General features: G+C 31.4%; 66 protein-coding genes (1 of these 66 cut by a window edge). 55 read left to right on the forward strand and 11 right to left on the reverse strand.

Annotation, left to right across the window (positions count from 1 at the left end):
• The 3 genes in view from KQI41_RS03260 to KQI41_RS03270 are tightly spaced (at most 43 nt apart) and all read left to right on the forward strand, a layout consistent with a single transcriptional unit that may run on beyond the window.
• Positions 1-29, forward strand: partial view of a 4-hydroxyphenylacetate 3-hydroxylase family protein gene (locus KQI41_RS03260; protein ID WP_154438963.1) — the 3' end only. 1,435 nt of this gene lie to the left of the window's left edge; 29 of the gene's 1,464 nt are visible here — the last part of the coding sequence; the start codon falls outside the window, past its left edge; it ends in the stop codon at positions 27-29.
• Between the two features lie 43 nt (positions 30-72).
• Entirely contained in the window at positions 73-357 is a 285-nt protein-coding gene (locus KQI41_RS03265) for a NifU family protein (RefSeq protein WP_229768476.1), read from the forward strand.
• On the forward strand, positions 358-618 hold the full coding sequence (locus KQI41_RS03270) for a hypothetical protein (protein WP_154438965.1): 261 nt from the start codon (positions 358-360) through the stop codon (positions 616-618).
• Positions 619-1,061: 443 nt separating this feature from the next.
• Here the strand turns inward: KQI41_RS03270 and KQI41_RS03275 are convergent, their stop codons facing one another.
• Together KQI41_RS03275 and KQI41_RS03280 are read right to left on the reverse strand one after the other, a co-directional pair.
• Positions 1,062-1,601: a hypothetical protein gene (locus KQI41_RS03275; protein WP_154438966.1), complete on the reverse strand. Its 540-nt coding sequence runs from the start codon at positions 1,599-1,601 to the stop codon at positions 1,062-1,064.
• A gap of 8 nt (positions 1,602-1,609) precedes the next feature.
• Positions 1,610-1,777: a hypothetical protein gene (locus KQI41_RS03280; RefSeq protein WP_154438967.1), complete on the reverse strand. Its 168-nt coding sequence runs from the start codon at positions 1,775-1,777 to the stop codon at positions 1,610-1,612.
• 214 nt (positions 1,778-1,991) lie between these two features.
• Between KQI41_RS03280 and KQI41_RS03285 the strand changes: the two genes are divergently transcribed.
• The 3 genes from KQI41_RS03285 (at position 1,992) to KQI41_RS03295 (ending at position 3,417) form a co-directional block, all read left to right on the forward strand.
• Positions 1,992-2,144, forward strand: coding sequence for a hypothetical protein (locus KQI41_RS03285; protein ID WP_154438968.1), 153 nt, complete (start codon positions 1,992-1,994; stop codon positions 2,142-2,144).
• Positions 2,145-2,324: 180 nt separating this feature from the next.
• Positions 2,325-3,041 (forward strand): polymorphic toxin type 35 domain-containing protein, encoded by a 717-nt coding sequence (locus KQI41_RS03290; protein ID WP_216584863.1) that lies wholly within the window; start codon positions 2,325-2,327, stop codon positions 3,039-3,041.
• Position 3,042: 1 nt separating this feature from the next.
• Positions 3,043-3,417, forward strand: coding sequence for a hypothetical protein (locus KQI41_RS03295; RefSeq protein WP_216584864.1), 375 nt, complete (start codon positions 3,043-3,045; stop codon positions 3,415-3,417).
• Positions 3,418-3,988: 571 nt separating this feature from the next.
• On the opposite strand, the gene KQI41_RS03300 is transcribed toward KQI41_RS03295, so the two are convergent.
• Positions 3,989-4,684, reverse strand: coding sequence for a cyclase family protein (locus KQI41_RS03300; RefSeq protein ID WP_154439528.1), 696 nt, complete (start codon positions 4,682-4,684; stop codon positions 3,989-3,991).
• Positions 4,685-4,926: 242 nt separating this feature from the next.
• On the opposite strand from KQI41_RS03300, the gene KQI41_RS03305 reads away from it, so the two are divergent.
• The 18 genes from KQI41_RS03305 (at position 4,927) to KQI41_RS03390 (ending at position 20,696) form a co-directional block, all read left to right on the forward strand.
• Positions 4,927-6,525: a dihydroorotase gene (locus tag KQI41_RS03305; protein ID WP_244971082.1), complete on the forward strand. Its 1,599-nt coding sequence runs from the start codon at positions 4,927-4,929 to the stop codon at positions 6,523-6,525.
• Positions 6,526-6,544: 19 nt separating this feature from the next.
• Positions 6,545-7,156 carry a cysteine hydrolase family protein gene (locus tag KQI41_RS03310; protein ID WP_216584865.1) on the forward strand — a complete coding sequence of 204 codons (612 nt, stop codon included), beginning with the start codon at positions 6,545-6,547 and terminating at the stop codon, positions 7,154-7,156.
• Positions 7,157-7,208: 52 nt separating this feature from the next.
• Complete coding sequence (locus tag KQI41_RS03315; RefSeq protein ID WP_154439525.1) at positions 7,209-7,766, forward strand: UbiX family flavin prenyltransferase; 558 nt, start codon at positions 7,209-7,211, stop codon at positions 7,764-7,766.
• Between the two features lie 21 nt (positions 7,767-7,787).
• The gene (locus tag KQI41_RS03320) at positions 7,788-9,125 is read left to right on the forward strand and encodes a UbiD family decarboxylase (protein ID WP_216584866.1); all 1,338 of its coding nucleotides are present in this window, start codon (positions 7,788-7,790) and stop codon (positions 9,123-9,125) included.
• A gap of 16 nt (positions 9,126-9,141) precedes the next feature.
• Complete coding sequence (locus KQI41_RS03325; protein WP_326828311.1) at positions 9,142-9,423, forward strand: BMC domain-containing protein; 282 nt, start codon at positions 9,142-9,144, stop codon at positions 9,421-9,423.
• Positions 9,424-9,425: 2 nt separating this feature from the next.
• Positions 9,426-9,656, forward strand: coding sequence for a hypothetical protein (locus KQI41_RS03330; protein ID WP_154439524.1), 231 nt, complete (start codon positions 9,426-9,428; stop codon positions 9,654-9,656).
• 16 nt (positions 9,657-9,672) lie between these two features.
• Entirely contained in the window at positions 9,673-10,038 is a 366-nt protein-coding gene (locus KQI41_RS03335) for a BMC domain-containing protein (RefSeq protein ID WP_154439523.1), read from the forward strand.
• A 37-nt stretch (positions 10,039-10,075) separates the two neighbouring features.
• Positions 10,076-10,357 carry a BMC domain-containing protein gene (locus tag KQI41_RS03340; RefSeq protein ID WP_326828312.1) on the forward strand — a complete coding sequence of 94 codons (282 nt, stop codon included), beginning with the start codon at positions 10,076-10,078 and terminating at the stop codon, positions 10,355-10,357.
• Between the two features lie 16 nt (positions 10,358-10,373).
• Entirely contained in the window at positions 10,374-11,135 is a 762-nt protein-coding gene (locus KQI41_RS03345; RefSeq protein ID WP_216584867.1) for a hypothetical protein, read from the forward strand.
• An 11-nt stretch (positions 11,136-11,146) separates the two neighbouring features.
• Positions 11,147-11,434 (forward strand): EutN/CcmL family microcompartment protein, encoded by a 288-nt coding sequence (locus KQI41_RS03350; protein ID WP_154439520.1) that lies wholly within the window; start codon positions 11,147-11,149, stop codon positions 11,432-11,434.
• An 18-nt stretch (positions 11,435-11,452) separates the two neighbouring features.
• The gene (gene ade, locus KQI41_RS03355) at positions 11,453-13,264 is read left to right on the forward strand and encodes an adenine deaminase (protein WP_154439519.1); all 1,812 of its coding nucleotides are present in this window, start codon (positions 11,453-11,455) and stop codon (positions 13,262-13,264) included.
• A gap of 99 nt (positions 13,265-13,363) precedes the next feature.
• Positions 13,364-14,818 (forward strand): NCS2 family permease, encoded by a 1,455-nt coding sequence (locus tag KQI41_RS03360; protein WP_154439518.1) that lies wholly within the window; start codon positions 13,364-13,366, stop codon positions 14,816-14,818.
• Between the two features lie 106 nt (positions 14,819-14,924).
• Positions 14,925-15,788: an FAD binding domain-containing protein gene (locus KQI41_RS03365; RefSeq protein ID WP_216584868.1), complete on the forward strand. Its 864-nt coding sequence runs from the start codon at positions 14,925-14,927 to the stop codon at positions 15,786-15,788.
• Complete coding sequence (locus KQI41_RS03370) at positions 15,785-16,258, forward strand: (2Fe-2S)-binding protein (RefSeq protein ID WP_216584869.1); 474 nt, start codon at positions 15,785-15,787, stop codon at positions 16,256-16,258. Before KQI41_RS03365 ends, KQI41_RS03370 begins: the two co-directional genes overlap by 4 nt.
• Positions 16,258-17,529, forward strand: coding sequence for a xanthine dehydrogenase family protein molybdopterin-binding subunit (locus KQI41_RS19055; protein WP_216584870.1), 1,272 nt, complete (start codon positions 16,258-16,260; stop codon positions 17,527-17,529). The genes KQI41_RS03370 and KQI41_RS19055 overlap by 1 nt, the downstream gene beginning before the upstream one ends.
• A complete protein-coding gene (locus KQI41_RS19060) occupies positions 17,526-18,521 on the forward strand; it encodes a xanthine dehydrogenase family protein molybdopterin-binding subunit (RefSeq protein WP_154439514.1) in 996 nt (331 codons plus the stop codon). The genes KQI41_RS19055 and KQI41_RS19060 overlap by 4 nt, the downstream gene beginning before the upstream one ends.
• 18 nt (positions 18,522-18,539) lie before the next feature.
• Positions 18,540-20,117 (forward strand): methyl-accepting chemotaxis protein, encoded by a 1,578-nt coding sequence (locus tag KQI41_RS19245; protein ID WP_154439513.1) that lies wholly within the window; start codon positions 18,540-18,542, stop codon positions 20,115-20,117.
• 12 nt (positions 20,118-20,129) lie between these two features.
• Positions 20,130-20,696, forward strand: a complete 567-nt coding sequence (locus KQI41_RS03390) for a nucleotidyltransferase family protein (RefSeq protein ID WP_154439512.1) — start codon at positions 20,130-20,132, stop codon at positions 20,694-20,696.
• A 26-nt stretch (positions 20,697-20,722) separates the two neighbouring features.
• On the opposite strand, the gene KQI41_RS03395 is transcribed toward KQI41_RS03390, so the two are convergent.
• Complete coding sequence (locus KQI41_RS03395; RefSeq protein WP_216584871.1) at positions 20,723-22,078, reverse strand: sigma-54-dependent transcriptional regulator; 1,356 nt, start codon at positions 22,076-22,078, stop codon at positions 20,723-20,725.
• Positions 22,071-23,675 (reverse strand): transporter substrate-binding domain-containing protein, encoded by a 1,605-nt coding sequence (locus KQI41_RS03400; RefSeq protein ID WP_154439510.1) that lies wholly within the window; start codon positions 23,673-23,675, stop codon positions 22,071-22,073. The genes KQI41_RS03395 and KQI41_RS03400 overlap by 8 nt, the downstream gene beginning before the upstream one ends.
• A gap of 236 nt (positions 23,676-23,911) precedes the next feature.
• Between KQI41_RS03400 and KQI41_RS03405 the strand changes: the two genes are divergently transcribed.
• From KQI41_RS03405 to KQI41_RS03450, 10 genes are all read left to right on the forward strand, one after another.
• Complete coding sequence (locus tag KQI41_RS03405; RefSeq protein ID WP_154439509.1) at positions 23,912-25,051, forward strand: ABC transporter substrate-binding protein; 1,140 nt, start codon at positions 23,912-23,914, stop codon at positions 25,049-25,051.
• Between the two features lie 52 nt (positions 25,052-25,103).
• Complete coding sequence (locus KQI41_RS03410) at positions 25,104-25,976, forward strand: branched-chain amino acid ABC transporter permease (RefSeq protein ID WP_154439508.1); 873 nt, start codon at positions 25,104-25,106, stop codon at positions 25,974-25,976.
• A 12-nt stretch (positions 25,977-25,988) separates the two neighbouring features.
• Positions 25,989-27,059 (forward strand): branched-chain amino acid ABC transporter permease, encoded by a 1,071-nt coding sequence (locus KQI41_RS03415; protein ID WP_154439507.1) that lies wholly within the window; start codon positions 25,989-25,991, stop codon positions 27,057-27,059.
• Entirely contained in the window at positions 27,040-27,807 is a 768-nt protein-coding gene (locus tag KQI41_RS03420; RefSeq protein ID WP_154439506.1) for an ABC transporter ATP-binding protein, read from the forward strand. Before KQI41_RS03415 ends, KQI41_RS03420 begins: the two co-directional genes overlap by 20 nt.
• Entirely contained in the window at positions 27,807-28,514 is a 708-nt protein-coding gene (locus KQI41_RS03425; protein ID WP_154439505.1) for an ABC transporter ATP-binding protein, read from the forward strand. The genes KQI41_RS03420 and KQI41_RS03425 overlap by 1 nt, the downstream gene beginning before the upstream one ends.
• 216 nt (positions 28,515-28,730) lie before the next feature.
• Complete coding sequence (locus KQI41_RS03430) at positions 28,731-29,531, forward strand: ABC transporter ATP-binding protein (RefSeq protein WP_154439504.1); 801 nt, start codon at positions 28,731-28,733, stop codon at positions 29,529-29,531.
• Positions 29,528-30,658 carry an ABC transporter substrate-binding protein gene (locus KQI41_RS03435; protein WP_216584872.1) on the forward strand — a complete coding sequence of 377 codons (1,131 nt, stop codon included), beginning with the start codon at positions 29,528-29,530 and terminating at the stop codon, positions 30,656-30,658. The genes KQI41_RS03430 and KQI41_RS03435 overlap by 4 nt, the downstream gene beginning before the upstream one ends.
• 45 nt (positions 30,659-30,703) lie before the next feature.
• On the forward strand, positions 30,704-31,477 hold the full coding sequence (locus KQI41_RS03440) for an ABC transporter permease (RefSeq protein WP_216584873.1): 774 nt from the start codon (positions 30,704-30,706) through the stop codon (positions 31,475-31,477).
• Between the two features lie 64 nt (positions 31,478-31,541).
• Positions 31,542-32,891 carry an acyclic terpene utilization AtuA family protein gene (locus tag KQI41_RS03445; protein WP_216584874.1) on the forward strand — a complete coding sequence of 450 codons (1,350 nt, stop codon included), beginning with the start codon at positions 31,542-31,544 and terminating at the stop codon, positions 32,889-32,891.
• 3 nt (positions 32,892-32,894) lie between these two features.
• Complete coding sequence (locus tag KQI41_RS03450; RefSeq protein ID WP_154439501.1) at positions 32,895-33,194, forward strand: AtuA-related protein; 300 nt, start codon at positions 32,895-32,897, stop codon at positions 33,192-33,194.
• Positions 33,195-33,257: 63 nt separating this feature from the next.
• Here the strand turns inward: KQI41_RS03450 and KQI41_RS03455 are convergent, their stop codons facing one another.
• The gene (locus tag KQI41_RS03455; protein WP_216584875.1) at positions 33,258-33,788 is read right to left on the reverse strand and encodes a nitroreductase family protein; all 531 of its coding nucleotides are present in this window, start codon (positions 33,786-33,788) and stop codon (positions 33,258-33,260) included.
• A gap of 306 nt (positions 33,789-34,094) precedes the next feature.
• On the opposite strand from KQI41_RS03455, the gene KQI41_RS03460 reads away from it, so the two are divergent.
• A complete protein-coding gene (locus KQI41_RS03460) occupies positions 34,095-34,310 on the forward strand; it encodes a YdbC family protein (RefSeq protein ID WP_154439499.1) in 216 nt (71 codons plus the stop codon).
• A gap of 87 nt (positions 34,311-34,397) precedes the next feature.
• Positions 34,398-34,559: a rubredoxin gene (locus tag KQI41_RS03465; protein WP_216584876.1), complete on the forward strand. Its 162-nt coding sequence runs from the start codon at positions 34,398-34,400 to the stop codon at positions 34,557-34,559.
• 55 nt (positions 34,560-34,614) lie between these two features.
• Here KQI41_RS03465 and KQI41_RS03470 read toward each other — a convergent pair whose 3' ends face one another.
• The gene (locus KQI41_RS03470; protein WP_216584877.1) at positions 34,615-34,965 is read right to left on the reverse strand and encodes a carboxymuconolactone decarboxylase family protein; all 351 of its coding nucleotides are present in this window, start codon (positions 34,963-34,965) and stop codon (positions 34,615-34,617) included.
• Positions 34,966-35,172: 207 nt separating this feature from the next.
• Here KQI41_RS03470 and KQI41_RS03475 point away from each other — a divergent pair, with 207 nt between their 5' ends.
• Positions 35,173-35,844, forward strand: a complete 672-nt coding sequence (locus KQI41_RS03475; RefSeq protein ID WP_154439496.1) for a TIGR00266 family protein — start codon at positions 35,173-35,175, stop codon at positions 35,842-35,844.
• A gap of 11 nt (positions 35,845-35,855) precedes the next feature.
• On the opposite strand, the gene KQI41_RS03480 is transcribed toward KQI41_RS03475, so the two are convergent.
• On the reverse strand, positions 35,856-36,524 hold the full coding sequence (locus KQI41_RS03480; RefSeq protein ID WP_154439495.1) for an NAD(P)H-hydrate epimerase: 669 nt from the start codon (positions 36,522-36,524) through the stop codon (positions 35,856-35,858).
• 209 nt (positions 36,525-36,733) lie between these two features.
• Between KQI41_RS03480 and KQI41_RS03485 the strand changes: the two genes are divergently transcribed.
• The 5 genes from KQI41_RS03485 (at position 36,734) to KQI41_RS03505 (ending at position 41,002) form a co-directional block, all read left to right on the forward strand.
• Positions 36,734-38,071, forward strand: a complete 1,338-nt coding sequence (locus tag KQI41_RS03485; RefSeq protein WP_154439494.1) for a TldD/PmbA family protein — start codon at positions 36,734-36,736, stop codon at positions 38,069-38,071.
• Between the two features lie 12 nt (positions 38,072-38,083).
• The gene (locus tag KQI41_RS03490; RefSeq protein WP_154439493.1) at positions 38,084-39,313 is read left to right on the forward strand and encodes a metallopeptidase TldD-related protein; all 1,230 of its coding nucleotides are present in this window, start codon (positions 38,084-38,086) and stop codon (positions 39,311-39,313) included.
• Between the two features lie 150 nt (positions 39,314-39,463).
• Positions 39,464-40,036 carry a hypothetical protein gene (locus KQI41_RS03495; protein WP_154439492.1) on the forward strand — a complete coding sequence of 191 codons (573 nt, stop codon included), beginning with the start codon at positions 39,464-39,466 and terminating at the stop codon, positions 40,034-40,036.
• Positions 40,037-40,215: 179 nt separating this feature from the next.
• Positions 40,216-40,548: a hypothetical protein gene (locus KQI41_RS03500; RefSeq protein ID WP_154439491.1), complete on the forward strand. Its 333-nt coding sequence runs from the start codon at positions 40,216-40,218 to the stop codon at positions 40,546-40,548.
• A 97-nt stretch (positions 40,549-40,645) separates the two neighbouring features.
• Positions 40,646-41,002 (forward strand): arsenate reductase family protein, encoded by a 357-nt coding sequence (locus KQI41_RS03505; protein WP_154439490.1) that lies wholly within the window; start codon positions 40,646-40,648, stop codon positions 41,000-41,002.
• Between the two features lie 113 nt (positions 41,003-41,115).
• On the opposite strand, the gene KQI41_RS03510 is transcribed toward KQI41_RS03505, so the two are convergent.
• Positions 41,116-42,141, reverse strand: coding sequence for a threonine aldolase family protein (locus KQI41_RS03510; protein WP_154439489.1), 1,026 nt, complete (start codon positions 42,139-42,141; stop codon positions 41,116-41,118).
• Positions 42,142-42,345: 204 nt separating this feature from the next.
• Here KQI41_RS03510 and KQI41_RS03515 point away from each other — a divergent pair, with 204 nt between their 5' ends.
• The 10 genes from KQI41_RS03515 (at position 42,346) to KQI41_RS03560 (ending at position 52,171) form a co-directional block, all read left to right on the forward strand.
• A complete protein-coding gene (locus KQI41_RS03515; RefSeq protein ID WP_195837933.1) occupies positions 42,346-43,299 on the forward strand; it encodes a Gfo/Idh/MocA family protein in 954 nt (317 codons plus the stop codon).
• Positions 43,300-43,332: 33 nt separating this feature from the next.
• On the forward strand, positions 43,333-43,857 hold the full coding sequence (locus KQI41_RS03520) for a cysteine hydrolase family protein (protein ID WP_154439487.1): 525 nt from the start codon (positions 43,333-43,335) through the stop codon (positions 43,855-43,857).
• Positions 43,858-43,921: 64 nt separating this feature from the next.
• A complete protein-coding gene (locus tag KQI41_RS03525) occupies positions 43,922-44,491 on the forward strand; it encodes a xanthine phosphoribosyltransferase (protein WP_154439486.1) in 570 nt (189 codons plus the stop codon).
• 185 nt (positions 44,492-44,676) lie between these two features.
• On the forward strand, positions 44,677-45,363 hold the full coding sequence (locus tag KQI41_RS03530) for a Crp/Fnr family transcriptional regulator (protein ID WP_216584878.1): 687 nt from the start codon (positions 44,677-44,679) through the stop codon (positions 45,361-45,363).
• A 66-nt stretch (positions 45,364-45,429) separates the two neighbouring features.
• A complete protein-coding gene (locus KQI41_RS03535) occupies positions 45,430-46,482 on the forward strand; it encodes a BMP family lipoprotein (RefSeq protein WP_216584879.1) in 1,053 nt (350 codons plus the stop codon).
• Between the two features lie 71 nt (positions 46,483-46,553).
• Positions 46,554-48,089 (forward strand): ABC transporter ATP-binding protein, encoded by a 1,536-nt coding sequence (locus tag KQI41_RS03540; RefSeq protein ID WP_216584880.1) that lies wholly within the window; start codon positions 46,554-46,556, stop codon positions 48,087-48,089.
• Between the two features lie 14 nt (positions 48,090-48,103).
• Entirely contained in the window at positions 48,104-49,186 is a 1,083-nt protein-coding gene (locus KQI41_RS03545) for an ABC transporter permease (protein WP_216584881.1), read from the forward strand.
• Positions 49,179-50,114, forward strand: a complete 936-nt coding sequence (locus KQI41_RS03550) for an ABC transporter permease (protein WP_216584882.1) — start codon at positions 49,179-49,181, stop codon at positions 50,112-50,114. The genes KQI41_RS03545 and KQI41_RS03550 overlap by 8 nt, the downstream gene beginning before the upstream one ends.
• Positions 50,107-51,435 carry a dihydrolipoyl dehydrogenase family protein gene (locus KQI41_RS03555; RefSeq protein WP_216584883.1) on the forward strand — a complete coding sequence of 443 codons (1,329 nt, stop codon included), beginning with the start codon at positions 50,107-50,109 and terminating at the stop codon, positions 51,433-51,435. The genes KQI41_RS03550 and KQI41_RS03555 overlap by 8 nt, the downstream gene beginning before the upstream one ends.
• A 4-nt stretch (positions 51,436-51,439) precedes the next feature.
• Positions 51,440-52,171 (forward strand): nucleoside phosphorylase, encoded by a 732-nt coding sequence (locus KQI41_RS03560; RefSeq protein WP_216584884.1) that lies wholly within the window; start codon positions 51,440-51,442, stop codon positions 52,169-52,171.
• Positions 52,172-52,214: 43 nt separating this feature from the next.
• On the opposite strand, the gene tyrS is transcribed toward KQI41_RS03560, so the two are convergent.
• Positions 52,215-53,438 (reverse strand): tyrosine--tRNA ligase, encoded by a 1,224-nt coding sequence (gene tyrS, locus KQI41_RS03565; protein ID WP_216584885.1) that lies wholly within the window; start codon positions 53,436-53,438, stop codon positions 52,215-52,217.
• Between the two features lie 648 nt (positions 53,439-54,086).
• A complete protein-coding gene (locus KQI41_RS03570; protein WP_154439478.1) occupies positions 54,087-54,464 on the reverse strand; it encodes a class II SORL domain-containing protein in 378 nt (125 codons plus the stop codon).
• Positions 54,465-54,599: 135 nt separating this feature from the next.
• On the opposite strand from KQI41_RS03570, the gene KQI41_RS03575 reads away from it, so the two are divergent.
• The 3 genes from KQI41_RS03575 to KQI41_RS03585 all read left to right on the forward strand — a co-directional run bounded on the left by KQI41_RS03575 (position 54,600) and on the right by KQI41_RS03585 (position 57,665).
• The gene (locus tag KQI41_RS03575; RefSeq protein WP_154439477.1) at positions 54,600-55,733 is read left to right on the forward strand and encodes a THUMP domain-containing class I SAM-dependent RNA methyltransferase; all 1,134 of its coding nucleotides are present in this window, start codon (positions 54,600-54,602) and stop codon (positions 55,731-55,733) included.
• A 152-nt stretch (positions 55,734-55,885) separates the two neighbouring features.
• Positions 55,886-56,413 carry a cob(I)yrinic acid a,c-diamide adenosyltransferase gene (locus KQI41_RS03580; RefSeq protein ID WP_154439476.1) on the forward strand — a complete coding sequence of 176 codons (528 nt, stop codon included), beginning with the start codon at positions 55,886-55,888 and terminating at the stop codon, positions 56,411-56,413.
• A 127-nt stretch (positions 56,414-56,540) separates the two neighbouring features.
• Complete coding sequence (locus tag KQI41_RS03585) at positions 56,541-57,665, forward strand: SpoIIE family protein phosphatase (RefSeq protein WP_154439475.1); 1,125 nt, start codon at positions 56,541-56,543, stop codon at positions 57,663-57,665.
• Positions 57,666-57,671 lie beyond the last annotated feature (6 nt).

A 57,671-nucleotide genomic window follows, 5' to 3' on the forward strand; every position in this document is an offset into this window, starting at 1 on the left:
CACAATTAGATTTAAGTAAAGATAACTAATAAGTTAATAAAATAATCTAGTGGAGGGTTGGTTTTGAACGATATGTTATTGAAGGAAATAGAAGATGTGGTGGAAAACTTTGTAAGACCACAGCTTAAATTACATGGGGGAGACATAAGGGTTAATTCTGTTATTGACAAAACGGTGAGAATAACATTGACTGGTAATTGCCATGGATGTCCCTCTGCTCAGATTACTACTGAGGAGATTGTAGAGAGCATATTGAAGGAAAAACTAGGGGATTCAATAGACAAAGTTATTTTGGTCAATCAAGTTGATGATGAATTATTAGCCTTTGCTAAAAAACTTTTAAATGGTGGTGAATAGGTGAAGGTAGGTATAAAATATTGTGGTGGATGTAATTCCAGATTTGAACGGACTACTATTGCAGAAAAAATAAAAGCAGATTATAAAAACCTTGAATTTAGTTATGCTAAAGAGGATGAAGAATATGACTTTATTATTGTAATTAATGGATGTCATATAGCATGTGCGGGATTACATGACTTAAATTCTAAAAAAGGCTTTATAATTATTAGAGATAATGATTATAAGAATATAAAAATAAGGATAGATGAAATACTATAATATCATACTTCAAAGAAACCCTAGTTAGAATATAATTTTGACTGGGGTTTTTAGTTATAAATAAGAATATATATTTGGGATAAAAATAAATATAAGAATTGGTATGTAGATAATGTATAATGTAACTAGAATGGAAATATTACTATGAAGGGGTAAAGTGGTTAGCAGAAAAAGGAGTAGTAAATATTGGAGTAGATGCACCTGCAATAGACCAAGCTCCTGATGATATTGATTTTTCAGCTTATTTAGTCTGTGGAGAGTATAATATAACCAATACAGAGAATTTGCGTAATTTAGACAGACTAATAAATAAAAGATTTTTATATATTGGATTACCTTTAAAAACAAGAGATAGTACAGGCTCACCAATTAGAGCAGTTGCTTTATTAGAGGAATAAAAAACAATCCAAGGAATATTCCTTGGATTGTTTTTTATTGGCATTTTACTCATCATCACTATTTTCATTTTCTTTTTCAGATATTATAATTTCTTGAGGTTTATTAATACTATCTGCCTTCTCGGAAATATCAGCTAACTTATCTGTTATTTTAGAAATTAGATTTGATGATTTTTGTTTCATATCTGCAAGTTTATCTTCTTTAGCCTTGACTGATAATCCACGACCTTTATCTATTTTTATTTCTGATTTAAGTACACGAGACTCCCCATCAATTTTCATCTTTACAGCATTGATTGCTTTAGCTTGACGTAAATCAATGGACAAAGCTGAAACAGCTGTAAGGCGTTGATTTTCGACTTCTTCCTCTGTCTTTGGTTTATTATTATCATATTGTTCCTTTACTTTTTCTGCCTGTTTTTTCATTTCCTTTGTCATCATTTCAGCAATTTGATTATCTATATTTTTTAGCTGGTCATCATAGGCTTCCAACTGAGATTTTATAGAATCCATTGTGTCACCTTTTTCAAGAGCTCTACTAATCAAAGATTTTCTTTGTTCTGTAATATTCATCTTTTGTTTCATAAGATTTTCTAAGAAATTTTTGCCTTTCCCTGTGGAGAAATTGTAACACTATCCTTCGACAAATTCTTCACAAGTTGCAAAGTATCATCATTGTTATTTTGTCTTGCAATACTTTGATTAACTCTATATACGTTTAGAAAACTATTCTGTCCAACGCTATTGAAACTCACATTCATCTCTACCACCCTCCCTCATTTTAAATATCTTCCTTTATTATAATCTATCGGCTAAAGTTGATAAAATATTAACTTTCATAAAAATAAATTATGATTTATAAATAGATTTTATTAGATGAATTTATAGAAAGATGTATAAAATAACTGAGATAAATATAATTATAGGAATGGCAAGTTTAATTTCAAATTTTCTAATTCTAGGATTCATATAATTATGTCTAATATAGTTCTATTAACTGATAAAGTGTTTAAAACTTTGGATTATGTACTTCATAGAAAAAGGCTAACTGCATTTGGGTTTAAATTTAAGGAAGTCCATAAAGAATTAAATTTAGATGATGCTGAAGATGGAAGGCTAGAAGATTGACACATTGATGAAAGTTTGAGAAGTGATTTACTTTATGTAATTTTAAGGTATGAATGGAATGTTAACTAAACTAATAACTAAACTTAGATTATAATATTAATCTATCTGTCACAAAATGGTAATATTATTTGTTATAATTGTGTAAAGGTTATTTCAATTATTATAATAGGGGGGTAGTTTATGAAGAGGAAAATTAGTTTTATTATGGTAATTGTAATGATGTTATCATTTGCAAGTGGAGTTTTTGCAGATAGTATTTCCAATCAAGAAGTAGTAATGATAACTCTTGAAAATGGTCAGAATGTAACTGAAAGAGAATTTATTGAAATCTTAGAAGCATACGAGGGAGAAGTTTATAAAGTTTCTTCTGAAACAAACTTTTTAGATGATTATACAAAAGAGTTTGTAGGCAATATTGGAACTAGATCTATGGCAATGCCTATGGATGATGTTATGAAGATAATGGCAGGTACTTGGTATATTCCAGGAATCGGAAAAGTAGTAGTAACAGTAGGTGCTATTTATGTAGGTGGTGTTGTTCTTACTAAAGTTAGTTCTTCGATTGCTAGTAAAGTTAAAGACTGGTTAAAAAATAGAGCTATAAATAAACAAATTGATAAGACCATTTCAGAGTTAGGAGGAGTGAATTCAAATAAAGCTAATCATATTTTGCAATCTAAACATAATTGGAGTTCATTAGTACCTGGAGGACCTAAAGATCCTAATAGATGGAATAAAATAAAAAAGATTATTGAGAAGGTTATGAAAGAAGGTTCTGAATCTGCATATGGTAGCGCATATAAAAAGACATTAAGATATAAAGGTGAAGTTGTAGAAGTAACTTATCAAAAGTTAAAAGATGGAGTTATAAAAATATCAAATGCTTGGGTGAAGTAATATGGAAAATATAAAATCTTATTTTAGTTTTGAAAATGAATCTAAATTAGAAGGCGAAGAAATTTACACTTTATTGACTGAAGTTTCTATATTAGAAGCTGAAGGAATTTTATCTGAACAAAATATTGATGTTTCTAATATTTATTTTAAATTATTATCACAAGTTCAATATCTAGAAAATGATTTTGAAAGAAATCAAGATGAAATAGCATATATTTATCATTTAATTGGTTATTATGTTGGATTGTTTTTACATCCATTTAATGGAGATGAAGTTGCTATAAATTATATAAATAGAGCTATTTTGATTGAAAAAAATGAAGAAAGAGTAAACAAATATAAAGAAACCATAAAGATGATAAAAGAAGAACTATAGATATATTTTTAGAACCTGAGCTTATCAGGTTCTTTTTATATTTTCCAACAAGACTAGAGAATGGTTTGGTCTGCTATAATTTTTAGGCGAAGGAGAAATATAACTTTCTATATATCTTTGTTACCTTCGCCTAATTTTTTTATAAAGCAGATGAAATTTAATAAAACAAGGTGGAAATTTTTTTAAGTGGTTTTCTTAAAAAAATACTACCTTTGAGAAAGATTTTAATAAATTGAATAAAGGAAAGACTACCACTTATTCAAGCGGAATTAAAGTTGAATTATTATAGAACAAAGATAAATATTCTGATTATTTTGTTAAACTAATTTGGGAGGATGTCCTTTGTTATCAGGTAACTCAAGAAACCTATAGACCCGACCTATGGACTTTTTATATAAGTGAATCCTCGAAATATTTACAAAACTTTCAAAAAGATAATATACTTGCTTCTAAGAAAATTTATCATTTTCTTATATCAGGAACAAATTTTATATTTGACATATATCCACTGAATATCCAAAGGTTACCTTACAATAAAAAATAGTCCAAGGAATATTCCTTGGACTGTTTTTTATTCCTCTAATAAAGCAACTGCCCTAATTGGTGAGCCTGTACCATCTCTTATTTTTAAAGGCAATCCAATATATAGAAATCTCTTATTTATTAGTTTGTCTAAATTACACAAATTCTCTGTATTAGTTATATTATACTCTCCACAGACTAAATGAGCTGAAAAATCAATATCATCAGGAGTTTGGTCTATTGCAGGTGCATCTACTCCAATATTTACTACTCCTTTTTCTGCTAACCATTTTGCCCCTTCATAGCTTAGTCCTGCATATTCTTTTTGAAATAAATCTGTTCCAAAGGCTCTGTCATGGTGTCCAGTATGAATTAGTACAATATCTCCTTCTTTTATTTCTTGTCCAGAACGTCTTAAAGCTTCCTCCAAATCCTTTGGTTCAAAATAATTAGGATATCTTATATGGGATAAGTCTATACATATGGCTGAACCCCAAAAATATTCTAAAGGCATTTTATCAATAGTAGGTCCATTAGGGTTATACTCCCATACTCCATCACTGTGAGTGCCACCATGTTCACTAATAAGTAAATTCCTAGCAGAAAACCCTAATTTTTTACTTCCTGTTTTCTGCATATTCTCCTCATGGGTCATATTTGTCATTATAAAGGTTTGTTGGTGCATTGGAAAAATATCCATACCTTGATAAATTTCTTGAGATAGGTCAATTAATTTCAATGTCATAAAATCTCCTCCCAATAATATTTTGCTACATCATATATAGATATGTGTATTATTTAATTTTTATTATAACTAATTGTTAATTTAAATCATATATAAAAGATATACAAAAAATTATAAAAAACTAACAAAAAAATTGGTATTAAATTCAATTCTTTAGTATATTTTTATAGTAAACTAACAAGGCTTATTTTTTATTAATGTGTTATTATTAATACAAAATTAATTTAGAAGGGGGAAAAATTATGTATGATGTAATAATAAAAAATGCAAGAATTCCTCAAAACGATGACACTGTACTTACTAATATCTTAGTAAAAGATGAAAAAATTGCTGGATTTCTAGATAATATTGATGGTATAGAGGCAAAGGAAATAATAGATGCAGAAGGTAACTTAACCTTACCTGGATGTATAGATTCCCATACCCATTTTATGTATCAAGGATTTCCTCATAGAGAAAACTTCCTAACAGGTACAGCAGCTGCTGCTCGTGGTGGAGTAACTACAATTATTGATATGCCTTGTTGTTCTGTACCATCTGCAAGAAGTGTGGAACAATTAGAGTTGAAATTGGATTTAGTTAAACCTCAGGCTTTAGTGGATTTTGCCATGTGGGGAGGAGTAACAGGAGAAGATGTAAGAGAAGGGTGGCTAGACCATGTACAAGAACAGGCAGACTATGGAGTAGTAGCATTTAAAGCATATATGACACCTTCAGTACCTACTTTCCCTAGAGTTACAGACCCAGAAATGTACGAAGCTTTTAAAGCAGTAGCAAAAACAGGACTTCCAATAGGAATTCATGCAGAGAATTATTCTATGTGTGACTACTATGTAAATAAATTCCGTGAAGAAGGAAGAATGGATGGACCTGCTTGGGCAGAAGCCAGAATGGAATTGGCAGAAAAAGTTGCCATAGAGTTAGGTATAAGTTTTGCTGAAGATTCAGGAGCAAGACTTCATATAGTCCATATGAGTACAGGAATAGGTGCTAAATTAGTAGGGGATGCGAAGAAAAGAGGATTAAACGTAACATCAGAATCCTGTCCTCACTATTTAACATTAAATTATCAAGACGCTATGACAAAGCATGGTGCTTGTGCAAAAATAGCTCCACCTCTTAGAACTAAAAAAGATAATGAAGAGCAATGGGAAGGAATAAATAATGGAAGTATTGATTTCATAGCCACAGACCATGCTCCTTATGAAATAGAAAGTGAAAAAGCAAAAGAAGGAATGAATATCTGGACTGCATTTCCTGGAATACCTGGAGTAGAGACTATGGTTCCTATTATTGTAAGTGAAGGTTACAATAAAGGAAGAATATCTTTAAGTAAATTAGTTGATATATTAAGTAAGAATGCTGCAATCCATTATGGAATATATCCAAAGAAAGGTGCAATGAACATAGGCTCAGATGCAGACTTTACTATAATAGATTTAGAAAAGAAATGGACCATAGATCCTAAGACTCAAGCATCTATGTGTGGATATACTCCATTGGAAGGTATGGAATTAACAGGAAAAGTAGCTCAAACCATAGTTCGTGGACATTTAGTATTTAAAGATGTAGAAGAAAGTGCATTAAGAGACTTAACAGATGATGAACTAGTTGAAATAGTTCACAACTATCCAAAGGGAATAGAGGAGAAATATAGTAAAATATTTGAAAACTATCCTCATGCCCATAGTGCAGAGTATGAAAAGAGTTATAGAAAAGACCATCCTGAAGTAATAGATAAACACATAAGAGGTATTGATGGAATCATGATTAAACCGGGATTTGGACAATTTGTAAAGAGACAAAGTATTCAAATTTTACCGAGACAAATAAAGTTTTAAGAATATAGGAGGAATATAGATGGCTAGACATGCGATTTTAATAATAGATATGTTAAATGATTTTGCTGATCCAAAGGGAGCTTTATTCTGTGAGGGAACAGCAATAATAACTCCAAAGCTGCAAGAGATTTTTAAATGGGTAAGAGAAAGAAATGCTGAAGGTAAAGATGATGTACAATTAGTTCATATTCAAGAAGCCCATAGAAAAAATGATGCAGATTTTAAAGTAAGACCAGTTCATGCAGTAGATGGAACTTGGGGGTCAGACTTTGTTCCTGAATTGAAGCCTGAGGGAGACGAATATATAGTAAAGAAAAGAAGACATAGTGGATTTGCTTATACGGACCTAGACCTTTTTTTAAGAGAAGAAAATATAGATACTGTCGTTGTAACAGGTACTTGGACTAATGTATGTGTAAGATCAACTGCTACAGACGCTTTAGCTAGGGCATATAAGGTTATTTCACTTACAGATGCCATTCATTCTAAGACTCAAGAAATGCACGAAAATGGATTAAAAGATTTAAGTATATTTACAAAACTGATGACTTTTGATGAATATAAAGAAGCTTGGGAAAAAGGCCTAGACCCATGGACAGGTGGAGGAGATCCAGAAAATAAAGTAGAATAATAATAGGCGGTCTTTGACCGCCTAATTAGTACATAGAAAGTGAGGAAAAAAGATGAAAATAGTAGTTGGAGTATCTGGAGGTAGTGGATCTATTTATGCTATTTCTCTTCTAAAGGCATTAAAAGAATTAAATATCGAAACTCATCTTGTAGTTTCCACCATGGGGGAGTATGTAACGGAACATGAATGTGGAGTAAGCTTAGAAGAATTAAAATCCTTAGCAACATATTATCATGATAATAAAAACTTTGCAGCACCTATAGCCAGTGGCTCTTTTAAGGTAGATAAAATGATAGTATTGCCTTGCTCCATGAAGACATTATCCTCTGTTGCCTATGGCTTTTCTGATTCTTTAATAGCCCGTGCCTGTGATGTAACTATAAAAGAAGGAAGAAAGCTAATTTTAGTACCTAGAGAAACTCCATTAAGCTCCATACACCTAGAGAATATGTTAAAGCTTTCTAAAATGAATGTAACCATATTTCCACTAAGTCCAGGATTTTACAATCATCCAGAAACTATAGAAGATATAGTATTTAATATGACAGGAAGAATATTAGATGCTTTAGAAATAGACAATGACCTAGTTAATAGATGGACAGGACAATAAGTATAAGGAGGGAGAATATAAGTGTTAAGATCTACCTTAGAAACGCTAAGGGCTAACAATTCCCTTTTAGAAACTGATAAAGAAGTAGATTATATATATGAAATGGGAGCAGTTCTAAAATATTTCAATAATAAAGTACCTATGTTATTTAATAACATAAAGGGAAATCCATTGTCTTCTGTAGGAGGACTTTATGGAGACAGAATGTTAATATATGATTTGCTAGGAATTGACCATAACAATAGAATAGAAAGATTTATGAATTCCATAGTGAATCCACAACCATATAAAGTAGTTAGTAATGGAAAAGTTAAAGAAAATATAATAAAAAGAAATATAGATATTCAAAGGATTCTACCTATAAATAAATTTCAGGAAAAAGATTCATCAAGCTTTATAACAGCAGGAGTAATGGTAGTAAAAGATCCTGATACAGGTAAATTTTTTACTTCCATAAGAAGATTACAAGTAAATGGAGGAAATCAACTTTCAGCTCTTATAGCATCGCCAAAGCTGACTAATGATTTTTTAGAACTTGAAAAACAAGGAAAACCCTTGGAAGTAGCCATAATTTTAGGGTACGATGCCCCATTTTTAATGGCTAGTCAAATAAGTTCAGCCACCTATGGTGTAGATAAATATATGGTAGACAGTAGTTTAAGAGGTGAACCTTTAGAACTTGTACCTTGTGAAACAGTAGACCTTCTAGTTCCAGCCAATGCGGAAATAGTTTTAGAAGGAAGAATTGTTCCCAATAAAAGAGAATTAGAAGGGCCTTTTGGAGAATTAATGGGATATTATGGAGCACAAGCACCTCATCCAATAATAGAGGTAGATTGTATTCTTCATAGAAATAATCCAATATATCAAACAGCATTTCCTTGTAGGGAAGAACATGTATCAAATGGACTTATAAGGGAAATGGAACTATACTATCACTTGAAAAATCAAGTAGATGTAGTAGATGTAAATGTAACAGAAGGCGGAGGATATAGATTCAATGCTTTTATTGCCATAAGGAAACATAAAAAAGGTGATGCGAAAACTGCAATATTAGCTGCATTAGGATTAAATAAGGACTTAAAACAGGTAGTAATAGTAAATGAGGATGTAAATATATTTGACCTTCAAGAAATAGAATGGGCAATAACTACAAGATCACAGGCATCTATGGATTATACCATAGTGGAAGGGGCTTTAGGTTCATCGTTAGAGCCATCCCATGATATAAGAGGAGTAACAGATAAGGTTGGAATAGATGCTACTAAACCTTTGGAAGACAATACAGGAAAATTTAGTAGGGCTATTATACCAGAATATGATAATATAGATATAAGTAAATACTTTCCAAATATTTAGAAAGTTGGTGAGGTAAGTGAGAGAAGCTATAGGAATGGTTGAAACTAAGTCATTTGTTGCGGCTCTTGAAGTGGCAGATGCTATGACAAAAGCTGCCAGTGTAAAGATTATGGATTTTCAAATAGTAGGCTCTGGATTAGTTTCTGTTACAGTAACGGGAGATGTGGCAGCAGTAACCGCTGCAGTAGAGACAGGAAAAGAACGAGGTGCAATGGTAGCAGAAGTAGTATCTGCTAATGTAATTCCAAGACCTCATGATGAAGTAGATAAAATATTTGATTTTGATGGTGGTGAATAATTATGGCAAATCCTTTATCTAGAATTGCCATGGGCAATATAATCAATGGAAATAGACCTATAATAAGCAACATGGTACAAAACAAAACTAGTAATGTAGGGAATCTATACGGCGGAGAAAGTAGAATAATCTCAGATATAATAAACAGGGAAAGACAAGTAATAGAAGAAGTAAATGGAGTAAAAGCAATAACCTTAGAGGAAGCAGCGGAAAGAGTAAAAAATAACCGTTAGTAATGGGAGGTGTGAAATGAATAAAGCATTGGGACTTATAGAAGCATTAGGTTTAACTACAGCAGTTACAGCCTTAGATGCGGCTAGTAAAGCTGCTGATGTAACTTTAGTTGGATTTGAGAAAATCATAGGAGTAGGTAAATCTGTGGGAGTAAATATTCAAATAGCAGGAGAAGTGGCAGCAGTTCAAGCGGCAGTAGATGCAGCAGTAACTGCGGGAAATAGAGTAGGAGTAATTTTTTCATCTCATGTAATCCCAAGACCTCATGATGAAGTAGATGCACTAATATCTAAGTTTGCTAAAAATGTAAAAAATAAAGTCAATAAGAAGGAAACAAAGAAAGTGGCAAAGCAAGAAAATAAAGAAGAAAACAAAAAATAAATAAAATATAGAATAAGAAATCCATAAGGAGGAATAAATTATGAGTCAAGCATTAGGATTAGTTGAAACTAAAGGATTAGTAGGTAGTATAGAGGCAGCAGATGCTATGGTAAAGGCTGCAAACGTTACTTTAGTAGGATACGAAAAGATTGGATTTGGTCTTGTAACAGTAATGGTTAGAGGAGATGTAGGTGCAGTGAAGGCAGCAGTAGATGCAGGAGCAGAAGCCGCTAGAAATGTAGGAGAACTTCACTCCGTTCATGTAATACCAAGACCACATGCAGAAGTGGAAAGAGTTATCTTAAAACAATATGAATAACATTGGAGTGTTTTAGATGAAAACAAGGATAACTTCAAATGTATTGGAGGATATATCTAAAAGGCTTTTAAATGGAGACAACAAATGGAATCAAGGAAATAAAGAATCCATAATAGTAGCTTTTAATGGTTCTAATAACAATTTAGACAAAAAGATAGAAGAAATAAAATGTCTAAAAAATAAAGGAATAAAAATATCTTTAGCTTTTTCTTTTATGGCAGAGCAAATATTGGATATAGGAAAGATTACTAATATTTTGTCTCCTAGAAATATTTATGGAGAGTCAGATATTGTAAGGCTAAAAGAAATTTCAAGAAATTATTCTGGAATAATTTGCCCAAATATAACTGTAAATACAATTTCTAAAATATCCCTAGGAATGATAGACTCCTTTGTCCCCAATTTAATATGGACATTTATGTACCAAAGTAAAAATGTATATATGGACTTTGAAGGAGTAAAGAATTATTTAGGAGAAGAAACCAACAATAAAGAGATATTGTCTATACTAGAGGGACATATGGACAGAGCCAAGAAAATGGGGGCAATAGAGATAGAACATAATAAATACACAGAAAATATAGTAATAGGAGTAGAGGATGAAAATATAAAATCAAATTCTAAATCAGAAGAAAATCCAGATAAAAAAGTAATAACAGAAAAAGATATACTAAATTTATCTTCAAATAGCAAATTGATCTTACCTAAGGGAGCAATAGTAACTCATTTGGCTAGAGATAAAGCTTCAGCCAAAAATATAAAAATAGAAATAAGATAAGGAGGCTTAGTATGAAAATCGGTAGAGTAATTGGAACAATTGTAGCCACAAGAAAAGATGAAAAGCTAATAGGAACTAAGCTGATGATTACACAGCCTCTAGATTTAGATTTGAATCCATTGGGAGAATCCATTATTGCTGTAGATACTGTAGGTGCAGGTATAGGAGAATTAGTAGCATTTGTTACAGGAACAGCCTCTAGAATTGCTGCAAGAAAAATGGATTCACCTATAGATGCTTCCATAGTAGGTATAATAGATGAAATAGATATAAATAAAAGCCTATTAGGCAATAAATAGAAGGGAGAGATAGGCTTTATGGATACTAAGTATTTAAAAATGGCAATGGAATACAGAACTTCCATTGATGCCCTAATGGGCAGCAAAGAACATGCAGATACAGTTCTTGTAGGTGGTAATGTAGTAAATGTAATTACTAGAGAAATATATAAAGCTGATATTGCTATTAAACATAAATATATTTTATTAGTAGGAGATTGTAAGGAACTAATAGGACCTGAGACTACAGTTATAGATGTAAGTGGAAGATATTTATCACCTGGATTTATAGATTCCCATATGCACTTTGAATCCAGTATGCTTACAGTAACAGAGTTTTCAAGACTGTCTATACCTTCAGGAACAACAACTTTAGTAGCAGACCCTCATGAAATAGGAAATGCTTTAGGTGCAGTTGGAATGAAAGCTATGGCAGACGAAATAGATCATGTCCCATCTGATGTATATTTAGTGGTTCCTGCTCTTACACCAGATTGTCCAGATTTAGAAACAGCAGGATATGATGTAAATTCAAAGGATATGGAAGAACTACTAAACTATAAAAACATAATAGGCATAGGAGAGTTACAGGGATTCAGTAATGCAAAACATGTCTATAGAAATACACCAGAAATAATAACAGATTTATTAGCATCAACAATGTATGCTAAGTCAAAGAATATGGTAGTAGATGGAAATGCTCCAGAATTATTTGGTAAAGAACTGGCAGCTCATATAATATCAACAGGTGGAAAATGTTCATGCCATGAAACGACAACAAAGGAAGAAGCAGTAGAGAAACTTCGCCAAGGAGTATATCTGTTTATGAGGGAAGGATCTACTCAAAAGAATATGGCAGAATGTATAAGAGCAGTAACAGAAGAAGGAATGGATTCAAGACGATGTATATTGGCTACAGATGATATGGTAGCTGCAGACTTAGAAACCATAGGACATATGAATGAAATAGTAAGAAGAACCATAAGAGAAGGAGTAAGTCCAGCAGAAGCTATTCAAATGGTTACTATAAATCCAGCTACATACTTTGGTCTTGACCATGTAGGCGTACTATCTCCTGGAAAACAGGCAGATATAGCCATAATAGACAATTTAGAAGAAATGACCATAGCAGGAGTGTTCCTAAAAGGAAACCTAGTTTCTCTAAAGAAGGAACTTCTTATAGATTTGCCAAGATATATTTATCCTGGAGTTGTGAAGACTTCTGTTAAAATAGGACCAATCTCTGAAAAGGATTTAGAAATAGAGGCAGAAGGTGAATCGGCACAAGTAAGATGTATAGAAGTTATACCAGACCAAAATTTGACGGGAAAATCAGAAGAAACTCTAAGGGTAAGTAGAGGGGTAGTAGAGGCAGACACTAAAAAAGATACTTTATATATAGCCTGTGTAGAAAGATATAATAGAACAAATAATATAGGAAAAGCCTTTGTAAAAGGATTTGGTATGCAGGAAGGAGCTTTTGCAGAATCAGTAGCTCATGACACTCATAATATAATGGTTGTTGGAAGTAATATAAAGGATATGACCATAGCAGTAAATGCAGTTATAGAAATGGGTGGGGGAATAGCAATCGCAAATAGAGGCAGAGTATTATCTGAAATGAGATTACCAGTTGGGGGACTTATAACAGATGAACTTGACGGACATGAAGTAAGTAGAAAAATAGCTGAATTAGAAAGTGTAATAACGAAAGATTTAGGATGTAAAATTCATGCACCACTTATGCACTTATCTTTCTTAGCATTATCTACTAGCCCAGCTTGGAAAATAACAGATAAAGGACTTATAGATGTAAACAACTTTAAAATTCTTCCTCCAGTTGTAAAATAAGAATTTACTACAGTTATTTAAAAAAATTTAGTATAATACTAAATAGATATAGAAAAGAAAGGAGGATAGTATTTAAAATCAAATAAAAGGAGGAGTATTATGTCTAGTCAAAAAGCTTCAAATGGTGGTTTTTTTGAAAAACAATTTAAGCTAAAGGAAAATGGTACAACTGTATCAAATGAAATTGTAGCAGGTTTGACTACATTCTTTGCAATGTCTTATATCATCTTTGTTAACCCATCAATGTTAGCACAAACAGGTATGCCGTGGGGGGCAGTATTTCTTGCAACAATATTTGCTGCAGTAATTGGTACATTAGTTATGGCATTGTTTGCTAATGTTCCTTATGCGCAAGCACCAGGTATGGGTTTAAATGCACTTTTCACCTATACGGTAGTATTTAGTTTAGGTTTTACTTGGCAGCAAGCATTAGCTATGGTTTTCGTTTGTGGTATGGTAAATATATTTATTACAGTAACAAAGATTCGTAAGTCTATAATTAAATCAATACCTCTTAGTTTGCAAAATGCAATTGGTGGTGGTATAGGTATTTTCATAGCTTACATTGGTATTAAAAATGCAGGTTTCATTAACTTCACGTCTAATCCGGGAGATAATATTATTTTAGATGGTGGTACAGTTATTTCTAATGCAGCTGCAGTTCCAGCTCTTGTAAACTTTAACAATTTAGGTGTTTTATTAGCTTTAATTGGATTAGTTTTAACTTTTGTACTTTTAATATTTAAGGTAAAGGGAGCAATCTTAATAGGTATTATAGGAACTACATTAATAGGTATTCCTATGGGAGTTGTAGATGTTTCTACATTAGGTGCAACTGCTGGAGTTGGTGATTCATTTAAGGAATTAGGTTCAACCATAGGAGTTGCATTAGGTAGAGAAGGAATGCTTTCCTTATTCTCTGACCCTGCTAAAATTCCTCTAGTTCTGATGACAATTTTTGCATTCAGTTTATCTGATACATTTGATACTATTGGAACTTTTATTGGTACTGGACGTAAGAGCGGCATTTTTAGTGCTGAAGATGAAAAGGCTATGGAAGAAAGCACAGGATTCAAATCTAAAATGGATAAAGCATTATTTGCAGATGCTATAGCAACTTCCATTGGTGCATTAATTGGTACTTCCAATACTACAACTTATGTTGAAAGTGCAGCTGGAATCGGTGCAGGCGGTCGTACAGGATTAACATCTGTTGTTACTTCAATTATGTTTATTCTGGCAATTTTCTTGGCACCAGTTGCAGGTATAGTTCCTGCAGAAGCAACAGCACCAGCTTTAATAGTAGTTGGTATTATGATGCTTTCATCCTTTAGTGAAATTAAATGGGATGATTTTGAAGAAGCAATACCAGCTTTCTTTGCAGGTATATTTATGGCTTTATGCTATAGTATTTCTTATGGTATAGCAGCAGGATTTATTTTCTATTTATTAGTTAAAGCATGTAAAAAGGAAATGAAAGATGTACATCCTATTTTAATAGTATCATCAGCACTATTTATATTAAACTTTGTAATACTAGCATTTATTGAATAATAATCATAATTGGTATAACTGTTTACTAAAAAATAATACTTATTAAAAAGCCGCCTCTTTTGGGGGTGGCTTTTTTAAAACAAAAAATCCTATGAGGGGTGAAGATATGACCTTAAAAGAAGTATATAATAGCAGGAGTGTTGAGGAAGTAGTAGGATTATTGGGGGAATATGGAAGTGAAGCAAAGCTCATTTCTGGCGGAACAGATATAGTTATTGAGCTGAAAAATAAGAAAATAACACCTAAAATTTTGATAGATATAAGTAAGATAGAGGAACTAAAAAAGATAAAAGAAGACGAAAATCATATTATATTGGGTTCAGGAGTTACCTTCACTGAAATAACCGAAAATCCATTGTTCAAGGGAAATCTACATGGATTACATAAAGCTTGTAAAATGGTGGGTTCTCCACAAATAAGGAATAAAGGAACCATAGGAGGAAATATAGCAAATGGCTCATCAGCAGCAGATAGCATACCTCCTTTAATAGCTTTAGGAGCTATAATAAAAATATGTAGTATAGAAGGAACTAGGGAAATACCTTTAGAGGATTATTATATAAATAAATTAAAATCAAATGAAATTATAACAGAAATAAAATTTGAAAAACTTAATAAAAATCAAAATCTAAACTTTGCAAAGCTTGGACTTAGAAAAGCTTTAGCCATATCCAGACTATCAATCGCATCTTTAATCGAATTAAATGAAGAAGGACTAATCGAAAATGTCACAATTTCCAGTGGAGCATTGGGAAAATACCCTATGAGAGAAAAAGAAGTAGAAGAATATTTAATCAATAAAGAAATAAATGAAACTACAATAGAAGAAGCAATCACAGTATTACAAAATTCTATGGACGAAAGACTAAAAGGAAGGTCAACTTTACCATATAAAAGAGTAGCTGTATCTAGTATTCTTAGAGAAAATCTTAAGGAATTTATAAAAACTAGAACTGAGGTGGAAGCATGATAAATATAAACTTAACAGTGAATGAAAAATTGTTTGAAGTTTCTGTAAATGAAAATCTGAGGCTCATAGATTTACTTAGAGATGAATTAGGATTAATAGGAACTAAAGAAGGCTGTGGGGAAGGTGAATGTGGAGCTTGCACTGTAATTATGAATGGAGAAACTGTAAACTCCTGTTTAGTCATGGCATTTCAAGCAAATGGAAGTAATATTTTAACAATAGAAGGAATGGAGAAGGAAGGAAAAATCCACCCAATACAACAGGCATATATAGATGTTGGAGCAGTGCAATGTGGTTTCTGTATTCCAGGAATGGTTTTATCCACTAAGGCTCTATTAGATAAAAAACCTCATCCTTCAAAAGATGAAATTAGAGAAGGAATATCGGGAAATCTATGTAGGTGTACAGGCTATAATAAAATGATTTATGCAGCAGAGAAGGCTATTGAATATATGGAGGAGGGAAAATAATGGACTTAAATGTAGTGGGCAAAAACATCATTAGGGTAGATGCCTATTCAAAAGTTACAGGAAAGGCTTTATACCCTCAAGATATATATCTAGAAGACATGGTTTATGGAAAAGTATTAAGGTCAACAAAACCCCATGGAAAGATAAAAGTGGATATTACAGAAGCTGAAAAGGTAAAGGGTATATTAAAAATCTTTACCTATAAAGATGTACCAAAGGAAAATAAATATGGAGTAGTTTTAAAAGACCATGAAGTATTTGTTAGTGAAAAGGTTGTTAGAATAGGAGAACCTATAGCTTTTATAGTAGGTGAAACACAAGAGATTTGTGAGGAAGCATATGAAAAAATTATAGTGGATTATGAGGAGTTAAATGCAGTTTTTGATCCCATAGAAGCTATGAAAGAAGATTCTCCTAAGATTCATGGGGATTCCAACATTATTCTTCACTATAAATTAAGACATGGAGATATAGAAGAAGGAAAGAAAAAATGCAAATATATAGTTGAAAACATATATAAATCTCCTATGGTTGAACATGCTTTTTTACAACCAGAGGCAGGATTAGGATATTTAGAGGAAGATGGTACAGTGGTTGTAGCAGTAGCTACACAATATCCTCACTATGATAGAGAAGAAATAGCCATTAATTTAGGATTATCAGAGGAGAAGGTAAAGGTAATCAATACAAATATAGGTGGGGCATTTGGAGCTAGGGAGGATATATCAGTTCAAATCCATTTAGCATTGGCAGCAATAGTGCTAAAAAGACCAGTAAAGATTATATTTTCTCGAGAAGAATCCTTCTTAGCCCATTCAAAACGCCATCCTATGGTTATGAAATATAAAACAGGAGCAGATGAAAATGGATTCCTTCAATATATGGAGGCAGAAATAATTGGAGATTCTGGTGCCCATGCCTCTTGGGCAATAAACGTACTTAGAAAGGCAGGGGTACACGCAACAGGGCCTTATGTAATACCGAATGTAAATGTAGACAGTTATGCAGTATATACAAATAATCCTTTTACAGGTGCCATGAGGGGATTTGGTGCAACACAAGTATCCATTGCCTATGAACAGCAAATAGATGAATTGGCAGTAAAGCTAGGTATGGATCCTATTGAAATTAGAATGAAAAATATATTTAGAAAAGGATCTATGACAGCAACAGGTCAAATATTAACAGATAGTGTGCCTTTAGATAAATGTATAGAGGCAGTAGATAAGGAATTTCAGTTTTCAAGGAAATTGGAGGTGGAATCTATATGAAAAAAATTGGTAAAGGTATAGGACTTTCATATTATGGAACAGGATATGGCAACGGATTTCCAGATGTATCAAGGGCAATAATCAAGCTTCTGCCAGCAGGTAGAATTGGAATATATTGTGGAGTTACAGAAGTGGGACAGGGTGCTAAAACTTCAATGAGACAAATTGGTGCTGAAGTCCTAGATATAGATATAGAGAATATAGATTTAGTTCATGAAGATACATCTTTAATGCCAGATTCAGGAACAGCCGCTGCAACAAGACAAACCTATAACACTGGAAATGCCATAAAAATAGCATGTGAAAATATGAAGAAAGAATTATTAGAAAAAGCAAAAATAGAATTAAATCTTAATTCAACTTCGGGATTAACCTTAGAGAAAGGTGAAGTTATTTTAAGTTTTTTTCCGCAGAAGAGAATATCGTACAAAAAATTATCTGAAATATATTATAATGATGTTATAATAGAAGCAAAAGGAGAGTTTACTGCTCAAACAACAGAAATGGATAAAGAAACTGGTCAAGGAGCACCATATTGGCCTTATACATTTAATGCTTGTGCAGTAGAAGTAGAAGTAGATACTGAAACTGGTATAGTCAATATTTTAAAGTCCACCTTTGCTCAAGATGCAGGTCGTGCAGTAAATCCAATGTTATTAGAAGGACAAATGGACGGGGGATTTGCCATGGGACTAGGATATACATTATTTGAAGATTTAAACCTTGATAAAGGAATAATGAAGAATAATAGATTTTCAAAGTATTTAATACCAACAGCTATGGACATGGTAGATATAAATAATATTATAGTAGAAGACCCTGAACCCACTGCACCTTATGGTGCTAAAGGTATAGGAGAACCAGTTACAATACCAATAGCTCCGGCCATATTAAATGCTATCTATGATGCAGTAGGTGTTAGAATAAAGGAGCTACCAGTGACACCAGAAAAACTTATAAAGCACCTAAGGGGATGTAAGGAAAATAGATAATACACAAGGAGGAAAATTGTGGGAAAGAGAACTAGGGAGTTTTTTAAATTATTTATTTTGTCAATTATATTTATGGGGATTAATTATTTAACTACTTTGTATTTTAAAGGACAATTCATACAAATTGGACTAACTATATTACTTTCAATAGGCTTATCATTAACTCTATTAAAAGTAAAAGGTAATAGTGGATTAAAAGAAATAATAAATCATTTGTCTAATGTAAATAATTTAGATTTTAATTTTACAGAGAAGACAAATATATCTGAAGAAGCTAGAGAAAAGATTCATGATTTATATAAACAAGTAAGGAATAATTTAAAAACACAAGTAGAAATCTCAACAGAAATATTTAATATATGTGAAAATTTAACTGTTTTAGCCATGGAATCCTTAGGAAGTGCGGAGTTAATAGCCACTTCAGTGGAAGTAGCGGATTCCAATGCAGTAGAACAAAGTCAAATGCTTAATGAAACCAATAATTTAGTAGAGAAAGTTCATTTGTCTATGAAAAATATAGATAAGGATGTAATAGATAAGATTCAATTTATATCAAATTCTATTACTGCGGCTCAAGATGGAATCGAGGAAATAACATCCATAGAAAATAGGATAATAAATTCTAAGTCTATGGTAGAGGAAAGTGGAAAGAAGGTAGTAGAACTAAGAAACTATTTGGATGAAGTAGTAAATTTAGTAGATTTAATAAATAAAATATCTAATCAAACAAAGATGCTTTCATTAAATGCTTCTATAGAAGCAGCTAGAGCAGGAGAAAATGGCAAGGGATTTTCTGTAGTAGCCAATGAAGTAGGAAAACTGGCAAATGAAACAGAAACTGTATCTAAAAAAATAGGGGAAGTAATTAACAGATTAAAGGATGATATAGTATTTATTTCTAAATCTATGGAAAATGAAATGGAATATATGGGCGAAAACTGTGAGATAATAGAAAAGACAAATAAAGAAATTATGTCCATTGTAGAAACATTAAACTTAGGTAAAGAAAGTTTAGAGGGCATAAAGAAATCAACAGGTGAAAATAATTCTATGATTGAAGAAATAGCCACTAATGTAACTAGAATCCATGAGTTTTCGGAAGAAACAACTGCTCAAATAGTACAGACTACAGAAGAGACTACTTCACAACATAATAGATCAAAGGATTTAAATAATGTAGTGGAAGAGATAAAAACATACGTTTACGATATGCAGCAATTCGTAGTAGGTAAAGTAATGGAAGAGAAGATGTTAAAGCAAGCCTATGATGTAAGGGAATATTTTAGAAATAATACAGATATAAATGATAATATGATAAATCAATTAATTAAAGATATAGGAGTAGATGCCGTATATGTTACAAATTCCAATGGAGTAGTAGAATATACTAACGAAAAATCTGCTCTAGGTTTAAATCTATATGAAGCAGATTCAAGTTTTAATGAATTGAAGAAGGGCAAAAAGGAATATATGGTAACTCCAATAAAAAAAAGAGTGGAAGATGGAAAATTGTTTAAATTTTTAACACTGACAGATGAAAAAGGAAAGCTTTACGAAATAGGTCTTGGACTGGATTCCCTTATTAAGACTATATAATAGGAGATAAAAATGATTACAGGAATTATATTAGCCTCAGGCTTTTCAAGGAGAATGAAAAAAGATAAACTTCTAATGGATATAGAGGGAGAAAAAATAGTAGAGAGAGTTATTAGAGCTTGCGTAGAGTCAGATTTAGATGAGATAATTTTAATCTATAGAAAAAAAGAAGTAAAGAAAATAGGAGAAAAGTATAATATAAACACATATTATAATGAGAACGCTCACTTAGGACAGTCAGAAGGACTAAAACTAGGTGTAAAAAATACTTTAAATACTGAGTATATGTTTTTTGTAGGAGATCAGCCTTTTATTACATCAGAATTAATAAATGAATTAATCTATCAATATAGAAGTTCAAATCTACCTATGTTGGTTCCCTACTATAATGGAAATCGAGGTATGCCAATGATTATTTCATCTATATATAGGGAAGAACTGCTACAGATAGTAGGAGATAAAGGTGCTAGAGATATTGTGAAGAGAAATATGTCCAAGGTAAAAAAAGTAGATATAGAAGAAGAAATACTTGGTATAGATATAGATGATGAAGAAGATTTAAGGAAATTTAAAAAATAAAAAATTGAGGGATCACTGTGATTTCCTCAATTTTTTAAATTATATTGATTCAATTTGTTATAAAGATGCCTTTCACTCATACCTAGCATTTGGGCAGTTTTCCTCTTATTATTCTCACAATATTCCAATGTGGCAAGAATAAGTTTTTGTTCTGCAGATTCTATGGTGTCTCCTACATAAATAGGAACACTTTCACTTAAAGAAACACGATGAGTATTTGGTATAAGTTCATTTGGCAAGTCTTGGACTTGAATAATACTTTTATCTGTCAAGGCTACTGCTCTTTCAATAATATTTTGAAGTTCACGTACGTTTCCAGGATAGTCATGATTTTCTAACACTTCTATGGCAGTACGGCTTATACCAGTTACATCTTTATTAAAAGCTTTGCTATACTTATTTATAAAATGTTTTGTTAGAGCTGGAATATCGTCTCTTCTATTTCTTAGAGGAGGAGTTTCAATATTTACTACATTTAGTCTAAAAAACAAGTCTTCTCTAAAATTACCTTTCTTCACCTCAGCACTTAAATTTAGATTAGTAGCAGCTACTAGTCTAAAGTCAACTGGTACAGGTTTTTCACTTCCAAGAGGGGTAATAGTTTTTTCTTGAATAACTCTTAATAGTTTTGCTTGAAGCTGTAAATCCATATCACCAATTTCATCTAGAAACAAAGTCCCTTTATCAGCTAGTTCAAATTTCCCCTTATATTTATTATTAGCCCCAGTAAAAGCTCCTTTTTCATATCCAAATAATTCAGATTCCAAAAGATTATGTGGAATAGCAGCACAGTTTATAATCTCCATATTTTGATTTTTTCGTTTGCTGGTTTCATGAATAGCTCTAGCAATAAGTTCCTTGCCAGTACCAGATTCTCCAGAGATTAAAACATTAATATCTACATCTTTAATTCTATCAATCATTTTAAATACTTCATTCATAGCATGGCTAGAAGATACCATTTTAAGGTCAAATTTATCTTCTTTAATTTTTCGTGTTAAATCTTGAACCTCATCAGATAAAGATTGATATTCCAGAGCTTTATTTATTAAAGATATTAAGCCATTTATATCTAAAGGTTTTGTAATATAGTAATAAGCACCTCTTTGAATGGCTTCAATGGAATCTTCAATGGAGCCATAAGCAGTCATAGCAATTACAATAACCCTATGATTTTGAGATTTAATAGTATTTAAAACCTCTATTCCCTTATAGTCACCTAAATACTGATCAAGTAAAACTAAGTCTATATCCTTAGTGTTAATAATTTCTAAAGCCTCTGGTACATCTGTGGTTGTATATACATTAAAATGATCTTCCAGTGCAAACCTTAAGGCAGTAAGAATTGAAACTTCATCGTCTATAATTAAAACATTATACATTTTTATCATCTCCAATTTCTAGAATCCTGGGCATATAAAGAATAACTTCAGTTCCTTTACTAAGCTCACTATTTAACTTTATTTCTCCATTGTTTTGATTTACTAGTCTATGGGTTACCGAAAGTCCTATACCATAACCAGTTTTCTTAGAAGTAATAAAAGGATCAAATAATTTATTTAACATTTCCTTTGGTACTCCAACGCCATTATCTTTAATATCTATAACAGCTTTGGAGTTTTCTACAGCTCCCGATATTTCTATTTTACCATTATCTTCTATGGCATCAATACTGTTAAGAATAATATTAATGAGTATTTGTTTCATTTGAGGTGCATCTGCGTAGAAATATATATCTGTATCTTTAGTAATAATTTCGATATTTTTTTCTCTAATTTTTTGTTTTAGTAATGTTAAAGTTTCAGATAAAATGTCTTTAAGTATTATTTTAGATGGTTTTGGACTTTTAGGTTTTGAGTAATCTAATAAAGAACTAACTAACTCATCTAATCTTTTAATTTCATTTGGGACTACTTTTATTAACTCATCTCTAAATCTTTCATCTTCATATTTCAAAGGGATTAAGTCAACAAAAGCCTTTATAGATGTTAGAGGGTTTCTAAGTTCATGGGCAATACTGGCAGATAATTTACCCAAAGACTGCATCTTATCATTTTGCATTGCAATATTATTCAAAGCAATTATCTCTTTAGTTCTAATATCCACTTCTTTCTTCAAACTTCTATTCCAATAATATATTATATATATAAACATACTAGAAAATAAAAGGGCTACTAAGGCAGTGGAAAAAAGATTTTTCCATTTCTGATTTATATCAAAAATATCTTCACCAAACCACTTGAGATAAATTTTGTCATATGTCCCGTTAGTTTTAATGGCTTTTAATCCAGTATTTAGAAGGCTTAAAAGTTCATCATCACCTTTTTTAACAGCTATACTATATTTAGTAGTATAAATAGGCTCTCCTACAATTTTAACAGTTTCTGTTAAATCAAAAGTTTGTACATAAAAGATTCCCGTTAGCCTATTACCTATAAAAGCATCCACTTCTCCAGATAATAAAGCTTCTAAAGCTTCCATTTGGTTTACTTTTTCTACAATATCTATATTAGGTATGGATTTAATAATTTCCTTAGTAACATCTTTTGCCTGAATAGCCACTTTTTTTCCATATAAATCTCTAATATCTGTTATATAGCTAGTATCCTTTGTGACAAAAATATTCTGGGAGTTTACAACTATTTCCTCTGTGAAATCGTATATTCTACTACGTTCCGGAGTTATGGTCATACCTTGAATAGCGTTGATTTCTCCATTTTTCAAAGCATCCATAGTATTTTCCCAGCTATTAGGTATTAACTCAATTTCCAAACCCAACTCTATAGCCACAGCTCTTATTATATCCACATTAAATCCTCTAAAATTTTCATTACTATCTACAAACTCATATGGGGGATAATTATTATCGCCACCTATTTTAATAGGTTCCATTTTAATATCCTGTATATCGTTAGTAAATCCAATAGTAAATATGGAAGATATGATTATTAATATAATTAAAATCTTTTTTTTGTACATTTTACACCTCGATTCATTAGAATAGATTCAATATTATTATACTCCTATATGAAAAAATTTCATAGTATGAATTAATTACATGGTTATTATTTCATACCTTTTATGAATTCTATGGTAAAATCCTATATTTCGACAAAAAACACCCATATAAAAACTTGGCACAGGATTTGCTATATATAGTGTTATAAAAAAATATGGAATCGATAAAGATTTCTAAAAAATTAAGGAGGATTATAATGAAGAAAAACGCTTTTATTGCAATTATGTTGATTTTAGTAATTTCACTATCTGCATGTAGTGGTGGAGGTGGAGGAAGCAACAGTTCCACAGAATTATATATAGCATCAGCCAACCCTATGACAGGTGACTCAGCTCAATTTGGTGATATGAAAGTTAAAGCAATAGAACTAGCACTAGATGAAGTAAATAAAGCAGGTGGTATTGATGGTAAACAAGTAAAATTAATTGTTGGTGATGATACAGGAAATCCTAAAGAGGCACCAAACGTAGCTCAAAAGTTTGCAGGAGATAATAAAGTTTTAGCAGTAATTGGTCACTGGAACAGTTCTTGTACATTGGCAGCAAGAGGAATTTATGAAGCTGCTGGTATACCAGTTATTACAGACTCAGTTAATAAACAAATAACTGACGGAAGTACACCTCATTTATATCGTATATCATTAACAGATACTACACAGGCTAAAAACTTAGCACAATATGCTTACAATGTATTAGGTAAAAAAAGTGCAGCAATACTGTTTACAGCAAATGACTTTGGTACAGGGCTTAAAAATGACTTTACAGAAGAGTTTGAAAGCCTAGGTGGAAAAGTTGTAGCATCAGAAACATATTTTGAAGGACAATCAAAGGATTTCAGCCCTCAGCTTACAAAGATTAAAGGTGAAAATCCAGATATAATGTTTGTTGCAGGATATTATGTAGAAACAGCTTTAATAGCACAACAGGCAGGACCAGCAGGATTAAATGTTCCAATGATAGGAACAGAGGGAATTAGTTCAGATGAATTAATTAAACTGGGTGGAGATGCAGTTGAAGGAATAAGATTCGCAGCTTTCTTCCACAAAGATGTAGAGTTCCCAGGAACAAAGGAGTTTGTAGAATCATTTAGAACTAAATATAATAAAGAACCTGATAACTATGCAGCATTAGCTTATGACTCAGCAAAACTTATTCTTGAAGGTATGAAACAAAATGGAGCAACAAGAGATGGCATAACTAAATATTTACAAGAAGTTAAGGAGTTCCCTGGAGTAGCAGGACCAATATCTTTTGAAAATAATGATGTAACAAGAAGTATTCTAATATTAGAAGTTAAAGATGGACAAATCGTTTTATCAGAAGATCAATTAAATTAAAATCATAGGAGGCCCATTAGGGCTTCCTTGACATAAAGGAGAGTGAAAGAATATGTTTATGGAGCATTTAAGTAATGGTATAGCTTTAGGTAGTATTTATGCCTTAACTGCTATAGGATTTACTATGGTCTATGGTATTATCAGACTTATAAACTTTGCTCATGGTGATGTTTATATGATTGGTGCTTTCTTAACATATACAGGATTGACACTATTTAATATGCCAATAGCCCTTGCTTTCTTATTTGGAATGGCTGGTGCATCTATATTTGGTATAGCCATAGCAAAATTTGCTTATAGTCCTGTATTTAAGGCACCTAAGATAAATCTATTTTTATCTGCAGTAGGAATGGGAATATTTTTGGAGAACTTTGCCATGCTTATATGGGGTCCAGAGACTCAATCATTTCCAACTGTAATTAATAATAAGGTGTTTAGTTTTTTAGGAATAAGAGTTAATACTATTCAGTTAATAATTTTAGGTACAACAATTGTTTTAGTTGCAATCCTGACTTATATAGTACAATATACAAGAATTGGACGTGCCATGAGATGTGTATCTCAAGATATGGATGTTTCACGACTTATGGGAATTAATACAAATAAAATAGTATACTTTACATTTGGACTTGGTTCAGCCCTTGGAGCAGCAGCAGGTACTTTAGTTGCAATATACTATAAGGCAGCTTATCCTATGATGGGATATGTACCAGGATTAAAGGCATTTATTGCAGCAGTAATAGGTGGTATAGGTAGTATTCCAGGTGCAATGCTTGGAGGTATTATAATGGGAGTATCAGAAAGTTTAGGTGCAGGATATATATCCTCTGGATATAGAGATGCAATAGCTTTTATAATTCTAATAATCATCCTTATTCTAAAACCTGAAGGACTATTAGGTAAGGGCATTAAAGAAAAGGTATAGGAGGTGGAAAGAATGGGTAATATTTCAAAGGTTTTATTAAATTTAATATTATATTCAGGAATATTGTATCTAGGTATAATTATACTTTCAAAAATATTTGACTTAGGTACAAAGAAATTTATGAACTTAAATAATAAGAATAGAAAATTTGCAGGTTTAGGATTTTTAGTATTAGGGGCATTATTACCTTTAATTTTAGCCAACAATACCTATGCACTAAGAACCAGTGTATTGGTACTTATATATATAGTATTGGCTTTAAGCTTAAACTTTGTTTTAGGATTTGCAGGTCAGCTTTCAATGGGACATTCAGCATTTTATGCTGTAGGAGCTTATACTACTGCTATTCTTACAGTAACTTATAATGTGCCATTTTGGATTGCATTAGTTTGCAGTGGTTTAGTTTCAGCAATATTTGGATTGCTCTTAGGAATTCCTACTTTAAGACTAAAAGGAGACTACTTAGCAATCACAACAATCGGATTTAGTGAAATTTTAAGATTAGTTTTAATTAACTGGGCATCTTTTACAAGGGGACCAGCTGGTATACCAGGAATTCCATCACCTAAGATATTTGGTTATACCATAAGTAGCAATACAGGATATTATTATATATTATACGTATTAGCAATTTTAACTATATTTATATCCTATAGATTATTAAATTCAAGACTTGGAAGAGGATTAGTAGCAGTAAAAGATGATGAAGTAGCTGCTGAGGCTATGGGAATAAACCCAACATTCCTAAAAATCTTAGCATTTGTTTTAGGAGCAGCAATAGCAGGACTTGCAGGAGGAGTATTTGCTTCATTTATCCACTATGTAAATCCAGATAACTTCACATATATGGAATCAGTAGTAATGCTTACTATGGTAGTATTAGGAGGAGTAGGAAGTATTCCAGGAATCATTGTAGGTGCTACTATACTTACAATATTACCTGAGGCACTTAGAGGTATATCCACTTATAGATATGCAATATACGGAATACTTTTAGTAATGATGATGATAGTAAGACCTCAAGGAATGATCAGCATGTCTAGTCTAAAGGGAGGTGCAAAGCATGAGAATTCTAGAAGCTAAAGGAATTACAATGCGTTTCGGTGGATTAACTGCTGTAAATAATGTAGATTTCCATATAGATAAAGGTGAAATAGTAAGTTTAATAGGACCAAATGGAGCGGGAAAAACTACTTTTTTCAATGCTATTACTGGGATATATGAACCAACAGCAGGAGAAGTTGCATTTTTAGGAGAAAAGGTAAAGAAATCTAAACCATATGAAATAACAAAGATGGGTATAGGTAGAACTTTTCAAAATATAAGGTTGTTTAGTACCATGACAGTTCTTGAAAATGTAATGGTAGGTCAATATTGTAGAACATCTTCAAATCTATTGGCTACCATATTGAAATCCCCTAAACTTATAAAGGAAGAGAAAGAAGTTGAAGAGAAAGTAATGGATATTTTAGAATTCTTAGAGCTGACTGATATGAAAGATGAAATAGCTGTAAGTCTTCCCTATGGTTATCAAAGAAGAGTAGAGGTCGCCCGAGCAATGGCTACAGAACCTAAGTTAATCTTACTTGATGAACCAGCAGCAGGTATGAACTCAGGTGAAAAGGTTGAAATGACAAATCTTATAAAGAAAATTAGAGATAGGGGAAATACTATTTTAGTTATAGAGCATGACATGAAACTTGTAATGGGTATATCTGATAGGATTTCTGTATTAGAATATGGAAACAAAATAGCAGAAGGATTACCACATGAAATACAAAGTAATGATAGAGTAATCGAAGCTTACCTAGGTAAGGGGGGTGCTAAGTAATGTTAAAGGTTGAAGATTTAAACGTATATTATGGTGGAATACATGCCTTACAAGGATTAGACTTTGAAATAAAAAAGGGAGAAATAATTACTTTAATTGGAAGTAATGGTGCAGGAAAGACCAGCACCCTAAGAGCCATATCTAACCTAATAAAATCCCAAGGTAGTATAAAATATAAAGATGAAGAAATAAGTAATTTAAGTGCAGAAAAAATAGTTGCTAAAAAACTTATTCATGTACCAGAAGGAAGAAGAATATTTACTGCCCTAACAGTAGAAGAAAACCTTTTAATGGGTGCTTATTTAAGAAATGATAAGGATAAAATAAAGGAAGACCTTGAATTTGTATATAATATGTTCCCTAGATTAAGAGAAAGAACAAAACAATATGGTGGAACTCTAAGTGGTGGAGAACAGCAGATGTTGGCAATTGGAAGAGCATTACTATCAGATCCAGAACTACTAATGCTAGATGAACCTTCCATGGGACTAGCACCAATAATTATTGAAGAAATATTTGAGTCCATTAGAGAAATAAATCAAAAAACAGGTCTTACATTCTTATTTGTTGAGCAAAATGCCAATATTGCATTACAAACCGCAGATAGAGGATATGTAATAGAAACAGGAAAAATTCTATTTACAGGAGATGCTAAGGATTTATTACATGATGACAGAGTAAGAAAAGCTTATTTAGGTGAAGCATAATATAAAGAAACTGCTGACTTTAGAAAGGTCAGTAGTTTTTTTCATTTAAAGTAATTTTATATAATGTTTTCTTAATAATATTAAATTTGCTATAGAAATAATCTATGCAAATGATGATTGCTATAATTATTTTTAATTTGATTTAGTATTATAAATACATTAGTATTATATAGAAAGTTATTGGAATGCTGTATAGATGCCTTAGGAGGTGTGATTATGCATGACATTACAGTTAAAAACATTATGTTTTCATATGATAAGGAGCTTATTCTTGAAAATATAAGTATGAAAATAGATTCTGGGGATTTTGTTTGTTTGCTAGGTCAATCAGGTTGTGGCAAAAGCACTTTTCTTAGATTGATGGCAGGATTATCAGAACCAGATTCAGGCAATATTCTTGTTGGAGATAATGAATTAAAAGGAGCTAGCCTTGATAGAGGCGTGGTTTTCCAAGATTATAGCTTATTTCCATGGCTAACTACGGGAAAGAATATTATACTTTCTTTACAGCAGAAATTTAAAAATGAGAGTAAAAAGGAATTAAAAAAACGTGCTTTATATTATTTGGAAAGAGTAGGATTAGATAAAGCTACATTTGATAAATATCCAAATGAGCTTTCAGGAGGTATGCGTCAACGTTCTGCAATATGCCGCTCCTTTGCATTAGATCCTCCTATTTTACTTATGGACGAGCCTTTCGGTGCTTTAGATGCTGTTACACGGGCTAAGTTACAGGACATGGTATTAGATCTTTGGAGAAAGGATAAAGAAAATAGAAAGACTATTTTTTTTGTTACCCATGATGTTGATGAAGCTTTACTTCTATCTACAAAAATATTTGTTTTTGGTTCAAGTCCTAGCAAAATCATTTATACACATTCTTTTGGAGATGAAGAAAAAGTTGACCGTGATTCCTTATTTAATAATAAGGAAATTTTAGATTTAAGAAACAAACTTATTCATATCATAAACAAAGATATTGAAGAAAAAATTAATTTAAAGGAGATTATAATATGAAACAAAAAAAGAGCCGCGTTATTACACTAATACTTGTTATATTAATGTTAACAGGAGTTATGGGTGGTTGCGGAAATCAAGAAAAGAATATGGTTAAAGAAGACGTACAACAGGTCACAGGAACATCTGAGACACCAGAAACACCTGACAAAAAAGAATTACATAAAATAAATGTTGCATATAATCCGGGAACAGGAAATATTTTAGGATTTATTGCTATTGATAAAGGAATTGCTGCAGAAGAAGGTATAGAAATTGAACTTATTCCGTTTTCTAATTCAACAGATGCGTTGACAGCTTTACAATCCAAGAAAATTGATGTGGCTGTTTCTTTTGGAACTGCTGCACCTCTTACCTATGTTACAAATGGTGCTGATTTTTCAATTTTTGGAGGATATTTATCTGGAGGTATGCCTGTTTATGCCGTATCTGATTTAGAGTATAAGGGATTAGAGTCATTTGTTGGGAAAAAAGTAGCTACTGCAAGGATGTATACTCCTGATATTGTATGGCGTGGTGCTATGATGGAAGCAGGATATGATTTGGAAAAAGATGTAACCATACTAGAATTTAAAAAACCAAGTGAAGTTTTAGAAGCTGTTAAATCTGGCAATGCAGATATAGGAATAGGAACAAATTCAACATATTTACAATCACTTGAAGCAGGTCTTAAAACTATTGCTTGGAGTAATGAGTTCTGGGATCCAGTTCATGTATGCTGTAGACCCGTTGCTAATACAGAGTGGATTAATGAAAATAGGGATGCTGTAAAAGCATTTTTACGTTCATATATACGGGCTGAAAAGATATTAAGGGAAGAGCCAGAGTATGCAGTTCAATTAAATATGAAATACCTTGAACTTGATGAAAAAGATGCAAGAACTATGCTTCTTGAAACGAATCAAGTTTTCGATACAGACCCTAAAAGTGATGGCGTTCGATATATGTGGAATCGTTTAATTGATATGAAATATATTGACCCATCTGATATCGATGTAAATGATCATATTAATGTTAAGATATATAAAGAGGCTCTAGATGAACTTACATCAGAAAATCCAAATGAATCTTTTTATAAAGAACTTCAAGAGAAATTTTCTAACTATAATTCTGAAGGTTTAGATTAGTTGTATAATGGTTTGGATTATGTTTACTACAATAGGTGAGATAAGATGTTAAAAGGTATAAAAAACATTAAAGATTATATTGGGACTATTATAATTCTAATTATGGCATTTTTGATTTATATATTTGCCACGGATATTTATAATATTCTTGATCCAGTTTTATTTCCAGGTTTTTCAAAGATTGGACCCAAATTTTATAGCTCTATGCCTAAACTTTGGAAAAGTCTTATTAGTTCTCTAAAATTATTAATACCAGGATATTTTGGTGCTGCCTTTTCAGGTATATTATTGGGGATTTTAATAGGTACTAATCCAAGATTAAATAAGAATTTAAAGCCAATTATATTTGCACTTAATCCGATTCCACCATCTATGATGACTCCTTATCTTATAGCGATTATGCCAACTTTTTATTTATCATCGGTGGCTGTTATTTTTATAGGATGTTTTTGGCCATTTTTAAATGGTACTATAAACGGAATTGTTTTAATTGACCAAAAATATTTGGACAATTCTAAGGTATTAGAGTTAAAAGGATTTAAGAAGCTATTTAATGTAATCTTACCTGCAGCAGCACCATCTATTTTAGCGGGTGCAGGAACAGCATTAAACTTCGCATTTATTTTACTTGCTATAGCTGAAATGTTTGCAACAAATTCTGGATTAGGACATTTTATTCAATATTATGCCGATTTTTCAGATTATGCAAGGGTAATTTCTGGTCTGTTATTTATGGGAGGCTTTATTGTTATAGTCATGCTTGGATTTGAAAAGTTCAAAAAGAAAATATTATTTTGGACTCTTAATGAGAATAAATAAAAATTATAATGTAGCCACAGTTGAATTTTTTACTGTGGCTATATTTAAAGTGGGAGGGTTATAGGTGAAAAAGATTAGAATTGGATGTGGAGCAGGATGCTCTTATGATAGGCTAGAACCAGCAATAGAACTGGTGGAAAAAGGTGATATTGATTATATTGTATTTGAATGTCTTGCAGAGAGGACAATTGCAAATAATCAACAACAAAAATTAAAGGATCCCTCAAAAGGATATACTCCTATGCTAGAGCCTAGAATAAGAGGTATTTTAAGGAAATGTAAAGAAGAAGGTATAAAAATAGTTACTAATATGGGTGCAGCAAATCCAGAAGCAGCTATTAAGTTAATATTAGAAATTACAAAAGAAATGGATATTACAGATATTAAAGTTGCAATGATTTCAGGAGATAATATAATAGATGATTTAGAGAAGTATAAGGAGATAGTCATGTGGCAAAGTACACATACTCTTGGTGAACTTGAGGCTGAGATAATATCAGCAAATGTATATTTAGGGGCTGAGGCAATAAAAGAAGCTCTTGATAATGGAGCTGATATTGTGGTTACAGGAAGAGTTGCGGATGTAGCCTTATTTGTAGGTCCTTTGATGCACGAGTTTGGCTGGACAGAAAATGATTTGTATAAAATAGGACAAGCAACTTTATTGGGACATCTTTTAGAATGTGGTGGACAAATTACAGGAGGATATTTTGCAGATCCTGGTTATAAAGATGTGGAAAACCTACATATTCTAGGACACCCAATTGCTGAAATAGATGAAACTGGAGATTTTATTGTCACCAAAGTAAAAGGATCAGGAGGCGAGGTATCTCTTAGAACTTGTAAAGAACAGCTATTATATGAAATAACAGACCCATCTTGTTATATCACTCCCAATGCTATAGTAGACTTTACTAAGGTTTGTTTTAGGCAGATTGACAAAGATGTTGTTCTTGTAACTGGAGCTATATCAAAGGGAAGTCCTACTACATATAAGGTCAATGTTGGATATTGTGATTGTTATATTGGAGAAGGAGAAGTAAGCTTTGGTGGGCTAAACTCTCTTCCGCGTGCAAAGATGTGTGCTGATATAATTGAAAAGAGACTAAAAATTGTAGGAGCAAATATAGATGAATATAGAGTTGATTATGTTGGATATAACTCCTTATATAAAACAAATATTTCAGATAGTTTTGCACCTAAGGAACATAGTGAAATAAGACTTAGAATAAGTGGTAGAACAAAGAACTATGATGATGCAATGCTTATAGCTCAGGAATTAGACTATCTTTACACAAATGGGCCAGCAGGTTCTTCTGGAATAGAATCGGGAGTGAAGCAAGTATTATCTGTAGGTGCCATTATTATTCCAAAAGAAAATATAAATGTTCAAATTACTTATTGGGAGGTATAGACCATGAAACTTAAAGAAATAGCACATACTAGAACTGGAGATAAGGGGAATATGTCAAATATTGCAGTTATTCCATACGAAGAGAGAGACTATCATATACTTAAAGAAATCTTAACTGCAGAAAAGGTAGAAGAATTTTTTTCTGAAATATGTTTTGGAGGAGTTAAGAGATATGAACTTGATAATATCTATGCGTTTAATTTTGTATTGGAAGAGTCATTAGGAGGAGGAGTTACGAGAAGCCTTGCAATAGATAAGCATGGAAAATCCCTTGGAATGGCGCTTTTAGAAATGGAAATATAATAGCAATAAAAACAATATTATTTTATTTAAAAGTCTCCTTCATAACAAGGAGACTTTTAAAACTTATTTTGCTGTATTAAACTCATTATAATGAACTTTATCGTAAGGAAGAGTTTCATTATTATGAGGAGATTTTTCTTCATCAGGATAACCTAGGGAAATCATACATTCAATATTATATTTTTCAGGAATATTTAATATATTTTTTACATAATCCTCTACACTTTCGTTTTGGGGAGTAAGTCTTTCTCTTACTTGAATCCAGCAAGAACCCAGACCAAGGGACTCTGCCATTATCTGAATAACAGTGGCTATAATGGAAGAATCCTCTATCCAAATCTCACTATTTTGAGAATCTGCAGCTACAACAATCGCTAAAGGTGCATTTTTTATAGGAGCTGAAGCAGGACCTCTCGAGTCACCTAGTTTTATTAAATTTTCTCTATTATTAACTACTATAAGTTCCCAAGGACGTCTATTTTTAGAAGAAGGAGAGGTTAGTACCCCTTGCAAAATTTTATCTAGTACTTCTTTTTCTATTTCTCGATTCTTATATTTTCTGATACTTCTTCTTTTCATAAGTAAATCTAACATGGTATCACTCCTTATTTTAGTATTGTAAGAATATTATAACATAGATTATTTATAACCAATAGGCAAGTTCTGATTTCTGAAATCTTTGAGTCTCAAGTCAATGACTTTGAAGAAAGCTACCTTTAACATGTTGATATAGACTTTTCTGATAATATGGTATTATAATGTATAATATAAGGATATCTAAATACTAATTAAACAAGATATTTCAGCTTTTAGGATACAAGAGGTCTAATGTATACAAGTATAAATATTTAATAAGACTATTATTAGAAAATTAAACTACAGATAAAAGGAGGCTATAATATGGCAGAAATAAAATATGAAATAATAGAAAAAATAGCAGTGCTTTCAGAAAAAGGAAATTGGACGAAAGAGTTTAACAAGGTTAGTTGGAATAATAGACCAGCAAAGTTTGATTTGAGAGATTGGAATCATGAAGAAGGGAAAATGGGAAAAGGAGTTACTCTTAGTGATGAAGAAGCAAGGATACTGAAGGAAGCATTAGATAAAACATTGTAAATATACTTAAAGAAAAGTAGAAAATCCTTTAGAATTGTGGTGATTAAAAATATAATCTGCGTAAACCATAGATATGGAGATGATAAAATGAATAATTATAAATGTACAGTATGCGGTTACATCTATAGACCAGAAAGAGGAGATAAACTACGGGATATAGACCCTAATACAGCTTTTGAAGATTTACCAGAGGACTGGAAATGTCCTACTTGTAATCAACCTAAAATGGCTTTTGAGGAAGTTAAATAGTCTATATAAATTAAGAAACTACCTTTAATTTAGGTAGTTTCTTAATTTATTAATATTATTCGAAGTCTTTGGCAAATTCCTCCAATGAGTCCTTTAATAAGGTTATGGCATAACCAAGGGATGGGCCGCCACCAAATGCAATTGCAACCATTGCAGCTTCCATTATTTCTTCCTTAGTTAAACCTGCTTTTAAAGCATTATAAGCATGTATAGCTATGCAATATTCACATCTACTATATACAGAAATACCAATAGCCACTAATTCTTTTTTCTTTAAATCAATAGCACCATCTTTAAATACAGTATCTGCAAAATTCCCAAAGGCAGATAATTGCTCTGGATTTGTTGCTGCAATACTTGCCATACCATTATTGAAATCAGCTAAATATTCTCTAGGACTTTTCATATTAAATTCCTCCAATTTAAATTTATAAATATACAAACCAAAAGTTATAATCTACTAATTAATTATACTAAAGTTTAAAATAGCTGACCAATAGAAAAAAATAATAAGCTTACCTATAGAATAAGATAAATTTATAGAAGAAATTTAAAAAATCATATAAAATATAGAGGTAGACAAAAAAAGATAATTTATAAAGGAGATAGGAATATGAAATATTCAATAGAAGGGGATTATCCAATACTCAGATGTGTACTTAATAGAGGAGAGACTATAAAAACCAGTGCAGGAGCTATGTCTTGGATGACAGATGGATTTGATATTGAAACTGCATCAGGTGGTATTATGAAAGGCATAGCTAGAATGTTTTCAGGAGAGAGCATGTTTTTTAATCTTTATACAGCAAAAGCAGATAATCAAGAAATTGTATTTGCTTCATCATTACCAGGAACAATAAGACATATAAAAATGGAGGGTCAAATATTAATAGGACAGAAATCAGCATATCTAGCCTCAGAAACCAGTGTTGAATTTCAAACTGTATTTACTAAAAAGTTTTCCTCAGGTTTATTGGGAGGAGAAGGATTTGTTTTACAAAGGTTTTCGGGATATGGAGATTTATTCCTAGAGGCAGATGGATCTTTAACTGAATATAACTTAAATTCAGGGGAAGTAATGTTAGTAGATCAAGGTCATGTATTCTTATTTGAAGAAAGTGTAAAATATGAAATAGAAACAATTAAAGGGATGAAAAATGTTCTATTTGGAGGGGAAGGATTATTTCTTGTAAGATTAATAGGTCCTGGTAAAGTAATTCTCCAATCAATGCCTATATCAAATTTAGCTGCAAGGATAGTGCCATTTGTACCCTCTAAAGGATAAGAAAGGATGGTTTATACCATCCTTTCCAATATTTTATTAGTAACTTTTTTGGGTATTCCAATAGATTCTACTATTACTTCTCCAGTATATTCTTTAGATTCCAGTAATCCTTTTTTAACTAAATGAAAAGTAATAGTCTTGTTTGCTTTAACAGAAATGCCAAGAGTATTTCCTGTATTACCATCTAACCCAGAAGGAATATCAACTGAAAGGATATTATTGGAATAACTATTAATTAAAGAAATTACCTTTTTAAAGATGCCCTCAATTTCTCGGGTTAATCCAATTCCAAATATTGAATCTATAGTCAAATCATTTTTTACTAGGGAATCTTTAAGATATTCTAACTCCATTTCTCCAGTTACATGAATAAATTTTACTTCCATATTTTTAAGTATGTTTAAATTAATATTAAAATCCTTAGTTCCTTTATCTAAATTTCCAATAATAAATAAATCTACATCTTTTCCATTTGTTATAAGGTGACGAGCTATTGCTAGACCATCTCCACCATTGTTTCCAACTCCACATACTATATTGAAACTATTGGTCTTATTTAAATCAATATTATAAATTACCTTAAGGGCAGCATTTTCCATTAGAACTATACTAGGAATGCCAATTTTTTCTATAGTATAACAGTCCATAGCCTTCATTTCTTCACAAGTAATGGTAAGCATACAAAACACTCCTTTCAAAATTATTATATATCTTATTGTGAAGAGTGACAATAATACATAATCAATGTAGAATATTTTATTTTCTACTAATATATAATTTGTAAGGTAACAAGGAAGTACATTAGGAATTGAAATCGGAGTAAAGGTTCATTGACAATATTTTGTAATATTGGTAATATTTAATCAACTAAAACTTTAGGGGGGATTAGATGTATATTTTTCCAGAGAATCTTTATACAGATGTGAGATTAGAAGAGGTTTCTATCAGTGAAATTACTTATGAGAATAAGGAACTAAGACAAAACTTAAAAAGAAACCATAAGGGTGGATTTATTAGAATATTCGACGGAGAAAGGTGGTACTACAGTTCAACTACAGATATAGATAATATTCAAGAAGAAATAGATAACCTTGCTCTTATGGCTAAGAAAAATGAAAAAATCAATGAAAACCCTGTTGTTAAAAAATTTGAAATCAATACTGGAGAATTTCTATATTTTCAAGATAATGATATATTAAATATTAGTCAAGAAGAAAAACTTACTCTTTTGAAATCATATTTTCCAATTATAAGTAAAACCGAAGAAATAAAAATGTGCAGAGCAATATATGTTGACAGTAAAATCACAAAACAGTTTTTTTCCAGTAAAGGTGCAGATTTAATATTTGATTATCAGACTTGTGCTATTGCATTTAGGTATTCTATAAATGTAGATGGTAAGACTTTAGATAGCAAATATGACAAGACTACCACAGATTTTGATGAACTTAAATTATTACACGAAAAACTTAAAAATAAAATAGATAAAGATATTATTTATACTAAGGATGCCAAGCCTGTTAAACCAGGAAAATACACTGTTATATTCTCACCTATAGCAACGGGAGTATTCACTCATGAAAGTTTTGGCCATAAATCTGAAGCAGATTTCATGGTTGGAGATGAAACCATGATGAGAGAATGGACTATTGGTAAAAAAGTAGGTGTAGATAATTTATCTATAGTTGATAGGGGAGATATTTTAGGATGTGGATTTGTTCCCTTTGATGATGAGGGGACTAAATATAATGAAACTTATCTTATTAAAGATGGAATTCTTTCAGGGAGACTTCATAGTAGTTTAACCGCTGAATCTCTTAAAGAGAATGTAACAGGTAATGCAAGAGCAATGAATTTTGAGTTTGAACCAATAGTGAGAATGACTACCACTTATATTGAAGCTGGAGATAAGACTAAAGAGGAACTAATCTCAGAGGTAGAAGAAGGTATATTAGTTGAGGATATAAGACATGGTGCAGGTATGTCAACATTTACCATAGCACCTAGTATCTCTTATATGATAAGAGATGGAAAAATTGCAGAGCCTGTAAATATTGCAGTTATTAGTGGCAATGTAATGGAGACTTTATATGAAATCGATGGGATCTCAAATGAAATAGAAATTGTTTTCTTTCCATTATCAGGTTGTGGGAAAATGGAGCAATTTCCACTTCCAGTAGGTATGGGCGGTCCTTATATTAGAGTAAAAAATATTACGGTACAGTAAGGAGGGATTTCTATGATTAAGGAAAAATATATTAGTAATTTCAAAGAGATAAGTATAAATATTCTTCAATCAAATATAAGATCTGTAAGAAAAAAGGATATTACTAAAATGGGTTTTAGAGTGTATGAAAATGGATTTATTGGTATTGCAGGGGCTGTGGGAAAAGTAGATGAATCTGAGTTGGAAAAAAGAGCAATTGAAAATTTAAGGCTTGAAATACCTTATCCTTATGAGCCCTCTGCTAATCTTGTAAAAAAAGTTGACTATAGGAAAGAAGTATTATCCCATGAAGAGTTGGTAAAAGAAATAGAGGAGTTATTTAAATTATTAAGAGAAGAGTTTCCAGATTTCATTTTTTCAAATAATATCTATATCCAAGATTTTGAAACTAAGTTAATAAATAATAAGGGAGTTGATCTAACTCATATAGATAGAATAGTTGCAGCAGCAATTATAATAAAAGAAAAGGATTCTGTGAATGTATTTGATGCTTTTTCAAGCTATGTAGATAGGGAATATAGCAGAGAGAAGATCTTAAACAATATAAGGGAAACTTTAACGGCTTATAGAAACAAGGTAGAACTGCCTATTAAAGGAAAGCAGCCTGTAGTTTTTTTTGCAGATGATATGTTGCCTCTAAAGAAAATAATAGAAGAAATGAACGGATATAAGGTGGGAACAGGAGCTTCATTGTTTAAAGATTTCATAGGGGAGAAAAAGTTCAGCGATAAATTTACATTATATCAAAGTGCAGAGGAAGAAGAATTAACTGGAGTTGAATTTTTCGATGCAGAAGGTGTTGTAAATCCTGACTACAGATACACCTTAATTGAAAATGGTAAGATAATAACTCCATATACAGATAAAAAAACTGCCTCAGAATTTAATTTACCTCTTACAGGAAGTGCTTCATCAGAATATGATAAGGTTCCTTCCTTAACACCTAGGAATCTTGTTGTAAAATCTAGCGATAAAACTTTAAAGGAATTATTAAATGGTCAACTAGGTATAGCAGTTCTTATTGCATCAGGTGGAGACTTTACTCAAGAAGGAGTATTTGGGACACCTGTTCAATTGGCATTCTTAACTGATGGAGAAAAGCTATTGGGACGACTTCCTGAACTTACAATATCAGGTGAACTATATTCAATGTTTGGTGATGATTTTGTTGGGAAGTCTCAAAATAAGGGATTATTAGACAATAAGACTATGGTATTTAACTTAGAAGTGGATTATATTTAAAAAGATATAAAAATAGAATTGGTGGATGAAAGGCGTCTATTTTGTAATAAAAATAGACGCCTTAAAATTAGTTAGAAATTAAGATTAAACTACTTTCCGTTGTGCCGATATATAATATAAGGCAGATAATATATGGGAAAGGGTGAGAATATGAAAATAACAGGGAATCAATTTAATACTAATAACTTTATGCAAAATAATAAAAAAAACATAGGATTTAAGCCTTGGAATAGTAAAATTATCATGTCGGGACAGAATATATTTAGAGCAAATATAAGACAAGATAAAAATGAAAAATTAGAAGGACCTCAAAGTTCTGAGGGTAATATGTATAAAGGAATATATGAGTCTATAATATTAGATAAAATAGCTAGGAAAATTGCAAGGGGAGAAGAAATTACAGCAGAAGAAAGAGCTATGATTATGGAAAAAGCTCCAGATAGACTAGAAAAGGCTGTACAAGCCAATAAAAGACGTAAAGAAATAGAAAATAGAGTAAAAGCTGCTAAAACTGAAAGGGAAGCTAGAGATATAATATTGGAATCTAAGGTAGAGGCAAAAATAGCCTTGGACAAAGGTGACCAAATCTATGGAGAATATCTTATGGAAGCAGTAAATAAGGTTGAATCAGATTATAATAAAAATGGTGGTAAAAATAAAGGAAATACCCCTAAAGATATAAATGAGAAAGAGAAAGGAAAAGGTATTGATATTAGACTATAAAATAAAAATCTTCTTATCTTAGATAAGAAGATTTTTATAGTCCAAAGCTAAATATAATAAGTGATTTCAAGAAAAATTGGTGAAAAGAAGGACTTTGGTTTTATTTGTGGAATATATAGATATAGGGATAAAGAAAGAGCAGAATAATTTCATATATAAAAGGAGATTTAGAAATATATATGAAAATTTATAATAAATGGGTATATAAAATATTAGTTGAGAGGGAGACTGAAATGGGTTTCAAAGATTATGATATTACTAAAAATAATAAATTTCAAGATAATCCTTCTGGATATTCCAGCTTTCGTGATACTGAAGTTGTAATGATTGTTATGGAATGGGTAGGGGTAATAACAATATTATTTATACCCCTAATTAATATCATAATGTTTTCTATATGGACATTCGGAAAAAAGTCTAATATGAATCTGAGAAATTTTTGCAGAGCTATTTTAGTAGCAATAGTTATTGGATTTTGTTTAAAAGTTTTAAGAGACATATTTTATTTTTAGAGAAGAGGTGTATAATAAAAAATGATTTAGTATTATAAATATAAAATACTGCCATAAGAAAAAGGTTAAATAAAAGAAATACTTAAAGGAGGATTTTATGAAATACTTATTATTATGTTATCCAAGATGTACTACTTGTACGAAGGCTAGAAAGTGGCTTGATGAAAATAATATAGAATATGAAGAAAGAAATATTAAAGAAAACAATCCAACTGAAGATGAATTAAGGCAGTGGATTATCAAAAGTAATTATCCTATAAAAAAGTTCTTTAATACAAGTGGCAATGTTTATAAGGAGTTAAAATTAAAGGATAAACTGTCAGATATGAACGATGATGAGAAGATAAATATTTTATCTACAGATGGTATGCTTGTCAAAAGACCTATTATAGTAGGTGAAAAGTATGTTTTTGTTGGATTTAAAGAAGATGAATGGAAAAATATATTAGAGTAAAATGAAAATAGACTTCTAGAACAGAAATATATATTGATTGGTAAAATAAATTATGCTTTAGAAAACTTAAATAGTAAATATTTAATGAATGGGGACAATTGTCCCCATTAGTTTTACTTGTTTTTATTTAAAAAAGCTCTTACAGCCTCCACAGCTTCAACTTTAGTTGCCCAGGATGTAACAAATCGTACAGCAGTATTATTTTCATCTACCTTTTCAATAAACTCATATACGAACTCTTTTTCCATCTTTTTAAGTAAAGTATCTGGAAATATTGGAAATATTTGATTTGTATATGGTTCAGCATAAAACGTATATCCTGTTTCTTCAATGATTGATTTTAATATTTCAGCCATTTCATTTGCATGTTTTGCCAATTCAAAATATAAATCATCTTGAAATAATGCTTCAAATTGAATTCCTAAAACAAAGCCTTTAGCAGCCAATGCTCCCCTTTGTTTTATTAAAAAACGGAAGTCTTTTTTTAAATCTTTATTTAATATAATTAAAGCTTCTCCAAGTAACGCTCCATTTTTTGTTCCACCAATATAAAATACATCTACTAGATTGGCAATATCTTTAATATTTAAATCATTAGTTTTACATGTAAGGGCTGAACCTATTCTTGCACCATCTAAAAATAACAATAATTCATTTTTTTTACATATCTCATGAATTGATATTAGTTCATCTTTTGAATATATGGTTCCCAGCTCAGTGCAGTTGGATATATATACCATCTTAGGCTGTACCATATGTTCATCAGAATGATGATTTAGAGCTTTCTTTATAATATCTGGTGTCAATTTACCATCTTTGCAAGGCATAGCCACTACTTTATGACCTGTAGCTTCTATTGCACCAGTTTCATGAACATTTATATGACCTGTATCTGCTGAAATTACACATTGGTGTGGTCGTAAAAATGATGATATTACCAGCATATTGGTTTGAGTTCCACCAGGAATAAAATGTATATCTGCATCTTCTCTTTCAATTAATCTCTTAATATATTCTTTTGCCCTGTCACTATGAATATCTTCTCCATAACCTATATTGGGTTCATAATTCGAGCTCATAAGTAATTCTAAAATTCTCGGATGAGCACCTTCGCTATAATCATTTCTAAAACTATACATATCTATTCCTCCGTTTATAGTATTTTCTTATATATATAATACACCAAATAATTCTCAATTTAAACTTGTTTTAATAGCACTAATAAAATCTATTTATAAACAGTTCCAATACTTAAAATTTATGATAAGATAACAATATAGACATAATAAAAATATCAGGAATGAACTTTGTTCCTGTTATGATGGAAAGGAAGGATGAATGTAATGGAGAAAAACATGAATATAGGAATCATAGGGGCAGGAGTAGTTGCAGAAAGAATAATAAATGCTAGTAACAATCATCCAAAATCAAATATAAAAGGGATATATGATGTAAATACTAGTAGACTAAGAGAAATAACAGAGAAGTATAAGTTAAAAGCTGTAGATTCTTATAATGCGTTATTGGAGGATAAAGATATAGATATTATTTATTTAGCGGTGCCTCCAAAATATCATTATCCCATAGCTATGGATGTATTAAAGACAGATAAACATTTTATATGCGAGAAACCTTTGGCAAATTCAACAGATGAGGCAAAAGAAATGTATAAAACAGCTAAGGATAAAAATATAGTTCATGGAATGAACTTTCCTACTATATATATGAAGGCCTATGAAAAGATAGAGGAGCTTTTAGATGAGGGATTTATTGGTGATCTAGTTAGAGTTGAGTTTCAAGGTTATTTTACTCATTGGCCAAGACTGTGGCAAAAAAACGATTGGATAACATCAAGGGAGCAAGGTGGTTTTGTAAGAGAGGTGGTTACTCATTACATTCAAATGATTCAAAGGCTATTTGGAGATATAGAAGATATAAGTACTTTTATAGAATATCCTGCAAATCCGCAGATTTCAGAAGAAAGCATTATTGCTAGGGGAATGGTAAAAGGAGTTCCAGTGTTAATCAATGGAGTTACTGATGTAGGTATGGAAGAAGAATTATGTTTTAAGATATTTGGTACAAAGGGATCTATATATTTAAAGAATTGGAGAGAGCTATGGATAGCTACGAAAGATTCAGTCTTAGAGAAATTAGATATTAAAGAAGAAAATCATCTAGTTGATTTATTAGACAATGTATTTAAGGCAATAGAAGGAGAAAAGGCTAAGATTGTTGATTTTGAAGAAGGTTATAAAACTCATATGATTATAGAAAAGTTATTAGGCAGAGAATAAGTTTATAAAATAAAAAAAGGAGGGTGAATTCAAATGAACAAAGTGTTATTAGTTGTTGATATGCAAAATGATTTTATAGACGGTTCATTAGGTACAAAAGAGGCAGTAAGTATTGTTCCAAATGTAGTCCAGAAAATTAAAGAATTTGAAGGAAAGATAATATACACAAGAGATACTCACCAAGGAGACTATTTATCCACCCAGGAAGGCAGAAATTTACCTATAGAACACTGTATAGAAGGTACATTGGGATGGGAAATACATAAGGATATTCAAGAGATAATAAGCCCTCAGAATGTTATCTATAACAAAGTAACCTTTGGTTCAAAGGACTTAATTTTAGAACTAGAAGAAATGAATAAGAAAGAACCCATAGATGAAATAGAATTAGTAGGTATCTGTACAGATATTTGTGTAATATCCAATGCTCTTACTATAAAAACATTTTTACCAGAAGTGAAAATCTCTGTGGATGAAAATTGCTGTGCAGGCGTAACTAAAGAAAGTCATAAAAATGCACTAAATGCAATGAAAATTTGCCAAATACAGATTAAATAATATATCTTGCATAAATCTAATAGTTATTATACGATAATATAAATTAATTATTGGAGTGAATAATATGGAACTATTAAAACAGAGAATAAATAAAGATGGAGATATTAAGGAAGGGAATATAGTTAAAGTAGATAGTTTTTTAAACCATCAGATAGACGTAGAGCTATTAAATGAAATAGGTAAGGAGTTTAAATCAAGATTTTCCTTAGAAAAAATAGACAAAATACTTACTATAGAAGCATCAGGTATTGCCATAGCTGTTATTGTGGCACAGTATTTCAATGTACCTGTGGTTTTTGCAAAGAAAACTGATTCAAAAAATCTTGATAAAGATACATATGAAAGTAAAGTATATTCTTATACTAAGGATAAAACCTATACCATAAGGGTATCTAAGAAATATTTAAATAAGGGAGAAAACATACTTATATTAGATGACTTTCTTGCTAAGGGAAAGGCAGCAGAAGGATTAATAGATATAATAAATCAATCTAATAGCAATTTAATTGGTGTAGGAATAGTTATAGAAAAGGGCTTTCAAAATGGTGGCAAAAATTTACGAGATAAAGGTATAAAATTAGAATCCTTGGCTATTGTAGATTCCATAGAAAATGGTAAAATAATATTTAGATAATATTGTGTTAAATTAAAAAGATTATTCTTAAAAAGTTGAAGAATAATCTTTTTAATTTGATATAGAAGGACACAATTCCTAATTTTTTTTATATATAGTATAATTAATAGAAAAAGTATGTCTTTTTAGGACAGATGTCCTTTAAAATGATTTTAATTTACTATATACTTAAAGGAGCGAATTTAGTGAATATAATAGAAATTATCGAGTCTAATAAGATAATAAAAAAGATTCTAAAAGATTGTCCATACAGCATTCTTAATAAATGGGAAAGCATGAACTATACAAAGGGGCAAATAATCTGTCAACAGGGCATAGTATATGAATATTTTTATATTATAGTAAATGGATATGCCAACATATGTATAAATGGGGAGAATGGTAAAAAATATTCTCAAGCTATATATAAAAAGGGAGATTATTTTGGAGAACTGGAGATATTTGATAATAAGCCCTATGGATGTTCCATTGAAGCTTTGACAGATATTCAATTAATACGAATAGATAGAGATAGCTTTCTAAAATGGATAGATAAAGATAGACATTTCTCCCTACATATAATGAAAACATTATGTCATAATTTTTATACATTATCTAAATTAGCAGGAGAAAATACTCTATATTCCTTAAAATACAGAATATGTAATTATCTTTTATATAGAACAGATTCTGGAGTTAAATCGGGCACTGGAATACAAATTGATATAAATAAGGAACAGTTAAGTGAGCAGTTTGCAGTTACATCTAGAAGTATAAATAGAGTTCTTCAGCAGTTAAAGGAAAGTAATTTAATAGATGTATCAAATAATTATATTACCATAATAGATATTAATGGATTGAAACTTCAAGAAAAAACAAGTAAAAATGAATAACTATGAAATAGAATCGAGATAATCGATTTTATATAAAAAATAATATAAAATAAGGAGGTATTTTTCTTGAAAAAGAAACTTACGATTTTTTTAGTACTGATGCTGACAGTATCTTTAGCATTATCAGGTTGTAAAAAAGCTAATGATGTGCCAGGTGCTTCTAATAACTCAGGAGATACAGCTGGAGAAGGAGTAAAAGTAGGATTAGTATTAGCTGGTGGTTTAGGAGATCGTTCTTTCTATGATTCATCCCACGAAGGTGTAGAAAAAGCTAAAAAAGATTTCGGAATTGAGTATAAGGTATATGAATGTAGGAATGATTCGTCTTTATTAAATGATCAAGTAGTACAAGCATCACAATATGGTTCAATTGTAGCAGTAGTAGGTTTTGAATTCTTTGATGTTGTACAAGATGTTGCAAAAGAGTTCCCAGACGTTAATTATATATATGTAGATAATGAAATAGAAGGGATGGATAATTTAATTACTGTTTCTTATGCAGAAAATGAAGGAGCTTTTTTAGCAGGAGCATTGGCTGCTATGCTTACAACAGAAACATCTATAGAAGGTATAGATGACAGTAAACTAATAGGTATGGTTGGAGGAATGGATATTCCTGTAATCAGAAACTACCAAATAGGATTTGAAGCTGGAGCAAAGTATATTGATTCAGAAATTGAAATTCAAACAACATTTGCAGAAGACTTTGAAGACCCTGCAAAAGGTAAAGAACATGCAACAGTTCTTTATGGAAGAGGAGCTGATATTATATTCCAAGCAGCAGGAAAAACGGGAGAAGGTGTATTTGAGGCTGCTGCAGAACATGGTAAATATGCCATAGGAGTAGACTCAGATCAGCGTTATATTAATCCAAATAATATAGTTGCTTCAATGATTAAAGAAGTAGGAAAATCAATTTATGAAACTATAGAAAAAATCCAAAAAGATGAAGTTGAAAAAGGTAAGGTTGTTTACTATGGCCTAGCTCAAGATGGTGTGGGTATGGCTTATGGTACAGATGATATGATGCAATTTGCAACAGAAGATATGAAGAACACTCTTGAAGATATTAAGGCAAAAATCATTAGCGGAGAAATTACAGTACCAACAGGTAAGTAATAATTATTGGAGAAGTAGTTAACTACTTCTCCATTTTAAAACAGTTTTTGAGATTAAGAGGTGAAACTTAAATGTATGAAAAGGTTTTAGAGTTAAAAAATGTGTCCAAACAATTTCCTGAGGTATTGGCTAATGATAATATAAACCTTGATATTAGAAAAGGAGAAATTCATGCAATAATTGGAGAAAATGGTGCGGGAAAATCTACACTGATGAATATATTGTATGGACTTCATGAACCAACTACAGGAGATATTTATTATAATGGGAAACCCATCAAAATGACTAGTCCTTTAGATGCAATAAAAATAGGAATTGGTATGGTTCATCAACATTTTATGTTGGTTCCTTCATTTACTGTGGCAGAAAATATAGTATTGGGAACAGAACCTACAAAAAGAAAAATATTTGTAGATAAAGAAAAAGCTATAGCATCTACAAAAAAGTTATCAGAGACTTATGGTTTAACAGTTGACCCGAAGTTAAAGGTGGAGTCATTATCTGTAGGAGTTCAACAAAGAGTTGAGATACTAAAGGCCCTTTATAAAGGAGCAGATGTTTTAATATTAGATGAACCAACAGCTGTTTTGACTCCACAGGAAACGGATGAATTATTTAAAGTAATAAAAAGATTAGTAGATGAATCGGGAAAGACAATAATAATAATTACCCATAAGCTTCAAGAAGTATTATCTATTTCTGATAGAGTAAGTGTAATGAGACAAGGAAAGATGATAGGCACTTTAGATACAAAGGACGCCAATGAAAAGATTTTAGCAGAAATGATGGTAGGCAGAGAAGTATTATTTAACAAAATAGACAAGAAGCATATAGAAAATAGAAAACATGAAGAAATACTAAAGGTAGAAAAATTAAGGGCTAGAGATAATAGAGGTCTTATAGCTTTGAGAAGCATAGATTTAAGTTTAAAATCGGGAGAAATTCTAGGAATTGCAGGAATAGAAGGAAATGGACAGTCGGAGTTAGTAGAAGTCTTAACTGGACTTAGAGAAAAGGAAAGTGGACAAATATTTATCAATGGAGTTGAAATTTCCAATAAGTCTCCAAGGGATATAAGAGAGCTGGGTATTGCCCATGTTCCAGAGGATAGACTTGCCATGGGTCTATCTAAAGATGCCTCAATTTCAGAAAATATCCTTATGGGAAATCAGCATAATGAACCATATGCTATTAAAGGCATTCATTTGAATAAATCAAAGATTAAATCCAAAAGTAGAAAACTAATAAAAGAGTTTGATATAAGAACTCCTTCAGAAGATGTTTTAGTTGGGAATTTATCTGGTGGAAATATGCAAAAAGTAATTATAGCTAGGGAGTTTTCCTTTAATACTCCTATACTGATTATATCTCAACCAACTAGGGGAGTAGATATAGGGGCCATTGAATTTATTCATAGCCAAATAATTGAGAAGAGAAATCAAGGTTGTGCTATTTTGTTGGTTTCAGCTGAACTAGATGAAATATTTAGATTATCTGATAGGATAATAACTATTTATGAAGGAATTATTACAGGAGAATTTAAGGAAGGCGAAATTTCAAAGCAAGAAATCGGACTCTATATGACTGGAAAGAACATACAAATTTAAAGAAGGTGAATTAAATGGAAAGATTAACTAAGAATAAGAACCTCCAATATCTAAATTCCTTATTTATATCCATATTTGCATCACTTTTAATAGGAGCATTGATTATGATAGCAAATGGCAGAAGTCCATTAGTAGGATATGGGGCTTTATTAACAGGAGCATTTGGATCAAAGTATAATATAGCAACTACTTTTGCTAAAACTGTTCCCCTAGTAATTACTGGGCTGGCAACAGCCATAGCATTTAGGGCTGGAATATCAAATGTAGGAGGAGAAGGACAACTATATTTAGGTGCATTTGCTGCAGCTTATGTAGGTATTACCTTCACTGGATTACCAGGAATTATAGGTATAATATTAGCAATTATTGCAGGTGCATTAGTTGGAGGAGCTTATGGTTTTGTTCCTGCCATATTGAAAGTAAAATATAAAGTAGACGAAGTAATAACCACAATAATGTTAAATACAGTAGCCACACTATTTACTGCATATCTAGTTAATTACCCATTTGCTTCATCTCAAGGTAAAATGGGTGGTACAGAAATGATAGCAGAACAATTTAGATTTTCTCGATTAGTTAAACTATCTACATTGAATACAAGTATATTTTATATGGGGATTATAGCTGTGGTGATTTATTATTTAATGGAGAAAACCTCCTATGGATATGACTTCAAAATAGTAGGACAAAATAGTATATTTAGCAGATACGCAGGAATAAAAGATAAAAATCAAATGGTATTAGCCATGGTAATCTCAGGAGGATTATGTGGAATTGCTGGGGCATTGGAAGTTTTAGGAGTTCACTATAGGTTTTTACAGCATATATCCCCAGGATATGCCTTTGATGGTATGTTAATAGCATTAATCGTAAAAAACAACCCTATAGGTGTAGTATTGATGTCCATATTTTTTGGAGCATTGAAAACTGGTTCTATTGCCATGGAAAATTCCATAGGAATACCATCAGAGCTAGTATCAGTTATTCAATCCATAATAATTTTATTTATTGCAGGAGAAGCAGGTTTTAAAAATATATATAAAAACTGGAAGATGAAAAAGACAGCTAATAGTAAAGTAGGTGAAAAAATTGTTTAAGGAGCTTTTTAACCTAACATTATTACAACATACCATTAGAACAGCTACCCCTCTTATTTTAGCTGCATTAGGGGGACTCCTTACTCAGCAAGCAGGAATTTTAAACATAGGTATGGAGGGAATGATTCTTTTAGGAGCATTTTTCGCAGTAGTAGGAAGTTATTTCTTTGGCAGTTCTCTTGCAGGAGTTGCATTGGCTGCTATTATAGGAATGGTTATAGGTCTAATATTTGCATTATTTGTTATAGACCTGAAATCAGATGAATTTGTAATAGGAATAGCCATAAATCTGTTCGCAGGAGGACTTACTGTATTTCTATTGAGAAGTATATTTGGAGTGAAGGGTGCATTTTCTTCTCCAGATATAGTCCCTTTACCAAAGCTGAATTTTCCATTTATGGATAATATAGAATTTCTAAATATAATATTTAATAATCATACTATATTTATTTATATTAGTTGGATTTTAGTAATATTTATTTATATGTATTTATACAAAACACCCCAAGGAATTTGGTTGCGTGGCGCAGGGGAATACCCTGATGCTTTGGAGACAGCTGGAATTAGTCCAAGAAAAATGAAATATACTAGTTCCATAGCTTGTGGAATACTATGTGGACTAGCTGGTGCTCATTTATCCCTTGGATATTTAACCTTATTTACAGAAAATATGAGTGCCAATAGAGGGTTTATTGCATTGGCAGCCATAATATTCGGTAAAGCTAATCCAATAGGGACTTTTTTAGCTACCTTATTATTTGGGTTCTTTGATGCCTTAGGTGTTAGACTGCAGGTAGTGGGAGTTCCTGCTCAATTTACCCAAATGGTTCCTTATTTGGCTACTATATTTGCTCTAGTAATTGTGACTAAGAGACAGATGAATAAGGGGAAAAAGAATAAGGAAGAGGCGATAAACCTTGGTGAATAAGAAATATGATGTAGTCATAATAGGTGGTGGAATTGGCGGATATTATAGTGCTATGGCTTTAAAAAGAGGTGGGAAAACTGTAGCATTAGTAGAAAAGAACTCATTAGGAGGAACTGCTCTTAGATGGGGTGCACTACCTGTAAAAAAAGCTTTAGATTCTTTTAAAGGTATAAAAGATAAATATAATGAAACTAAAAACATTAGAGAAAATCTTATAAATAAATGGAATGAAGATTTAAAGACATTAGATAGTAAAATTAAAGAAGATTTAATAAATGAAAATATAGATATATATATTGGTAACGGCAAGTTTATAGACTCAAAAAGATTTACAGTAGAAGATGAAATATTGGATGCTCAGTACTTTATTATTGCAACAGGAACTGAACCCCATAGTATAAAGGAAATTTCCATTGATGGAGTAAATATAATAACTCATAAGGAAGCTATTGATCTAACTCATATTCCAAAGAGTATAACTATTTTAGGTGGAAATGTTGAGGGAATAGAATTTGCAGCACTATATGCTGAATTAGGTGTAGATGTTATTGTTATAGAAAAAGAAGATGGTATTTTATCTGGAAACGATGGAGATTTAGTAGAACCTATAGAAACTCATTTAATATCAAAGGGTGTAAAAATAATAAAAGGTATAGGGGCCAAAAGTGCAAAAGTAAGTAAAGGAGCAGTAGAGACACTGTTAGAGGATGGAACTATAATTTCCACTGAAAAAGCATTGGTAACATTTATGAGAAAACCTAATTTTCCATTGGGAATTGAAAATACCAATATAAAAACAAATGAAAATAATATAATAGTCTATGAAAATTTATTGACTGATGAACAAAACATTTTTGCCATTGGAGACATCAATGGAATTTTAGGAATGGCTCATGTGGCTATTCAACAAGGATTAAGTGTAGCAGATTATATATTGAACGGTATACCAGTGGACACATCATACTATATTTTACCACGAGCAGTATTTACTTTACCAGAAATGGCAGGTGTAGGTAAGCAAGAGCTAGAATTAAAAGAGGATGGTATTTCATATAAAATAGGAATCGCCTTATTTAAAGATTCTTGGAGAGGCTGGGCAAAGAATATAGATTGCGGTTTTGTAAAGGTTATATTAGATGAAGAAAATAAGATTCTAGGATTATGGATGATAGGAGAAAATGTATCTGAATATATCGGATTAATAGGTTCTGTGATAAAGGACGGAAAAACAGCAGATGACCTATTATCTAATTTAATTATTCATCCTAGTTTAGGAGAATCAATACGAGAAGCTTTATTACAAGGAAAGAATAGAAGGTGATAAAATGAAACAGCCTCATATATTATGTGAGTCAAAAGATATCTCTGAATATGTAATACTTCCAGGAGACCCAGCAAGGGTTTTAAGAGTAGGAGAATTGTTGGATTCCTATGAAGAAATAGCATATAATAGAGAGTTTAGAACAATTAAAGGCTATTATAAGGGAGTACCTATAACAGTTACTTCCACAGGAATAGGAGGACCATCAGCTGCCATAGCCATAGAGGAATTGATTTCCTGTGGTGCAAAGTATATTATTAGGATAGGTTCAGGTGGTGCAGTTCAATCAAATATAAATATAGGTGATTTAATTATTTGTTCTGCTGCCATAAGAGAAGATGGTGCTACAAATATGTATATAAGTCCTAAATATCCTGCTGTAGCTGATATAAAACTTACTAATTTAATTATAGATACTTGTGAAGAATTAAAATATAAATATCATTGCGGAATAGTGAGGTCACATGATTCTTTTTATACTGATGATGAAAATAAGTTAATGGAATATTGGAATAGTAAAAATATACTGGCTTCAGATATGGAAACCTCTTCTTTATTTGTAGTTGGACAACTTAGGGGAGTAAAAACAGCCAGTATATTAAACAATGTAGTAGAATATAAATCAGATTTAAAAGAATCAGTAGAAGATTATGCAATGAAAGATATAGAGACTATAGAAGGAGAAAAAAGGGAAATCATTTTAGCATTGGAAACCTTCGTAAGACTAAGTAAATAAATAACTCCGATTTTTGGTTATTGTACCAAAAATCGGAGTTATTTTAAATTCTCACTTGATGATATACTTTTTTACCTTTTTTAATCATTATTTTTCCATCTTTGAAATCATCTAATGTAATTTGTTTATCTATGGATTCAACTTTTACTTCATCAATGGATATACCCCCTTGTTCTACTAGTCTTCTTCCTTCTCCATTGGATTTAGTAAGACCTACTTCTTTTAGCAAATCAAGAATACCTATACCATTTTCAAAACTAGATTTATCCATTTCAGTAAATGGAATAGAGCCTTCATCTATGCCACCTGAGAACAATGCTTTAGCAGCTTGTTGTGCTTTATTAGCCTCTTCTTCTCCATGGATTAATTTAGTCACTTCAAAAGCTAATATCTCCTTAGCAACATTGATTTCTGCACCTTCTAAAGCACTAAGTCTTCTTACTTCATCCATAGGGACAAATGTAAGCATTCTTAAACATTTATTTACATCAGCATCTTCAACATTTCTCCAATATTGATAGAATTCATAAGGAGATGTCTTTTCTGGGTCTAACCATACAGCACCTTTAGCTGTTTTACCCATTTTGTCTCCTTCACTATTTGTAAGAAGAGTACAAGTCATGGCATATACTTGCTTACTAGATTTTCTTCTGATTAAATCCATACCTGCAATCATATTTGACCATTGATCATCTCCACCTAATTGCATTTTACAATTATGCTTTTCATTTAATACATAGAAATCATATCCCTGCATTAACATATAGTTAAATTCTAGGAATGATAATCCTTTTTCTAGTCTTTGTTTGAAGCATTCAGCAGTTAACATTCTATTGACAGAGAAATGAGAACCTACATCTCTTAAAAAATCAACATAATTTAAATCAAGAAGCCAATCAGCATTGTTTTCTAAAATTGCTTTACCATCATTGAAATCTATTAATCTTTCTAATTGTTTTTTGATACAGCTTGCATTGTGATTTATGTTTTCTTTAGTGAGCATATTTCTCATATCAGTTCTTCCAGAAGGGTCTCCCACCATTGCTGTACCACCACCAACTAAGGCAATAGGTCTATGACCTGCTCTTTGCATATGAGCCATAAACATCATAGCTATAAAGTGACCTACATGTAGACTATCTGCTGTAGGGTCAAATCCTATATAAAATGTTATACTTTCTTTACCCAACAATTCTCTTATTTCTTCTTCATGAGTAGTTTGTTTTATATACCCTCTCTCCATTAAAATATCAAATACATTATCCATTTTATTCCTCCTAGTAATTTTATATTAAGTTTATAATTTTAATTTATTGACTTTGGTTCTTGTTATGCTTGGTGTGTTAGGGATATTACGCAGTTTCGCAACTCAAATCTATTTACTCGCTACGCTCGTATAGATTTGGTTCTCGTTGCCTTTTTGTCCAATGAGCGTAGCGAATTGTAGACAAAACGGACAGCGTAGGTGCGTTTGACCTACTAAAGCTCACTGTCGTTCGCTAAGTTAGGTCATATCACGCAGTTTCGCAACTCAAATCTATTTACTCGCTATGCTCGTATAGATTTGGTGCTCATTGCGTTTGACCTACATCAACTCACTATCGTTCGTTGTGTTAGGTCATAAAAAAACGGGCATCATCTCGTCTAAAGGACGAGAGGAAACCCGTGGTACCACCTTAATTCGCATAAAGCCTCAGCCACGTAACGTGTGGAAACCGCAAAATTGAACTCTGGAATTGTAATTCACTAATTTAAGGATATAGACTTCTCAGCAATAGTCTATTCTCTGTGGATTTACCTTTAATCAGTTACTTAACTCCTTCATAGTCTACTATATATTTATATTATCTTAATACAATATAAATATGTTGTCAAGGCTAAAATAAAAAGCCTAGAAATCTTCTAGGCTTTACTACTATTCTTCAACTTTAAGTTCTACGCTATTTTCCCATAGTCCATGAATGTTACAATAGGAAGTTGCATAAATTGTACCACATTTTGATGGCTTAAATCTAAGGGATACATTTGGTTCAGTATATAATTCGCTTTCTCCATGAGCTGTAAAGTTAAATGAACCAATTTCTATAGGGAATTTATGTCCTTCTGGTTGATAGTAAACTTTTATCCATGATATGTAATGCTCAAATGTATTTGGATGTGCTATTTCTTCACCAACCATAACCTTAACATCTACTAAATCCCCAAGTTTAACTTTTTCAGGAGCGTGAATTACTGGTACATGTTTTTCACCTTTCCAATCTCCACTTTGATACAAACTGCCTATGCTTTTCATATATAACCCCTCCATAATCATTTTTATAATCTCCTACTATCTATACCCAATTATTTTTAAAAAAATCAATATTAATAGGTAAATATTTTATATTTAGAGTATAATATAGATAGATATGCTTGAAGGAGAGATAAAATGGGAAACATTCAATTAATAGCTACTGCTACCTTTGGGTTAGAGTCAGTAGTAAAAAGAGAACTAATGAATTTAGGATATAATGATTTAGTAGTAGAAAATGGTAAGGTAACATTTACAGGAACAGAAAAAGATATACCAAAAACTAATTTATGGTTAAGAACTGCAGATAGAGTTCTTTTAAAGATGGGTGAGTTTAAAGCATTAACCTTTGATGAGTTATTTGAAAAAACAAAAGCATTACCATGGGATCAATGGATTACAGAAGACGCAAACTTTGTAGTAAATGGCAAGAGTATAGATTCAAAGCTATTTAGTATTTCGGATTGTCAGAGAATCGTAGAAAAAGCGGTAATAGAAAAGTTAAAGACTAAATATAATGTAGAATGGTTTGAGAAATCAGGTGCTAAATATACTATTGAGGTAGCTCTTCTTAAGGATATAGCAACTTTAACTATAGACACATCGGGAGAAGGACTTCATAAAAGAGGTTATAGAGATAGACAGGGTGATGCACCTATAAAAGAGACTTTAGCTGCTGCTATGATACTTTTAAGTTATTGGAATAAAGATAGAGTTTTAATGGACCCATTCTGTGGATCAGGAACTATACCAATAGAGGCGGCAATGATAGGAAGAAATATGGCACCAGGTCTTGATAGAAATTTTGCAGCAGAGAACTGGCCTAGAGTAAAGGAAGAATATTGGAAGGAAGCAAGAAAGGAAGCATTTCAAGCAATAGATAATGAGACTAAATTACACATTCTTGGTTGTGATATAGACAAAAAAGCAATTCATCGTGCTAGAGATAATGCCGCAAATTTAGGATTAGAAGATGATATCGCATTTTTTAATAAAGACTTCAGAGATGCAGAGCTAAAAAACGAATATGGAGTAGTTATAACTAATCCACCTTATGGTGAAAGATTAAGTGAGAAAAGAGAAGTAGAAAGACTTCACAAAGATTTAGGGATTAAGTTTAAAGAGCTAGATACTTGGTCGTTGTATATAATTACTTCTGAAGAGGAATTTGAGAAGCAATATGGAAAGAAAGCAAATAAAAAAAGAAAGCTATACAATGGAAGAATAAAGGTAGACTACTATCAATACTATGGACCAAGACCAGAAAAATAGTTAATAGATTCTAGTTTACTAGAAACTTCCACAACTATTCACTAGATAAACAAACTAAGGGATGCACACAAAATTGAAAACCACAATTTTGGTACCCTGCTTATATTAATTATTAGTTATTAGTTGTTTACTAAATATACGGAGGTGTAGACATGACCATATATACTAAAACTGGAGATAAGGGTTCCACGAGTTTGTTTGATAATAAAAGAGTATCAAAGGATGATATTAGAGTGGAAAGTTATGGAACTGTTGATGAACTAGGTTCTTTTATGGGTTTAGCAAAGAATTATGTAGATGATAAGGAAATGTATGAACTAATTGAATCCATTCAAAACAAGTTATTTACAGTTGCCACAAACTTAGCCACAGAGGACAGTAAAAAGGTAAAGCATCATATACTAGAAAAAGATATAGATGATTTAGAAAAGATAATTGATTTATATATGGGAAGATTAAATAATCCCACTGGTTTTATAGTGCCAGGTTCAGGAAAGAAGTCTGCATATCTTCATGTGGCTAGAACTGTGTGTAGAAGAGCAGAAAGAAGGATTATCACTTTATCAGGTCATGCAGAAGTAGACCCTTTAGTCATAAAATATGTAAATAGGTTATCAGATTGTTTATATGCAATGGCAAGATATTCTGAAGAAAAAGAGACTCATGTAAAATATATGTAAAATTTAGAAAAAGTTTACCGAAATAAAGCAATAAAATCAAAAAAAGGTAGAAATTATTATATAAATAGTATAGAATGTTACAAAGAGTAGTTTTATTATACAAATAAATATTATATGGGTGATAAGCATGCTAAGTAAAGAAGATTTAAGTCCAGTAGAAAAAAAAATAGAAGAATATGGTATGCTAAATTATCATGTGTTAGAAGGTATGGCAGACTGGGTTCGAGTGGTGGATAAAGAAGGCACTATTATATATGCCAATAAAACAATGAAAGAACATTTAGGAGATAATATTGTTGGCATGAAATGTTATAAAGCCCATTGCAAAGTAACTCCTTGTACTTTTTGCATTACAAAAAGAAGTATAAAAACTGGTGAAACTGTGCAAAAAGAAGAGGAAATTAATGGAAGATATTTTTCAGTAAAATCATCACCAGTTACTAATTCCAATGGAGAAGTGTTTGCAGCAGTAGAAGTATTTAGAGATGTAACAAGAGAAAGAAAGCTAGAGTTAGAGTTAATTGATAAAAATAAAAAGATGAGTAAAGACCTTGGTTTTGCTAAGAGAATTCAAGAAAAAATTCTACCTGGTAAAGAAGTATTAGAAAATATTTTCGTTGACTATATATATAAACCATCAGAGATGTTAAGTGGAGATATGTTTGATGTATTTCACATTGATGATGAAAATATAGGGATATATATATCAGACGTGTCAGGTCATGGTATAGCTGCAGCTATGATGACCATGTTTATTAGGCAAACTATGAGGGCTATAAAGGATGATATTTTGGATCCATCAGCTACATTATCAGAACTATATAAAAGATTTAGGACATTGAATTTAGAAGTAGATAAGTATTTTACTATGTTCTATGGTATTTTCAATAAAACCACCTATGAATTTAAATATGCAAATGCAGGACATAATTGTATACCAATTAAGTATAATGATGATGGTATGGAAATGTTAGAAGTAAAAGGATACCCTATGGTTTTATTATTTGATGAGATTGTATATGATGAAGAAGTTATTAAATTAAAAAAAGGTGATAAAATACTATTTTATACAGATGGAATAACAGAAGCCAAAGATAGAACAGGCAGAGAATTTGGTATAGAAAGCGTAATAGATATGATAAGGAGTCATAAAGAAGATATTTTAAATGAAATAAATAATGAAATTATAACCTATAGTTGGGGAGAACAGCAAGATGACTTTGCTCTAGTTCTTATGGAAGTAATTGAATAGATAATA

Source organism: Tissierella pigra, assembly GCF_018917845.1.
Classification (GTDB): domain Bacteria; phylum Bacillota; class Clostridia; order Tissierellales; family Tissierellaceae; genus Tissierella; species Tissierella pigra.

Coding starts and splice junctions, on each gene's coding strand:
- KQI41_RS03265 (WP_229768476.1), top strand. CDS start 73: ATGTTATTGAAGGAAATAGAAGATGTGGTGGAAAACTTTGTAAGACCA.
- KQI41_RS03275 (WP_154438966.1), bottom strand. CDS start 1,601: ATGAAACAAAAGATGAATATTACAGAACAAAGAAAATCTTTGATTAGT.
- KQI41_RS03280 (WP_154438967.1), bottom strand. CDS start 1,777: ATGAATGTGAGTTTCAATAGCGTTGGACAGAATAGTTTTCTAAACGTA.
- KQI41_RS03285 (WP_154438968.1), top strand. CDS start 1,992: ATGTCTAATATAGTTCTATTAACTGATAAAGTGTTTAAAACTTTGGAT.
- KQI41_RS03290 (WP_216584863.1), top strand. CDS start 2,325: ATGAAGAGGAAAATTAGTTTTATTATGGTAATTGTAATGATGTTATCA.
- KQI41_RS03295 (WP_216584864.1), top strand. CDS start 3,043: ATGGAAAATATAAAATCTTATTTTAGTTTTGAAAATGAATCTAAATTA.
- KQI41_RS03300 (WP_154439528.1), bottom strand. CDS start 4,684: ATGACATTGAAATTAATTGACCTATCTCAAGAAATTTATCAAGGTATG.
- KQI41_RS03305 (WP_244971082.1), top strand. CDS start 4,927: ATGTATGATGTAATAATAAAAAATGCAAGAATTCCTCAAAACGATGAC.
- KQI41_RS03310 (WP_216584865.1), top strand. CDS start 6,545: ATGGCTAGACATGCGATTTTAATAATAGATATGTTAAATGATTTTGCT.
- KQI41_RS03315 (WP_154439525.1), top strand. CDS start 7,209: ATGAAAATAGTAGTTGGAGTATCTGGAGGTAGTGGATCTATTTATGCT.
- KQI41_RS03330 (WP_154439524.1), top strand. CDS start 9,426: ATGGCAAATCCTTTATCTAGAATTGCCATGGGCAATATAATCAATGGA.
- KQI41_RS03335 (WP_154439523.1), top strand. CDS start 9,673: ATGAATAAAGCATTGGGACTTATAGAAGCATTAGGTTTAACTACAGCA.
- KQI41_RS03345 (WP_216584867.1), top strand. CDS start 10,374: ATGAAAACAAGGATAACTTCAAATGTATTGGAGGATATATCTAAAAGG.
- KQI41_RS03350 (WP_154439520.1), top strand. CDS start 11,147: ATGAAAATCGGTAGAGTAATTGGAACAATTGTAGCCACAAGAAAAGAT.
- ade (WP_154439519.1), top strand. CDS start 11,453: ATGGATACTAAGTATTTAAAAATGGCAATGGAATACAGAACTTCCATT.
- KQI41_RS03360 (WP_154439518.1), top strand. CDS start 13,364: ATGTCTAGTCAAAAAGCTTCAAATGGTGGTTTTTTTGAAAAACAATTT.
- KQI41_RS03365 (WP_216584868.1), top strand. CDS start 14,925: ATGACCTTAAAAGAAGTATATAATAGCAGGAGTGTTGAGGAAGTAGTA.
- KQI41_RS03370 (WP_216584869.1), top strand. CDS start 15,785: ATGATAAATATAAACTTAACAGTGAATGAAAAATTGTTTGAAGTTTCT.
- KQI41_RS19055 (WP_216584870.1), top strand. CDS start 16,258: ATGGACTTAAATGTAGTGGGCAAAAACATCATTAGGGTAGATGCCTAT.
- KQI41_RS19060 (WP_154439514.1), top strand. CDS start 17,526: ATGAAAAAAATTGGTAAAGGTATAGGACTTTCATATTATGGAACAGGA.
- KQI41_RS03390 (WP_154439512.1), top strand. CDS start 20,130: ATGATTACAGGAATTATATTAGCCTCAGGCTTTTCAAGGAGAATGAAA.
- KQI41_RS03395 (WP_216584871.1), bottom strand. CDS start 22,078: ATGTATAATGTTTTAATTATAGACGATGAAGTTTCAATTCTTACTGCC.
- KQI41_RS03400 (WP_154439510.1), bottom strand. CDS start 23,675: ATGTACAAAAAAAAGATTTTAATTATATTAATAATCATATCTTCCATA.
- KQI41_RS03405 (WP_154439509.1), top strand. CDS start 23,912: ATGAAGAAAAACGCTTTTATTGCAATTATGTTGATTTTAGTAATTTCA.
- KQI41_RS03410 (WP_154439508.1), top strand. CDS start 25,104: ATGTTTATGGAGCATTTAAGTAATGGTATAGCTTTAGGTAGTATTTAT.
- KQI41_RS03415 (WP_154439507.1), top strand. CDS start 25,989: ATGGGTAATATTTCAAAGGTTTTATTAAATTTAATATTATATTCAGGA.
- KQI41_RS03420 (WP_154439506.1), top strand. CDS start 27,040: ATGAGAATTCTAGAAGCTAAAGGAATTACAATGCGTTTCGGTGGATTA.
- KQI41_RS03425 (WP_154439505.1), top strand. CDS start 27,807: ATGTTAAAGGTTGAAGATTTAAACGTATATTATGGTGGAATACATGCC.
- KQI41_RS03430 (WP_154439504.1), top strand. CDS start 28,731: ATGCATGACATTACAGTTAAAAACATTATGTTTTCATATGATAAGGAG.
- KQI41_RS03435 (WP_216584872.1), top strand. CDS start 29,528: ATGAAACAAAAAAAGAGCCGCGTTATTACACTAATACTTGTTATATTA.
- KQI41_RS03440 (WP_216584873.1), top strand. CDS start 30,704: ATGTTAAAAGGTATAAAAAACATTAAAGATTATATTGGGACTATTATA.
- KQI41_RS03450 (WP_154439501.1), top strand. CDS start 32,895: ATGAAACTTAAAGAAATAGCACATACTAGAACTGGAGATAAGGGGAAT.
- KQI41_RS03455 (WP_216584875.1), bottom strand. CDS start 33,788: ATGTTAGATTTACTTATGAAAAGAAGAAGTATCAGAAAATATAAGAAT.
- KQI41_RS03460 (WP_154439499.1), top strand. CDS start 34,095: ATGGCAGAAATAAAATATGAAATAATAGAAAAAATAGCAGTGCTTTCA.
- KQI41_RS03465 (WP_216584876.1), top strand. CDS start 34,398: ATGAATAATTATAAATGTACAGTATGCGGTTACATCTATAGACCAGAA.
- KQI41_RS03470 (WP_216584877.1), bottom strand. CDS start 34,965: ATGAAAAGTCCTAGAGAATATTTAGCTGATTTCAATAATGGTATGGCA.
- KQI41_RS03475 (WP_154439496.1), top strand. CDS start 35,173: ATGAAATATTCAATAGAAGGGGATTATCCAATACTCAGATGTGTACTT.
- KQI41_RS03480 (WP_154439495.1), bottom strand. CDS start 36,524: ATGCTTACCATTACTTGTGAAGAAATGAAGGCTATGGACTGTTATACT.
- KQI41_RS03485 (WP_154439494.1), top strand. CDS start 36,734: ATGTATATTTTTCCAGAGAATCTTTATACAGATGTGAGATTAGAAGAG.
- KQI41_RS03490 (WP_154439493.1), top strand. CDS start 38,084: ATGATTAAGGAAAAATATATTAGTAATTTCAAAGAGATAAGTATAAAT.
- KQI41_RS03495 (WP_154439492.1), top strand. CDS start 39,464: ATGAAAATAACAGGGAATCAATTTAATACTAATAACTTTATGCAAAAT.
- KQI41_RS03500 (WP_154439491.1), top strand. CDS start 40,216: ATGAAAATTTATAATAAATGGGTATATAAAATATTAGTTGAGAGGGAG.
- KQI41_RS03505 (WP_154439490.1), top strand. CDS start 40,646: ATGAAATACTTATTATTATGTTATCCAAGATGTACTACTTGTACGAAG.
- KQI41_RS03510 (WP_154439489.1), bottom strand. CDS start 42,141: ATGTATAGTTTTAGAAATGATTATAGCGAAGGTGCTCATCCGAGAATT.
- KQI41_RS03515 (WP_195837933.1), top strand. CDS start 42,346: ATGGAGAAAAACATGAATATAGGAATCATAGGGGCAGGAGTAGTTGCA.
- KQI41_RS03520 (WP_154439487.1), top strand. CDS start 43,333: ATGAACAAAGTGTTATTAGTTGTTGATATGCAAAATGATTTTATAGAC.
- KQI41_RS03525 (WP_154439486.1), top strand. CDS start 43,922: ATGGAACTATTAAAACAGAGAATAAATAAAGATGGAGATATTAAGGAA.
- KQI41_RS03540 (WP_216584880.1), top strand. CDS start 46,554: ATGTATGAAAAGGTTTTAGAGTTAAAAAATGTGTCCAAACAATTTCCT.
- KQI41_RS03545 (WP_216584881.1), top strand. CDS start 48,104: ATGGAAAGATTAACTAAGAATAAGAACCTCCAATATCTAAATTCCTTA.
- KQI41_RS03560 (WP_216584884.1), top strand. CDS start 51,440: ATGAAACAGCCTCATATATTATGTGAGTCAAAAGATATCTCTGAATAT.
- tyrS (WP_216584885.1), bottom strand. CDS start 53,438: ATGGATAATGTATTTGATATTTTAATGGAGAGAGGGTATATAAAACAA.
- KQI41_RS03570 (WP_154439478.1), bottom strand. CDS start 54,464: ATGAAAAGCATAGGCAGTTTGTATCAAAGTGGAGATTGGAAAGGTGAA.
- KQI41_RS03575 (WP_154439477.1), top strand. CDS start 54,600: ATGGGAAACATTCAATTAATAGCTACTGCTACCTTTGGGTTAGAGTCA.
- KQI41_RS03580 (WP_154439476.1), top strand. CDS start 55,886: ATGACCATATATACTAAAACTGGAGATAAGGGTTCCACGAGTTTGTTT.
- KQI41_RS03585 (WP_154439475.1), top strand. CDS start 56,541: ATGCTAAGTAAAGAAGATTTAAGTCCAGTAGAAAAAAAAATAGAAGAA.